Consider the following 55,838-nt stretch of genomic DNA (forward strand, 5'->3'; position numbering starts at 1 on the left):
TATCGCGGCCTCGACTCGCCGGTGCACGAGCGCGGCCACGTGCACGTCGACGTCCGCGAGGGCATCGCGGTAGCGGCCGGTGGCGCCCGCCGCAGCGGCGTCGAGCATGAGCGTGACCGCCGGCGCACCCAGGTACAGGCCCGTGGTGTCCGTCGCGCTGACCTGACCGGCCACCGCGTTCACGATCCAGCGATGGGCTTGCCGCCACGTCCCGGTCCCGGTGTGAGCGCGTTCGATGTGCAGCAACGCGATCCCGGCGGCGCCCTTCGTGAGTGACTGGGGCACCCAGGGCTCGTTCTCGGGAGGCGGCCCCGGCAGTCCAAGCTGCTCGGCGTAGCGCTCGGCGGCTTCCGCGAGGATGGTGGTGGAGTTCGTCGGGGCGGCCACTTAGCGTGCTCCGGGGCGGGCGGTGTGGCGCAACGCGCAGGCCCGCGCGAGCCGGCCGGTGACCCGCTCGATGGCCGGGTCGACGCCGACAGCGCGAATGTGGTGCAGGTGCAGCAGTGATCCCAGGACGGTCAGGGGGTCTCGCTGTCGCGCCAGGTCTTCCCGATAGGCGGTCAGCGCCTCGGCACGCGCCTGCCACGCGGCCACGACGTGCTCTCCGCCGGGCAGGGAACGCAATGTCGTCCACGTGCCGTCGGGATCAGCCAGCTCCAACGCTTGGTCGCGCAGAGCCGGATCGACCCGTCCGTGTTCTTGCCGAAATTCACGGATCAGCCAGCCCAGGCCCTCGTGGGCGGTTCCCGCGAAGCGCACGGTGAGGTCCACCAGGCTGGCCGCGGCCAGAGCCTGTGGACGCAACCCGGCCTTGACAGCAGCGCTGATCTGGGCGAGTGCTGCGACCGAGTCGGCGGCGAAGACGTCCTGTGCGCGGTCCAGCGCGGAACCGTGGCCGTAGCGTCCGGTCTGGGGTTCGTGGGTGGCGAGCGCGAGGTGTGACAGCAGCTGGCCTCGGTGCAGGCTGTCCGCCCACGTGGCGACCCTTTGGGCGGCCGAGCCGTACGCGGATGCTTCGGGCAGGCGCAGGTATACGGCGAGGTACTGGTCGACCTCGGGGCGGCGCATCTGGCGATGGCGGCGGAACCACCAGGACGATGGGTCGTCGCCGAAGGTGCCGATCAAGTCCGGCACGCGCTCGGTCAGGATCTCGTCGAAGCGTGCCGGATGTCCGTAGATCTGTGCGCAGAGGATCGTGGAATCCCCTGGAAGGTGGTTCGTGGTCCGAGTGACGGCGCGGGCCGCACTCGCGACGGACAAGGGGATTTCGGGCGAGGGGGCGTCCAGAACCAGGGGGATGAGCACCTCATGGGCGCGGCCCAGCCAGGCGAGGTCCTCGGGGGCCGACGTTTCGCGGAGTTCGAGGCGGTCGGCGCGCTCCAGGCGGGTGCGCAGCAGGAGTCGGTGAAGCGGGTGACCGAGGTCCACCGGTTGCCGTCGGTCGTGGTCGACCATCGCGACGTGCTCGGGTACGCGCCACCTGGCCCGCCAGGAGTCCAGCCCAGCCTCCCACTCGGTCATCGAGGCGTCACGGCCCGGAAGGTCACCAGAGGCGAGCAGCCACCGGGCTGGGGACAGAGTGGTTCGCCGGTATCGAATCCGGGGAAGGTACGGGAGTTGGGCGGCGGTGCCGAAGTGGAACGCCTTGTAGACCGCGGACCGTGCGGTGGTGATCTCGGCGAGGAACCTCGCCAACGGCGGGGTCTGAACCCCCGCCTCCAGGGCGTGGGTGACCCGCGGCTCGACCCGCCGACCGGTGGACAACTCGATGAGGTGGAACCGGCTCTCGTCCGTGGTGATCGCGAGGTCCGCCAACGAGATCAGGTGCTCGTCCGGTTCGCGGTACTCGGCCACGGGGATCACGTGCGGCAGCAGTTGCCCGGTGCGGGCCACGTTCTCATTGCGGCGCCTGCGCGGGGCAAAGGACAGTTGGGCGGTGATCGTGCCCGGCCCGGCCGCGGTGTAGGTACCCGCGAGGAGGTCCTGGCCTTCGTTGGGCAGCAGGTAGGCGTGGCGACCGGCCATGCTGCTGCCGGGTCGGGGCGTTCCGGTCACAGCCAATCCGAAGCGCCCACGGGCCAGCGCCTCGACCGACTCCGCCCGGACCTCCACGGCTACTTCGACACGAGGAGGAAGATGCACCAGATCCGCACGATCGCCGGCCGTCAGGTCCTCGATCACCTGATCAGTCAGCACGATTTCACCGCTGCCGTCGACTGTGGCCCGCTGGATCAACGCCAAGAGCTTCTCGTCGCGTTCGCTGACCTGGCGCGCCGCGCGCCCATGTGCTGAGCCGAGATACTCGGCCGGAAGCCCGAGCCCGCTGTCGGCGATCAGCTCCAGCACCGGAACGAGCGCGCCGGTCCCGTAGCGAGCACGAAACCGTGTGTGGTAGTCGCGCCACGCTGGATAGCCGAACGCATACGGGGAAAGGCGAAGCAGGACGCGGACGGCGTCAGCGGCTTCTTGAGCCACCTGTTCGGGTATCTGAACGTCACAATCCAAGATCGTGTCGACGACCAGCGGCACCTTCGCGGCGTCGCTCAACGCCCTCATCCGATCGGTCACAGCCGACGTCGGTGCCACAGCTGATCCGCCGGCGGAGAGTTCCCGGTGAATCGCGGACAGTTCGCGCACAGTGTCCTCGATCTCGGCGATGGTGAGGGCGTCGGCGGCCTTCAACACCGCGCACGCGTGGCCGAGCGCGTCCAGACACGTCATCGGCGCCCACAGGCTGCTGATCAGCAACCCTTCATCGAGCAGACCCCGGAGCAAGCGGTCGATCTGCTGCTCGCTGGCAGCGGCGAACTGGCGCAGGAGCAGTGCGCGCAGCTCGGCAAAATGTACGGGTGCACGGGCGGCTTCCAGTGCGGCGCGAACCGGGCGACTGTGGCGCACGGACACCTCGACCGGGGCCAACGCTGGGGCAGCTCCGTCTGGTGGTGACCCTGGTGCTACGAATCGGTCGCCTCGCACAGTCCCGGCGTCGTTGACGACCACGGGCAGCCGGTCCAGGAGCCCTCGGCACTGGTGCAGGCGGGTGAGAATATCGCCGAGCCAGCTCGCGTCCGCTCGGACGGCCACTGAGTGCTCGCGGCCCCACCGCACCTTGGCCCCGGCCCCGATCCGGGCCATGCCGACCCCGGCGAACAGACCGAACGGGGTGGGGCGCTGTTGCCAGCGCACCAGGTAGGACGCCAGCGAGAGCACGGCCCGGTGGACCGTCCGAGCATCGCGGCTCGGGGCGGACAGCAGGTCGTCGATCTGCCGGGACAAAGCGGGGCTGGCATGAACGACAGCGGCGCGAACGTCCTCGCGCTGCCACACCTGCGACAACCACGTCTGACCACGCTTCGCGGCGTCCTCGCCGAGCAAGTCCAGCGTCGTGGGCAGGTCCAATCCGCCTGGATCAGTGCTGGCACGCAGTAGTGCCGCGCCGGACCATCGATGTGCCGGTGATGACGATGTGGCGGCCACGTGTCTCCCTCGGAGCTCTTACTGGGCCCCTGCTGCTGCCGGTGCGCAGCAGCACCGGCAGCAGCAGCCGTCAGGACGGGTCGTCTGCGAACGAACCGCAGCTACTGGCGTCGCCCGCGCAGGTGTTGCCGCAGCCATCGTCAGTGGGGCAGTCCCCCATGACCGGGCCGTAGGCCACGACGACCCGCACATCCAGTGCGAACTCGTCGTCCTCCTCGGCTGGCCGTTCGGCCAGCGCGGTCGCGCCGCCCGAAAACCGGACCTCCGACATCTAGGCCACTCTCCTCACTCGGTTGGGTGTTGCAGGGCACCCTGACCTGCTGCGGCAATCGCCGCCTGCGGCCAGGAGATCGTGACCCGGCTGTGCTTCTTGTCGATGACACGTCCCTCGGACAACTGGTCGTCGGGGGTGCCAACCGGGTAGACGCGGAACTGCGGACCGGGCCCGCCTCGGTGCTCCAGGCCCCAGACCCGGAGCAGCCCGGCTACCTCCTCTGCGAGGTCGCCGGCGTCGGGGCCGAAGGCGTGAACACCCCACTCGAGGTTTTCCTCGTCGGCGCGACGGGTCGTCACATAGGCGAAGCTGCCACCAGCGACAACGGCCGACGCGGCAGCCTGCCGCCCCGGTGGAGTGACCACACCGGTATCGAGCTTCCGGTCCAGCACGACGCGGCAGAAACCGGGCAGGGCCGAGGCCAGCCACATGTGCGCGTCGGCCCACAACTCGAACCGCCCGATGGTCGCCCCGGTCCAGACCTCCACGCGCGGCGTGTTGAGCACACCCTCCAGCGCGGTCGCGTCGACAGGGAACTCGTCGTCGAAACGCAAGGTGACCTCGCCCCCGCGCATCACCAACTGCTTGCCCTGGTGTGCTCCAGCGCCCTGAATCGGCACGAAGCCGAACAACCGCGACGACCTGCTGACCAGGAACCCGTCAGCACGCTCAAATGCGAGCGTGCGTGACAGGCCCCTTACCTGCAAGGGAACCAGCAGGCGACCACCCTCGGCCAGTTGCGCGATCCAGGCAGGCGGGATGTCCCACGTACCTACCGTGACCAGGATCCGGTCGTAGGGCGCGTACTCGGGCACACCACCCTCGGCGTCGACGAGGACGACATTCACCTGCGAGTACCCGGCCTCCGCGAGCTGGCGCTCGGCGCGGTCGGTCACGTCCTTGTCGATGTCAACCGTGGTGACCTGACCGGACGGACCGACGAGCTCCGCCAGCAGCGCGGCGTTGTAGCCGCCAGAGCCGATCTCCAGGATCCTCATGCCGGTAGCGATTTCCGCTTGCTCCAACATGTGCGCCTGAACCTGCGGCGCGGAGATCGAGCTGGTCGCGTTCCCCTCCGCGTCCCGCTTGGTGACGAAACCGTTGTAGCAGTGGTAAATCTCGTCCAGGTCCCCGCCTGGAGCGAACAACTCCCGGTGGACCTTGCGCATCGCCGCCTCGACCGGCGCCGAGACGATCGTGCCCTCGGCGATGAGGTCATCGACCACCTGCTTCCGCAGTTGCGCGGCGCGATCCGAGTTCGCAACCTCACTAGTCGTGTCTTTGGGAGTCGTCCTGTCGGTCACTAAGGGCTTCCTTGTCGTCGTACGTCTTAGCGGAAAGGTGAACATCTTCTTATGCGCTGTTTCCCGACTTGCGTCGATCTCTCAGTTTCGTCAGAGCCGACCCTGAGCCGTCGTACTGTACTGGCCTGATCACTCTCCGCGACTTGCTTTGTCGTTTCGTATCAGCGAGTCCTACCTGTTACGGAGCCCGGAGGCATTGACCTCCGCGGAGCCGTTGCGGCAGTGAGCCTCAGTCAAGTCGTCCTGATCAATCTCGGCCAGGGCGTGGACACGGCGGCAATGAGGCGACGATGAGGCGTCACCTGCTCTGACCTGCGCAAATATCTCTGGCGAGGTCGTAGTCCGAACGGGTGCTGCTCATCGAGCAGGTGATCAGACTTGACCGGTGACTGGTTATCGTGGCAGCGGACCGACGGGGCAAGGTGATGGCCATGGGAGACCGGCGAGCGGCATTCGCCGCGCGGCGCGAGCCGATGGGCTACACCCAGGAGGCCCGCGCAACCCGCAGCCGGAGTGCGGTTCTCCGTCGCATGGCCTCTGAGCTGTATGGATAGTGCGCCGCTATGGTGACGATCCGACGTGGGGGTGGCGGAATGGCGGTCCGGCGAGAGCGGCTGACGGGGAGGCGTGAAGCGCTGGGCTTCACCCAGGAGTCGTTCGCCCGCAAGATCGGGGTCGAGCTGTCCACGGTTGGCCGGTGGGAACGAGGGACGCAGGATCCTCAACCGTGGATGCGACCGAAGATCGCGAAGGCGCTGGAGGTATCTGCCGACGAGCTCGCTGACCTTCTTTCCGGGGCCGCGCCGCCGTCCGCTGGTACTGATGACGTGACGGATGCGTTCAGTCCTGCGATCGCCGAGCATGTGCGGCGGAGTCAGGAGGACTGGCTTCGGGTGCGCCGCGCTGCTGGTGTGCGGGGGCGCGAACTGGCGGAGTTGGCCGCGTGGCTGTACCCGGCCAGCAAACGGGCACCCGGTGGTCATGTGCTCACCGGCCCTGATTGGCTGCTGGACAGGCCCGTGGAGCTGGACTCGGTGCGGCTGAGCTTCTCCGACGCCAAGCACCCGGTGTCGAGGCTCGAGCCGGTGGACCACGTGTTGCCGCTGACCGCCCGCGGCGAGCGCTATGCCGGCTACAGCCGGGCCGTGCGGGACCTCGTGCGGCCCCGGCTCCTGGAGAACCGACTCAGCTACCGCCTGCTGGCGGTGTCCCAGCGGGACGGGTTGGCGCTGACTTTCGGGACCACCACGTTCTTCGAGGTGTTCGACATCAAGGAGTGCCTCGCCCACGAGTTCAAGGCCGCTTGGCTGGCGTCGGGTGGGTCAGTGCCGGACTGGAGCGCGCTGCCCCTGCGTTCGGCGATCGGCGACCCGTTCGACCCCACCCGGCTGGTGATGTCGCCCGGCATCAGCACCCTGACCATCCGCAAGGACCGACAGGGCGAGCACCGGTTCATGATGCACCAGCGCGACGGCCGCGCCGTGGCCGACGGCGGCGGCATGTGCACTGTCATGCCTTCCGGGGAGTTCCAGCCCTCGTCGCTCGCCGCAGTCGACGTGCACAACGACTTCTCCCTATGGCGCAACATCATGCGCGAGTACTCCGAGGAGTTCCTCGGCAACCCCGAACACGACGGAGCTGGGGCCGGCTCCATCGACTACGCCCATCAGGAACCGTTCCGCTCCCTCGACCAAGCTCGCGCCGACGGCCGATTCCGGCTCTGGCACTACGGCCTTGTCATGGACGCCCTCACCCTGGGCGCGAGCCAACGCACCGTCGCCGTGGTGGACGACGAGGTCTTCGATCGGCTGTTCACCGCCTTGGTGGCGACTAACGACGAAGGGCACGTGGTCGGCGAGGGCGGCCGAACCGACATGCCGTTCACCGGCGAGGCGATCGACCGACTCGAACCCCGGCTATCGGCCAGCTCCTTGACGCTGCTGCGTCTGGCGTGGCGGGATCGCCAGCACCTGCTCGGCTCGTAATTAGCGCGTTGCCGCGCAACAAGTCGCTGTACTGCAGGCGTTGTCGTGCAACCTTCGCGCTGCTCGAACGTTCGTAGTTGCCATCTGGATCGATGGGCTGCTGTTCACCGACAAGCGGTGCTTGCCATCCAATGCCGGAACCGGTGTCATGACCGCGCCTCGCGCCATCGAGGTACGGGCATGCCATCAGATCCGATGGCACGCGGGCAGTATTGCGGCGACCACCGATACATCAGCAGCTGGCGTCTGGTGACAGCATCATCGCCGCATACGCACATCGGTACGCGTCGTTGATGAACGTTGCGGATAACGGGGCCATCTCACCGTGTGCATAATCGTTGTGCGTCCATCGCAGTTCTTCGGTCAACGCCTTCGCCTTCTCCAACGCCTTGAGTGCGACACCGAACTGCTCACTGAGCCCGTCGACTGCAAGACCGACCACGTGCTCGCCGAGAACCTCCACCAAGGTCCGCTCAGCTGCTTCGGGACCAACCTTGTCGACGAGGTCGTGACGCAGCGAGGGCAAGTCCACATCTCCGACAAGGTCGACAAGTCGGTGCAGGCTGCCCGGCAGGTCGCGGATCCAGCCCTCCGCTGCGCCGGTCTCGATTAGTTCCCCGTTCACACCGACATTCGCACGATCCCCTGTGGACTCAGAGATTCGGTTTGCCGCCTCGTTGTCGTACTTCATGTGGTCGCCACTCCCTCAAGATCACGCAGCGCGCAGATCAGCTGGTACTCATCGGTTCCGGTGATACCCGCGAGAGCTGTGAGCGCGCCGGAGTCGAGCGCCTCGACCACCGGTAGGTCTAGTCGCTGGTGATGCTGTTGTTGCTGGGCGCGCACGATGGCCCATTTCCTGATCGGTTGGAGGCGCGGATCGGTGCTGCGGGTGACGGCGGCCAGGTCGACCTGAATGTGTCGCGGTTGCTCGATAACGAGCGCGCGGTTAGTCGCCCGAAGAAGTAGCTCGTCGGGCTGTTGGCCGAGCACCACGCATATCTCGAGGAGACGCTCGACGGTGATGCGCCGGGTGCCCAGCTCGTAGGTGGCGAGGGTCTGCAGAGACAGCTCGTCTGATTCGCTGCGCCCCATCCTGCTGCGTAGCTCCTTGCGGGTCCAGCCGAGGCCCTTGCGAGCTGTCCGGAGCTCGTCTCCCAGTGTTCGTGTGAAGCGATCCAGTTCGCCCTTCGTAGGCGGTTTCATTGCTTGTCCTTCTGTACGTCGCCGGGTGCGTGCCCGTAGGCCAGCACGGCGGAATCCATGCCTCCGGAGGCGACCACGACCGCGAGGCGTGGGTGCCGATAGGGCGCAGGAACGTTGGGCATCTCTCACCACCGGCCCGACGGGTTCGAAGCCGCACGGGCTGCACCGACGACCGCCGTCCACAGTGGAAGGTCTAAGTAGTGCTGGGGGCGTTCAAACCACCTCAGCTCGTCACCCTCGCGGTCGAGTGCGGACAGTGGGATCGCGGCACCCCGTTTCCTCCACCCGACCTGGATGTCCACGAGGTCCTTCCATACCGGCGTCCGCATGGCAGTGCGCGGCTTAGTCAAGAAGATCCAGTCGTCGGGCCGTCCGGGCACCACGATGATCGGCGCTCGGAGCACATGCATGACAAGGAAGTGGTTGACCTCGCTCGCGAATCCAGCCCGGATGAACAACGCGTCGACGACGTCGCCAAGTTGGAGCCGGACGTCCCCGGTAGCGGTGTCGATCGTGGTCGGCCAGGCGAACAAGCCGCGGTAGTGCCGCGACAGTTGTACGGCCGAGTCCTCGACCAGTTCGGGTTCGCGGTCGGTGACAGCAGTCATGAGGCAGCCCTTCCTGAGTCGGGAGGCGGTGGTGGTGGCGGTGGGGCTGAGGCGTCGTGTACCCGCTCAGCCCCACCGCAGCTTGTGCAGATAGAAATTCGGCAACAGGGAGTGGCGAGGCCGGAATCGGTCCCGCACGGTGCATGCAGCTAGGCGGCCCCCGCTTGATGGGACCGGTGTTCGTCGAGCAGCACCTCTCGTAGTGCTGACCGAAGCCGACCTGCTTCGAAATTGGTCAGGTGGGCGAGATGGCCGCCCGGAAGTTCTACTTCGACGACCTCAGGGGTTCGCCGCCGCAGATGGATTGCCGTTCGCTGTCCGTCGCCATTTCGGCAGGCGACCTTGAGGTGGTGCCATCCCAACCGACGAAGCAGAGTTGCCGCAGGCAGCGAGCGTGCAAGCCGCCTCATGTGCTCTCGGCCTCTCGGATCATGCTGAGGCCGCGCGTTCCAACTGTGGCAATCGCGTGTTGCAGGGCTGGGATCGGCGGCTGGCTGGCGGCGCGCCGGTGTACGCCGACGTGAGCCGATTCCATGCGCTGACGACGCCGCAATGCCATGCGTGCCAAGCACACGACGAACACCAGGGCGGCGATTGCGGTGATCAAGCCGATCATTCGTGGCCACCCTCGTAGCCTGGGGTCGCGGCGGGACCAGGTGCGGGGGTTGTGGCCCCCGCCGCGACATGGCAGCAGAGCAGCGCGCCCTCGACGGCTGGGGGCACACCGTCGTTGTACTGCTCCGCTGGGCTCGCCATGCCGGTCCGTGCGGCACCGTCAGATGCCCGTGCCACCAGTGAGGTCGCCAGGGTGATGGCGTCCGCGACGGCAGATCGAAACTGGTCGGCTTCGTCGTGATCGAGCGCCGCAACCTCCCCAGGAGGAGCTACGACGACGACCTCGGAGCCGCGCACGACAACACGCAGGATCCGCTGACGGCCGGCCACATCACGGCACGCCACGAACCATGATCCGTCGTTCATCGTGCGTCACCGCCTGTCGCGGTGTTCTCGATCCAATCCCGTCGACACACCGGCTGCACTACGAACGGCACAGCGAGCTGGGTCCATGGGCATCGCGGAACACGACGTTCCGCGAATCGCTGGGAGAGCTTCATCATCTACTCCTGCATTCAGCGAGTCCCTATTCCGTTTTGTTAACCTGCGTCAGTCAGTCTCGTGAGCGCCGAGGCGGCCAGGATTGACACTGCGTCCACAGGTGTCGTTCTGAAAGCACTCACGGCCGACCCCGTTCGCAGATAGTTGCGACCGTGAACCCAGGGATCAACTAAACGACCAGCCTGCCGAACAGGCCAGAGCGCGCGTGGGGCGGACACGCGGCGCGAATGGGGCGTCACTGGGTATGAACTGCACAAATACCGCCCCAACCACATGCAGGCCAATTGGGTGACGCCGTTTAACACAACGAGTGACAGCAGTTTCACGACGAACAAGATGTCGTGTGGCCGTGGCCTGAGCCAGCCCTCGTCGGTGCGGAAATACAAGCCTGAACGGTCGACCGGATTCTATCTATGGCCAGCATGCCTGAATCCCACCTTCGTGGAAACCTTGGCACATCAGACCTTCAGGTGTGCCCCCTGGCATTCGCGCGCGAACGAAGGGGTGCGCGCGAACGAAAATCTCCGTATGCATAGGCTTGACCTGGGCAAACGCGAGCGGGAATATCGGGGTCGGCGAGCGAACGGGGACCAGCATGGCGACGCGACGAGATGGCTTGGCACGACGTCGCGCAGCGATGGGATACACCCAGGAGAGCCTCGCCGAGCGATTGAGAAGCGACCGATCCACTGTGGGTCGATGGGAACGCGGCACCATGACGCCCCTGCCATGGAACCAACCCGACCTCGCGAAGGCGCTGGCCCTCTCCCCGCAGGAACTCGCCGAACTCCTCGGTCCAGATCAGGTCCCGGTTACGGTGACCGAACCGTTCACGTTGCGGGATCAACGCGGACCTGGGGTTGTGGCGAAGATTCAGGCAGCCGCGCAGGCGTTCCAGGCCGCCGACCGGCGTGTCGGTGGTGGCGTCTTGTATCCGACCGTCGCGCGGTACTTGAGCCAGGAGATCGGGCCGCGCCTACTCGACGGTGGCGACGGCCTGCACGCCACCGGACTGTTCACCGCCGCTGCGTCGATGACCGAGATCGCGGGGTGGATGTCGCACGACTGCGGCAATGATCTGCTGGCGAGGACGTACTTCGACCGGGCGTTCCGGTTGGCGACGGCAGCCAGCAATCAAGCGTTGGCAGGTAATGCCTGCGCTTCGATGGCTCACCTCGCGATCGAACTCGACCAAGCCGACGACGCACTCCGCATCGCCACGGCCGGGCTGGACAACGCACTGCAGGCAGACGGTGCCAAGCGGCTCGTCGCACGCCTGCACTCGATGCGCGCCCGAGCGCTTGCACTACGTGGGGATCGCATCGGCTGCGCTGAGGCCTTGGACACCGCCGAGCGCATCTTGGCGGGAGCTGGCGGCGAATCTGCTGCTGACTGGATTGCGAACTTCGACGATGCCTCCCTCGCGGGCGAAGCCGCCCTGTGTTTCCTTCAGTTGGCCGAGTTCGCAGAGGCTGAACGCCAAGCGAGGGAAGTGATCCGGCTCCGGTGCGGCGACCGAGTACGAAGCCGAGCGTTTGGTCAACTCACCCTCGCCAACGTCGTGCTGAGCGCGGGGCGCCTCGACGAGGCTGCAATGCTTGGCCAGGAGGTCTGCCGGCTGACCACATCGCTGAGCTCCGCCCGTGTCCTTCACCGCCTCGACGAACTGGGTAGCTCCCTGGGTTCAGCCCGCAGCGTGCCGGAGGTGGCTGCCTTCCTGGCGGCCCTGGGTGCGCTCAGCCATGTCTCCGACACGCAGGAAGGTCGAACTGCCACGTGGCCGGTCTGACTGACGACGAGGCCCGGTTCGCCTACCTCGCGGAAGGAAACGCGAAGCAAGCCCGCAAGCGCGTCGCGGCGGACGTTCTGATCCGCGACGACCGGGGGCGCATCTTGCTGGTCAACCCGACGTACAAGGATCACTGGGATCTGCCCGGTGGGATGGTTGAAAACAACGAGCCGCCACGCAAGGCTGCCGAGCGCGAGCTACGCGAAGAGCTCGGCTTGAAGGTCATCGTCGATCGGATTCTCGTGCTGGAGTGGGTTGGCCCCCATGGCCCGTGGGACGACCAGCTCGTGTTCATCTTCGACGGCGGAACGCTGACCGAAGATCAGTTGGCGAGCCTGCGACCGATTGACCCTGAGATCAGCGAGTTGGCCTTGCTCGAGCAGGACGAAGCTGCTCGAAGGCTCCGCCCAGACATGACACGCCGCCTTGGCCGTGCGCTGCAAGCACTGGTCACGGGTTCGACCCACTACACCGAATGACCAGCCGGCCGAAGGCCTCAGGTAGGAGGGTTCGCTCCGACCGCAACCAAAGCCCCGAGCAGAAGAAACGGCCCCATCGGCAGCAGGAAACCTTGCGGTAGGCGGCCACTTAGCCGAAGGCCTCCCCACATGAGGGCGCCGAGGCACCACCCAAGGAATGCACCAGCCACAACAGCCCACCAACTCGCCCATCCCAGCGCCAGGCCGAGCAACCCGCCGAGCTTCACGTCGCCAGCTCCGAGACCTCCACCAGCGGCCAGACCGAGTACGACATAGAACGCCGCGGAGGCCGCCAACCCGGCCAGCGCCCGCGCGAAGCTCGACCCGTTGGAGTGGACGATCGCCGACACGGCGAACAGCGCGCCCAATACAACGAAACTGGGCAGCAACAACACACCTGGGAGTCGCCGCTCGATCACGTCAATGAACGCAAGGCATACCCCGATCGCGGCGAGGTAGCTGTACGGCAGCAGGTCAAGGTTCCAGCCGAGCCGCCAGGCGAGGGCACCAAATAAGACCGCTGTCAGGAGCGGGGCCGTCAGTCGTACAGCGAGCAGGTCAGGGCAGCTCGTCGCGAGGAGCTTTCGGGACAAGACACCCATGAGTGCCCCGACCACAGCTCCGGCCGCCGCCCACGAAAAGATGAATAGGTCGATCATCAGTCAGCGTCGCTGACTGTGACCCCATGTAGCCGATCCGACACCGATATGCCCCCGAGAGTTCCATTGATGCGCTTCCAGTGTTACTCCGACACGAAGCGGTCCGTGACCCATCTAGCCCGAAAGAGTGAAGATTACGCGAGAATCCTCATACGGACTTCGAAGTCCGTACCTACGGACTTTGCAGTCGGTGGGGGTTTGGGGTGTAGACGTAGTTTGTATCACTTGACGGAAGGTGATCTTCGCTGACGTTTCGGGGGTGGGGGTGTGGCACACGGCATGACCTTGATCGCACGTGGTGGCCGATGGGCGGTATTCGTTGCGACCGCGGCAACCGTACTCGCACAGGTGGCCTGCACCTCTGGGACCAACACCAGTCCGACACCGAACACGTCAGCGCCCGCAACGCCGACTCCGAGCTCGTCCACGTCTCCTGTGGACATAGCCAACCGGGACGCGCTCAGATCTTACAGCGGGATGTGGAAGAGCTTCGTCGCCGCTGCAGCGACTTCTGACTGGCAAGCCGCGCAGCTGGGCCAGTACGCAACAGGTACCGCGCTGACCAACCTGACGCGAGGCTTGTATGCCGATCACTACAACGGCTTGGTGACCAAAGGCGAGCCGACGCACGACGCCAAGGTGGACTCCGTCGATCCACCGGTGAATCCGACGAAAGTGATCGTGACGGACTGCAGCGACTCGACGAATGCGCTGAAGTACCGCGCGGACAACGGACAGCTCGCCGACGACAAGCCAGGCGGCCGTCACCTGATCAACGCCATCGTGGATAAGCAGCCCGATGGATCATGGAAAGTATCGGACTTCGGCGTGCATGAGGTGGGGACATGCTAACAATCAAGCGCCTCGTCATCATATCTGGCGCAACAATAGCGGGAACGCTCTGGGGGATTGCACCGGCACTCGCCGACAACGTCTACGGCAACGTGAACTGCAATCAAACGCCTTCCCCGGCCTGCAGTCTCACTGCGGGCAGGAACCCGGACCACAGCTCTGTCAGTGGAAACCATGACACCGCAAACGTCTCGGGGAACGCCGATAACTCCGGCTACGACGGGATCGGTTGCAGGAACGTGCCCGTTGACTACAAAGCGCCTGGTGGGCAACCACCGGAGCCCGGCGGATGGTTCATGGTGTTGTGCTCGCCTGATGGCAAGGACCCCGACTCGCACGGTCCGGTGTGGATTCCGGCCGGGGCGAACAACGTGTCCACGGTGTCGCCCGCCGTGCTGGCGCAGGTCGCACGCAAGCAGATCCGGCTACCTGCGCCACAGATCTCGGCCAACCCCACGGGTGATCAGTTGGTGAGCCTGCCAACGTGGATGTGGGTGTCCAGCGGGTGGGCGCCGATCTCGGCCACCGCCTCCGTGCCGGGCGTGTCGGTGACGGCGGTGGCGACACCGACCTCAGTGTCCTGGTCGATGGGCGACGGAACCATGGTGACCTGTACGGGTCCTGGCACCCCGTTCCGTGCCGATGTCGACCCGAAGTCGGCCTCACCGGACTGCGGCCACACCTACCGCACCTCGTCGGCACGTCAAGCCGGGCAGGCGTACCCAGTCACCGCGACGATCCACTGGACGGTCTCGTGGTCGGGGGCGGGCCAGGGCGGCACTTTCCCTGAGATGACCACCACCAGCAACGCGGCGTTCCGCGTCGCGGAATCCCAGGCCCTGAACAACTAGGCGGCAGCTCCTGTCTGAGCTGCTGTCGCACGACACAAACCAGCAAGCACGAACACGTCCTCCGCTCGCCGATCACGACCTGGCGACGCGGCGCGCTACCCCATGCCTGGAGGCACCGGCATGAAGACCTTTGTGATGACCCAGCCCGACATCAATCCCGCGACCACATCGGCACCCGGCGTATGGACGGGGAACGGCACGAAGCCGGACACGGCATCGCGGCTGCGCGGCACAGGCCGCCGGCGCAACATCCCGTACTTGCTGCTGGGCGTCCTGCTCGTGCTGGTGTGTGTCGGGACGTTCCTGCTGATCTCGCTGAACTCCGGTGATCGCCGACCTGTGCTGGCGCTGGCTCGCGCGGTCACGGTCGGGCAGGTATTGACCGCGCAGGACCTGCGGCAGGTCAACGTCGCGGTCGACCCCGGTGTGAGCGTGGTGGACGCCGGACAGGCTGCCAGCGTGGTGGGCAAGACGATGTCCACGAGCCTGCCCGCAGGTGCGTTGCTGACGCCCGATGTGGTGGGTGTCGCGGCGGTTCCCGTTGCGGGACAGGCGATCGCCGCCCTGTCGTTGAAGCCGGGCCAGTTCCCGGCGGAGGTGTCGGCGGGGGCGCGCGTGTCGGTGGTGTTCGTGCTCGGAGGTGGAGCGGTCGCGAGCCCACCTGCGGTGTCCTCGTCGGATGCGGCCGCGGTGTGGCCGGCGGTGGTCACCAGCGTGACCTCGCCGCCCAACGACCAGACCACGGTGGTGTCGGTGCAGTTGACCGAGGCCGCCGCCCGGCAGGTCGCCGCGGTACCGGTGGGCCAGCTGTCGTTGGTGATGCTGTCGGGAGGTGGCCGGTGATGCTGATCGCGGTCATCAGTGTGAAGGGTTCACCGGGCACGACCACGTTCTCGCTCGCGCTGGCCGCGCGGTGGCCGGGCCCTGCCCGCACTCTCGTGGTCGAGGCGGACCCGTCCGGTGGGGACATCGCGACCCGGTTCTCGTTGGAATCGGCCCCCAGTCTGCTCAGCCTTGCCGCGTCGGCTCGGCACAGCTCGGATCCGGCGTTGGTGTGGCAGCACGCCCAAGCCCTGCAGGGCGGGCTGCCGGTGGTCGCCGCTCCCCCGGACGCCGATCGAGCGCGTGCGGCGCTGGTCGCCTTGGCGCCCGACCCCTCAGGTGGGATGGGCGCGCTGCGCAGTGCGGCGAACCTGCCGAACACAGTGGTGATCGCTGATTGTGGTCGGATCGATCCCGGTTCTCCGGCGATGTCGATCGTGCAAGAGGCAGACGTGCTGGTGCTACTCACGCGTGCTCGCGCGGACGACCTCGCGCACCTGGCGCGCAGGTTGCCCGCGGTCGGTCGCTGGGCGCCGCGGCCGGTGTTGTTGCTGGTCGGCAAGGGCTATTCCACCGCCGAGGTCGCCCGTGAGCTGGGTGTGCGTCCCTTGGGTCGGGTTCCTGAGGACGAGCACGGCGCCGCGGTGCTGTGCGGCCGGCCTTCCCGGCTGCGGTGGCGTCGGGGCGGGCCGTCGCACTCGGCGCTGGGCCGCTTCGCGCACAAGGTCGCCACCGTCCTGGTGCCGCAGCAGCAGGAAACGCCGGATGCCGCGCCCGGTCCGCTCGCCGCGAACAGCCAGAACGTGCCGACTCTGCGGACGCTCCCGGACACACCCAACGGCCCAGTCGCCGCCCGCGGTGGCCAACTGCTCGCGGCCCACGCGGTGCAGCGTCGCCCGCACGGGTTCGGCGAGGTCGATTCGCAGGGAGGGGCGGCATCATGAGCTTTCCTGACAACGGTTACCCGCACGCGGTGCAGCTGCATCCCCAGCCGGGACGGCACGAGGCAGGGTGGCAGCAGGTCTCGCTGGACCATGTGGGCGTTCAGGCACCCGTGCAGCACATAGCGGGCTATCCCGCTGTCTCACCGGAACTAGACGGGGCCGCTGCGGTGGAACGGCTACGACAGCACCTACGGAAGGCCCTTTCGACGCAGCTTCCCCAAAGGGTGGATGCCCAGCAACTCCACACCGGCGCCGCGGTCACGCAGGAGGGTCGGCGCGAGCTGGCGCGGTCGATCCTCGGCGACGCGGTCCGCGCGCACAGCGAGAACGAGTTGATGGCCAACCTGCCGCTGGTCGGGCGTGAGGTCGAGCAGCGGGTGGTGGTCGAGGTCGTCAACGAGTTGTTCGGCATGGCCGGATTGCAGCCGCTGCTGGACGACCCCCGCATCGAGACGATCAACGCCAACCGCTGGGACCGGGTGTTCGTGCAGCGCACGGACGGCAGCCGTGTCCAGGTCGGTCCGATCGCGGGGTCGAACGAGGAGTTGACCGACCTGGTGCGGCTGCTCGCGGCCCGCGCGTCGAGTCAGGAACGTCGCTTCGACCAGGGCTCCCCCGCAGTGAACCTGCAGTTGCCCGGTGGTGAGCGGCTGTTCGCGGCGATGGGCGTGACCGCAGGTGGGGTGACGTCGCTGTCGATCCGCCGGCACGGCTACCTCACCGTCACCCTGCCCGAACTGCGCTCGCGAGGCACTCTCGACGCCGGTCTCGTGGAGTTCCTACGGGCGCTTGTCCGTGCCCGCAAGAACATCCTGATCACCGGCGGTACCGGTGTGGGCAAGACGACGCTGCTGCGAGCGCTCGCGTCAGAGATGGATCCGCTCGAACGGCTCGTCACCATCGAGGACGCCTTCGAGCTCGCGCTAGACAGCGACCCGAACATCCACGCGGACGTGACCTCGTTCCAGGCCCGCGAGGCGAACATCGAGGGCGAGGGGGCGATCTCGCAGGCCGAGCTCGTGCGCTGGGGACTGCGGATGTCGCCGGACCGGGTGATCGTGGGCGAGATCCGCGGGCCGGAAGTCATTCCCATGTGCAACGCGATGAGTCAGGGCAACGACGGCAGCATGGCCACCCTGCACGCGTCGTCCTCGCGGATCGCCTTTACCCGTCTGGCTTCCTACGCCGCGCAGGGTGTCGAGCGTTTGCCGTTGGAAGCCAGCAACTTGCTGATCGCCAGCGCGGTGCATTTCGTGGTGCACCTCGCGTTCGGCGCCGATCGCACGACGCGCGTGGTGTCCTCGGTCCGTGAGGTCGTCGGCGCCGATGGCCCGCAGGTGGTGTCCAACGAGGTCTACCGCCCCGGACACGACAGGCGCGCCCGGCCGGTCGCGGGATCGGTGCGCACCGACACGATCGACGATCTCATCGCCGTGGGCTTCGATCCCGTGGTGCTGGAGCAGCCCGAAGGCTGGTGGCCGCAGTGACCGGCACCATGACTCCCCTCACTGGGCTGGCCGCGCTACTCGGAGCCGGGGTCGGCGTCGGCCTCCTGTTGCTGATCACCGGCTGGCGTGGGGTGGATCCGGACCGGCCCCGGCGAACGTTGGTTCGTCGCAACCCAGGCGGGCCGCAGGACCAGCGGCGGGTGCTCCGATTTGGCGTCGCGGTCGCGGTGGGTGTGCTGGCCGGCGTCGGGACCGGCTGGTTCGTCGGCGCGGTGCTCGCGGGTCTGGCGTGCTGGGCGCTGCCGCGTGTGCTCGGTGGCGATCCGGAACACGCACGGCGGGTCGCCCGCATCGAGGCGATCGCGACGTGGACCGAGATGTTGCGCGACACGCTGTCGGCCGCGGCTGGTTTGGAGCAGGCGATCCTGGCCACCGCACGGCTGGCGCCCACTGCGATTCGCCGGGAGACCATCGAGCTCTCGGTGCATCTGGAGAACGGCGAGCACCTCGCGCCGTCGCTGCGGCGGTTGGCCGGCCGTCTGGCCGATCCGACCGGTGATCTGGTGATCGCCGCGTTGGTGAAGGCCGCCGAGCAGCAGGCCCGTCAGCTCGGCGAGTTGCTCGGCGCGCTGGCGCTTACCGCGCGTGACCAGGCGTCGATGCGGATGCGGGTCGAGGCCGGTCGTGCGCGGACCCGGACCTCGGTGCGGGTGATCGTGGGCACCACGCTGTCCTTCGCGGTGGCCGTGGTGCTGCTCAACCGCTCCTACTTGTCTGCCTACGACTCCGCGATCGGGCAGGTGGTGCTGCTGGGGATCGGCGCGCTGTTCGCGGTGGGGTTCGCCTGGTTGGTGCGGATCGCCAGGGTTTACGAGCCAGCTCGGTTCCTGTCGATCACAGCCGCGGAGTCCAATGAGGACTTTTCCGCGGTGGAAGTGTGGGGGTCGAGGTCATGATCACCGTGCTGGTTCTGGGTATCGGGCTTGGTGTCGGGTTGTGGGCGTTGGCCGTGTGGGCGTTTCCTCCCCGGCCGGCGCTCGGTGTCGTCCTCGCGCGTGCCACGGCGTCTCCGGCGCCGCCGCCGATCCTGGCGACCGATGACACCGGCTGGGCGGCCAAGGTCGGCCGTCCGTTCATCGCACCGCTGCGCGTCATGGGGTTGCCCGGTGAACGGCTCTCGCGTGATCTCGCGGTGATCGGTCGTCCGGTGGCGACGCACCTGGCGGAGAAAGCCACGCTGGCCATCGCCGGGCTGCTCGCCCCCGCCTTGCTGCAACTGCTGCTGATGCTGGGCGGGTTGTCACTGGGTGTCGAGTTCCCGATCATCGGCGGGCTTGTCCTCGCGGCTGTGGGGTTCGTGCTGCCGGATCTGCAGGCCCGGTCGGACGCGGCGAAGCTGCGGGTCGGGTTCCGCCACGCGCTGTCCGCTTATCTGGACTTGGTGTGGATCACCCTGGCCGGTGGCGCCGGTGTCGACAGCGCCCTGAACGACTCGGTCGGCGTCGGGCACGGGTGGGCGTTCGCGCAGATCCGTCGCGCCCTCGAGGCGGCTCGGCTGACGCGCACGACACCGTGGGACACGCTGCGGCGGCTCGGTGAGGAACTCGACGTCACCGAGCTCGCCGAGCTGGCCGCGTCGGTCAGCCTCGCCGGGACCGAGGGCGCCAAGGTCCGCGCCAGCCTGGCGGCCAAGGCAGCCGCGCTGCGCACCCACCAGATCACCGCCGCCGAGGGTGATGCCCAAGCGGCCACGGAGCGCATGTCGCTGCCGGTCATGGCTCTGTTCTTGGGCTTCTTGGCCTTCATCGCCTACCCCGCGCTGACACAGGTCCTCAATGGACTGTGAAAGGTCCGTGGGCTCGACGTACGACAGTGGGAGGAGAACACGATGCGGACGTACTGGGATGTGTTGTGGACGGCGCTGCGCGCGCGGATCGAGGTGCTGCGTCGCGAGCCCGAGGCGGGGTATTCGACCGAGACGGTGCTGGTGACCGCGATGCTGGTCGTCGCGGCGCTGGCCGTCATCGCGGTCATCGTCGCGAAGGTCGTCGCCAAGGCCAACGGCATCAACCTGTAGCCCACGATGCCCACCACGACCCCACCACCACACGACCGCCGCCGACAGCGGCGGGGCCACCGGTCGCGCGCGAGCGGGTCGCGATGGCTGCGCCGGGCGCTGCGCGGGGATCGGGGCGCGGTCAGCGCGGAGCTGGTGATCGCGACACCGCTGTTGTTGTTGATGCTGCTGGCCATTGTGCAGTTTGCCCTGTGGTCTCACGCCACCCACATCGCGCAAGCAGCCGCCTCGCAAGGGCTCGCCGCCGCGCGAGCTCAGAACGGCACGGCCGTGGCGGGCACGGCGAGCGCGCAGCAGGTGCTCGACCAGCTGGCACGGGGCCCGCTGACCGGCACGACGGTCGCCGCCGACCGCGGCGCGGAGTCCGCTTCCGTGCGGATCTCCGGTACCGCGTCGTCGGTGGTGCCGTTCCTGAGCTTGCCGGTCCATGCCGAGGCTGTCGGCCCGGTCGAACGCTGGGTGCCGGCCGTCGCGAGTGGACCGTGAGGAGAAGCGATGACCACCACCGCACCCACCCTGGGCCCGCCTATTGTCCCGCGGGCCGCCACGTGCCCGCACGATGGCCTGCGACGGCCGTGGCGGCGAGAACTCCGCCGTCGTGGGTGGATGGCCTGGTGGCGTGACGATCGCGGCTCCGTGGCCGCGGAAGTCACCCTCGTCACCCCGGTCCTGATCATGCTGATGGTGTTCGTCGCAGTGGTCGTCCATCGCGGCGTTGACGCGCGGCTGCGTCTCAACGACGCCGCGCACCAATCCGCGCGGGCCGCGAGCATCGCACGCACCGACCCGGCGGCTGTCGCTGCAGCCCACTCGACGGCGGCGAACGCCCTCGCCTCGGCCGGGGTCGTCTGTCAGTCGCTGGGCGTGGACACGGCCACCGGTGGTCTGCGGCCGGGTGGCGCCGTAACTGTGACCGTGTCCTGCACGGTCGACTTCGGCGACGCCCTGATCCTCGGTGTTCCTGGCCAGAAACGCTTGTCCGCCACCGCGAGCGAGGTGGTCGATACCTGGAGATCGGTCACCGTGAACGCCACCGGGGGCAGCTCATGACCCGCCCCGCCTGCCACGCCCAGCCAATCCGCTCTGGCGTGTCGTCACCGAACTGCTGGCGCGCGCGGCAACGCGGGTGGTGGCGCGCGGACGAGGGACGGGTGAGCGCGTTCGTCGTCGTGCTCACGACCGGGATCCTCGCCCTGGCCGGACTCACCCTCGACGGTGGCCTGGCGCTCGCCGCCAAGGTCAAGGCCAACGGGCAAGCCGAATCCGCGGCGCGTGCGGGCGCCCAGGCCATCGACCTCGCCGTGTACCGCAGCAGCAACCGGCTGCAGCTGGTTCCCGCGGAGGCGGTCGCGAACGCGCAGAGCTACCTCGCCGCCGTGGGCACGTCGGGAACGGTGACAGTCACCGGGAACACCGTGACGGTCACCGTCACCGCCTCCCAGCCGACCCAGCTACTGGGCCTGGTCGGCATCGGCGCCTTGTCGGTGCACGGCACCGCCAGCGCCCATCCGCAACGAGGCGTGGCGGCAATCGAACCATGACCCGGCCCCGCCGCTCGCACCCGATGAAGCGCGTCAACGGAAGGACACCAGCATGACGACGACCGACGAGATTCAGCGCCGTGTCGAGAAGGCCGACGCCGACCGTAGTGCGAGGAGATCCGCCGCGGCGCAACAGGTCGGCGTGCTCGCGCAGCGCCGGGCCGCCATCGCCGAACAACTGGGCGATATCGAGCGAGAACTCGGGGACGTGCTCGCTGCCGCCAGTGACGTCATCGATATCGATGAACTGGCGAGGTTCACCGACGTACCAGCCGCCGACCTCACGCGATGGCGCGCGGCCCACAAGACCGCCCGCACCAAACGCAAACGGCACGCTGCCGCTACCGAGGTCGGTACGAGTCGGGAACCGGCCGCAGCGAAGACATCGGCGGCAGACCAGGGATCGACGCTGCCGGATCCGACCGTGTCTGGCGCTACCACTGCGGACGCGCCCGCACGCACCACCGTAGGGGTGACGTGAGAGCCCCCGCCCGTCCTGGATGGGCTGCGGCGACGAGTCAACGCCAGCTCCTGGCCCATGCGCACGCGGTGCCCGTCGGTGGCGACTCATAAGCCCTGTACTGCCAAGGAATCGAGCAAGTCGTGACCACGTCATCACACACCTCTCGCCGGAGGTCGACACAGCCTCCGGGCAGCAGTCGCCACTCCTGGTCGGTGCTGGCTGGCACGCTCCGGTTCATTGGTCGGGTCGTGCGTGGCCTGGTCGCCGCCGCGGTGCTGCTGGCGCTCGTCGCGGGTTTGCCGTGGGCGTTGTCGCGTTTCGTCGGTTGGCCGCTGCCCGATCACCTGCCGAGCTGGGACGAGGTGCAGGCCGTTCTGCTCGGTCCGATGCACGCCGGGTTCTTGCTCGACTTCCTCGCCTGTCTGTGCTGGATCACGTGGGCGGCGTTCACGGCCGATGTGGTGCGCTGCGCCGTGGACGTGGTGCACGGGGCGCGGTGGCCGGACTTGCTGGCGGCCGGTCCGATGCACGCCCCGGCCGCGATCCTGGTCGGCGCGATCATGCTGTCGATTCTCGGGAACCGTGCCACAGCACCGCCGCCGACCAGTGCGCAGCCCGTTGCGCTCGGCGCCGGATCCGGTGTCGTGGCGACTGCACCGGCCTGGCCCTCCGCAGTGGACGGTGCCGCTGTGGCAGTGCGGCGTGCGGGTGTCGTGACACAGGAAGGCGGGCCGGCCGCGCTGAGCTCGTCCTCGCGTCCCACGACGGAGATCGTGCGGCACCCGGATCCGGCAACCGGTGTGCACGACAGCCTGTGGCGTGTCTCCGAACGTGCTCTTGGTGCGGGCGCCCGCTGGGTGGAGATTTTCGAACTCAACAAGGGAATGCCTCAGCCCAACGGCAGGGCGTTCACCAACCCGAGCCTGGTGTTTCCGGGCGATGTGCTCGTCCTTCCCCAGGGCACGAAGCCCATCGAGGTCGCTCCGCCGAGCACGCCGGAGCAACCCGTGCCGCCTCCGCCCGCGACGACCACACCACCAGCCACCACGAGCACGCCGACCACGACCGTGGTGCCATCGAGCCCAGCGACAGCCACTCCGCCGACCCGCCACGCCCCGCCGGCCGCGGGCGAGGCCGCACCACCGGCCTCGCGGGAGCCCGCGATCAGCTGGGGATCGGACTTGTACCTCGGACTCGGGCTGGCTGCGGCGGTGAGTGCGGCGCTGATGATCGCGCGCCGCCGCTACCGTCGCCGCTACCAGCCCGGCAGCGGTCGGCGCGATGACCTGCCGGTCGCGCCGGTGGTCTACCAGCTGCGGCTCGCTCATCTCCGCGCCGAACACGACGACGACCTCGACCTCGACCTCGACCTCGACATGAACGAACACGCCGCACCACTCGACCGGCCTCAACGATCGCTGGTCATCGGAGCCGCAGATCCCGCCAACACCCGCTCATGCCCGGCGTCCTCGATCGCACCGGGCCTGGGTGTCCGCGATGGACGAGAGATCGCGTTGGACCTGGCGGATGCCCGCGGCCTCGGACTGGTCGGAGCGGGCGCATCGAGCGCTGCCCGCGCCCTGGTACTGGCCTCGCTGACCCCGCCCATCGACAACCTGGCGACGTCGGCCGGGGCGACCATTGTCGTCCCGGCCGGCGACCTCCCACTGCTGCTCGGGCGGATCGCCGCCCACCCCCGGCTACCGAGGGCGCTGCGCGTGGTGGCCGGGCTCGACGAGGCGCTCGACGAGCTGGAAGCCGAGACCCTCCTGCGCGCTCGCGAAGAGCATCCGGGGTCGTGGCCCACCGTGGTGCTCGTCGCCAGGACACCCGAACACAACAGTCAACGACTGCAAGCGGTGCTGGACAACGGCTCCGTGTTCGGCATCGTCGGCGTCCTGCTCGGCCAGTGGCTGGCTGGCGTCACCGCCTACGTGCGCGAGGACGGCACGATCTCCGCCACCAGCCCTGGGCTCGGCGAGGCGCTGCGGGAGACCAGGATGTTCCGCGTCGGCGGCGATGACACCGCGCAGCTGCTCGCCCTCCTGCACCGCGCGCAGCCCGAGCCGTCCCCTGTCGAGGAGGAGCTTGCCTCCACGTCAGGGCCGCAAATCCTGCACACCGCACCGGGCAATGACAACGACGTCCTGGACGGCGACCGTAGTCACGCGGGCGGCGGCCGTGGTGAGGCGGCCGCGCCGACCGCCGTCGACCAGGCAGACACCGAGTTGGAAGTCACCGCCGCCGGCGGCCCCGCCGAGCCGAGCGATACCGAGCTGGAGATCGTCGAGCCCCGACCGATCCCAACACCGGGCGCTCGGCTCCGTCCGGTAGCCGGCCAGCAACCTCCCGCCTCGCCAATCGACGAGGAGCAAGACGTTGCCAGCCAGCGCGCCGGTGAGCTCGACACGATCGGAACAGCGGAAGCGGGCGAGGTCGGTTCGACCACGGCGCCGATCCGGATCACCGTGCTCGGCGCTCCGCGCGTGTACTGGCGCCCCGAACCGGGAGACGGGGAGCAGGAGATCACCGGGGCGTTCCAGCCGAGGTTGCGGGAGCTGCTGGTGTTCCTGGCCGTGCATCCCGACGGCGCCACCCGTGAGGCGCTGGTGGCGGCGTTGTGGGCGGACAGCGCGCCGGAGAAGACGACCAACGCGATGAACACGTCGTTGTCGCGACTGCGCCGCGCGCTCGGGAAGGCCACCGAGGGCGCGCTCGCCGAGATCGCCGTGGTCGGCGACGGCCGCTACCGGCTGGATCCCGCGCTCGTCGACGTCGACTACTGGCGCTTCGACCGCGCTGTCACCGCGCGCCGCGCCGCGCCGAGCGAGCGGGCACGCATCGACGCATACCGCGTAGTGGTCAACGCCTACACCGGGCCGCTGGGCGACGGCATGTCCGCCGAGTGGATCGAATCCGCGCGCGAGGCCATCCGCCGCGACGCCATCGACGCCGTCGCCGAATTGGCCCGCGCCCTGGTGGACTCCGACCCCGAGCAGACCCTCAACCTGCTGGAGATCGCGAGGGCGTTCGATCCGCACAACGAACTGCTGTACCGCGACATCATGCGACTCCAGGAACGCCTCGGGCGCCTGGACGCGATCCCGCGGACCCTGACCTTGCTGACGACGCGGCTGGCCGAGGTCGACGACCGGCCCACGCCGCAGGCCCTCGGGCTGGCCGCGCGGCTGCGGCAGCGTCACGACAGGCAGGCCGCTGCCTCACTGGACCCCGGTACCCAGGCCGTTCGACGCGACCAGGATGGTCGGGACCGCAGTGCGGCGAGCTGACCGGCGAACAGAGCCGGGAACCGGCGGTCAGAGGGATTCAGGCGGAATCGCGGCTCGACTTCCCCTCGGTGACCGGACCATCATGATCGAGGTCGACTATGTCGCTGTCGTTGTCGTCCTGTATTGGAGTCCCGGTAAGTGGATCGTCGTCGTCCTCGCCGAGATTGCGGTTGTACGCCTGAGCCTGCGCGATGAGGTCGGGGTGTCGCCTCACCCAGTCGATGAGCGGTCCGAGCAGTGTCATGAACTCGGCGATCTGAGGTGCAAGCGAGTAGAAGACCTTCGCCGGAAAGGCCTCCGTGCATTCCGTACGCACCAGAAGACCTTCTTTTGTCATCTTTCGCAGCGTCCGCGTCAGAATGCTATCGTGCAGAATAATAGGTTTGTCCGACCATTCATCGCCGAGGGAGTACGAGTTGATCGTGGAAAGAATCTCGGCTCGCCGCATCGGGCCGCGGGCGAGAGCCAGGTTGATGGCTGGTGCCCACTTGTCGCCGAAGAGGTACTTCAAATTGTAGAGATCCCGCAGGAACTGCTCGTCCCCCATGACCATGACGCCTCCCAGTTGCATCGGTCCGGCCTCCCTCGCCGCAACCGGTCGTTCCACCGCTTGTCCACAGCTCGTCGACGCTCCCCACGCCCGCCCAGAGGGCGACGCCGAGCGGTACTGCCTGCTCAGCGTGACCACGTTCCTCGCCGGACCTCCTCACCTCGTCGTGATGGAGCCCTCCACGTTACGCCGAACGGGCCAACCATCCCACGGTATTCCTACTCAATTCGACTGAGCTGCGCTTGTTACCGAAGGTAACGGAATCGGTGATCGTTAGCACGTACGGTGACTTCCGTTGGGGGTTCACACGGGGGATCACACGGGGGATCAACTTGGGGATCACGTTAGAACGCTACCCCGTCCACGCGACGAAGCTGCTGGTCGGCGATGCTACGGGGGGATCCACTGGTGTCCCAGACTCGCTTGGCCACAAGCCGGTGGACACATCGGGGCGGGCGCGGTGGCCAGCCTGCGTCGTGTCGGCCGTGCCGCGGTTTCCAGCCCTGTCACTCGCTACCACGCGTATCCCTATTCTTCTCACATTTCATGCACCCCTCTCCGCCCTGCCGGCCTTCACTTCATTTCCAACCGCTTGCTCCCGACACCTCGGAAACTCGCCGGGGCCCGTGAGCTGCGGAAATCGCCGACAACGGCGGCAATTATGACCGTACGGACGGCTTTCTATTCGCCGATAATTGGCGGCCAATGCGAGCGGGGGGAAAGAGTCTTGAAATGGGGCGTCGAATTCTATTGCATTCGGCGCGCGGCAGAGTTATCTTTGAATTGTCACCTGGGGGAACCGGAACCAAACCGAATAGGACACCCGGTGACAGCCATACCCGCACCATTCCACGCGAACAACTACCCGGACACCGTCAACGAAATGGGGACAGTCATGACCACCACACCTTTCACGATCATGGAAAACGGCACCCCGGTGACGTGCTACCCCGTGACGTTCGACGGCCGGAAAATCACGGTTCACACCCCGGGCGGCCCCCGCACGCGCACCCGCCGCAACTGTGGCGGCTACGCCACCGCCGCCGTGTTGCACGCCATGGGCTACACCGATCTTTGCGCTTCTATTTCAGGTGAGAGCGAAACCGAACAAATCGAGTGTTACACGATGGCGATCGCCTAACCGGTACCCGCCCGAAATCTGCCAGCATTTCCGCCCGTATTGCGCGAAAGGACTGCCCGCGATGACCACGCCAGCCACGATGACACCCGCCCCGGCGGCACCGGTGCCACTCGGCTCGGCCGCCACCACCCCGGCGGGCGGTCGTTTGCCCAACGGTGAGCTGCGCCGCCAGGTCGCGTGGTTCCTGGCCCACCGGGCGGCCGGAGAGTTCACGCCGCGCGAGATCGCGCGCGACCTCGGCAACAAGTCGTCCGGCGCGGTGGGCAACGCCCTGAAATCGCTGGCCGATCGCGGCGAGGCCGAACGGACCTCGACCAAACCGCTCCGCTACCGGGCGACCACGACCACCGCCGCCGCCTCGACCGCGACGCCCGCACCATCCGGGCCGCCCCGCCCGGCGCGCACACCCCGCCGACCGCGCACCCGTCGCGCGACGACACCGCCCGCGACGACGACACCCGCCCTGTCCACGTCTCCCACTGCGACCGCGACGCCCGCCCCTTCGAGGTCGGGCGGTAAGGCGGCGGTGACCGGTCCGGTGACACGGCCGAACGGCCAGCTGTACTACCCGAGGCAACTGGCGGGCATGTCGGACGTGGAGACGCTGCGGCGGTTGCGTGCCAAGGGCATGCCCGCGCTGCTCTATGGCCCGCCCGGCACCGGGAAGACCTCGATGGCCGAGGCCGCCTTCCCTGATTTGATCACCATCCCGGGCGACGGCGACACCATGGTCGCGGACCTCGTCGGCGACTACACCCACACCGCCGACATGCGCTACGAGTTCGTCCACGGACCGCTCGTGACCGCGATGCGTGAAGGCCGCCCCCTGTTGATCGACGACGCCACGCTGATCCCGCCGACCGTGCTCGCGGTGGTCTACCCACTGATGGACGGCCGCAGCAAGATCGTCGTCAAGGCCAACAAAGGCGAAGTCGTCGAGGCCGCCGACGGGTTCTACGTACTGGCCGGTCACAACCCCGGCGTGCACGGCGCGATCCTCACCGACGCCCTGTCGTCGCGTTTTTCCGCGCAGATCCACGTCACCACGGACTACCAACTCGCCCTGCAGCTCGGCGTGGACAAGCGGGTGGTGAAGGCCGCCATGAACCTCGACACCCAGTGGCGCAACGGCGAGGTCGGGTGGGCACCACAACTACGGGAGCTGATCGCGTTCCGCGACCTCGCCGACGTGATCGGACCGATCGCCGCCGCCGCGAACCTCCTCGGCCACGCACCGGAAGACGACCGCGCCGCCGTCACCACCGCCCTGCGCTCCCAGTTCGCCACCACCATCACGCCGCTCGCACTCGGCGCGCAGATCAAGCCCAAGTAACCCCTATCCGCGCACCAGCCCGGAAAGGACGGCCCCGCGATGACCGCGCACCTGATCGCCGACGACACCGCCACTGCCGCCGTCATCTTCCCGGCCACCGCCGGATGGACCACCCTGTCGGCCGCGTTGACCAACGAGGTCGCCGTGATCGCCGACCGCGACGACCTCGTGGTCACCATCGCCCCCGGAGCCGGACACGGTGCCCCGGCGTGTTTCCTGCCCGCCCGCGCCACCATCGAGATCGACGGCACCCACCTGGGCACCGTGGACCCCGCCACCACCACACCGCACAAGATCCGCGACCGCGCCCGCTACAAGACCGCGTGGGGGCTGCTCGTCCACGAGTCCGCGCACGCCAAACACAGCGCCTGGGAACCGCGACCCGACGACCCTCCCGGCGCGGTCGCCGCCGCGATGTTGTTGGAGGAGCACAGGATCGAGGCCGCACAGATCCGCCGCCGCCCCGACGACCGCCGCTGGCTGCGCGCCTCGGCGACCAACCTGATCCTCGCCGACACCCGCGCCGACGACCCCGCCCACGCCCCGAAGATGACCGCGCGCGACGCCGCCCACACCGCCGCGCTGCTGCTCGGGCGCACCGACGGCGGCATCCTCACCCGCGCCGAAACCGCCCCCGTCGCCCGCACCGTCGAGGCCGTGCTCGGTGCCGACAAGCTGGCCAAACTGCGCGCGTTGTGGCGCGAGGCGTTCACCGTCGCCGATGACGACGCCGCCGCCATGATCGACCTCGGCCGCCGCTGGTGCGAGGTCGTCGGTGCCGACCCCGCGACCCCCGACGAGCCGGACCCCTCGGGCGGGTCGGGTGCCCCGTCGCGTTCGCCGCTGGCCGAGTCGATCACCACGGCGCTGGGCAAGGTGGCGCGGGCGGTGGCGCGCGAGAAGGTTCCGACCGACCCGACCGAACTGGCGGCGGAGGCGGAGGCCGCCGAGGACGCCGCCCGCAAGATCGCGGAGCAGGTCGCGCAGTCGGTGTTCGCCGTCGGCGGTCCCCCTGACGGGCGCACCGAGACGGCGGGCACCCGCCCGCCCACCACCGACGAACGCGCCGCCGCACGCGTGCTCGGGCGTGCGCTGTCCACGGCCGGGGTGCGTGACCGGGTGGCGACGAAGACGACCTCGGCCGTGCCGCCGGGACGGTTGCGGATGCGCGGCGCGATGGCCGCCGACGCGCAACGCGCCGCCGGGTCACTGCCCACCGCCGAGCCGTTCACCCGGATCACCCGCGCCACCGTGCCCGCCCCGCCGCTGCGGGTCGGTATCGCGTGCGACGTGTCCGGGTCGATGGGCCACCTTGCCCGCCCGGTCGCCTCGACCGCGTGGATCCTCGCCAACGCCGCCCACCACACCACCGTGCCCGCCGACACTGCGACCGTGATCTTCGGCCAGGCGGTCCGGCCGATCACCCGCCCCGGCACGGTCCCCGCCCAGGTGACCGAGTTCCGCGCGAACGACAACTGGGAAGCCGTCGACACCGCGATCGACGCCCTCGACGGCGCACTCGGGCTGTCACGCCCCGGTGCCGCACGGCTGCTGGTGATCGTGTCGGACGGCAAGTTCCGCAAAGAGCCCCACGCCAACGGGCAGAAACGCGTCGATCGGTTGCGCGCCACCGGATGCGCCGTGCTCTGGCTGTCCACCGGTGACACCGACACGCCACTCGACGGCGTCACAGTGCACCGACTCGTCGTGCACAACCCCACCACCAGCCCCAGCGCTCGCGGCACGACGACCGCCTACTGCCCTTGTGGATGGACGGAACTGTGCGCCACACCGGGTAAGGCCGACGACGCCGCCGCCGACCACCGCAACACCTCCGACCCCAACAGCATCGCCCGAGCCATCGGACGCGCCGCCACAACCGCCCTGCGCGCCACCCACTAGGGCACACAACACCGAGGCACAACGGAGGCAATGCCATGGCCGACACGCACGCCGACCCTGAGCCGCTGTTCGAGCAGATCAGCGAGACCGACCACCGGTGCACCCGTTGCCGCGCGACCAACACGTGCGAGTCGGACGCGTTCCCCCAGCTACGGCGGCACCACTGAGTGGTGGGAACGCTGCACCGCCTGCGGAGCCTCCATCAGTGGCTGCGACATGTCCGCCGTGCTCTGACCCGTGAAGGCGTTACACCACAACCGAAGGAGCCGCTGATCATGCCGTTCTACCCGAGCCGAATCGACACCATCGACACCGTGGGCGACCTCTTGGACGCACTGACCGAGTACGACCCGGCCACCCCGCTCCGGTGGGCCGCCCAACCGAACCACCCCTTCGAGTACACCGTCGGCAAGGTGGTGTGCACCCCGCAGGACGCTGAGGGCGACGGCACCGAACGGACCGAGGAACCGGTGGTGTGGCTGGGCGAAGGCACCCAGGTCGGCCCGCTACCCGACCTCGCCACCAACGCCCTGGAGTGGTCATGACAGCCACCAGGCTGGCCGCGCACGGAAATCGGCTGGGGTGTCATCCGACGCTCTCATCGGAGGTGAACCGCAAGTGGAGGACAGCATGACAAGCACGAAAGGCAACGGGCCGTTGTGCCCGGACTGCGAAGTGTCGATCGGTGAGCCACACATCGACGGGTGCGACGTGGCCCGCTGCCTGCAGACAGGACTGCAACAACTCAGCTGCGAGGCCACGCATGACTGCGGCGCGGAAGTGTGGACCGGGGAATGGCCAGGCACCGCCGAATGCCGCGAATACGGATGGATGATCGGCCCCGATCTCCCCGATGTCATGCGTCTGTTCGCCGAGGCCACCTGGGACGCCCAAGCCCATCGATGGGTGAAACTCGAAACAACCCGGTAGACAGACCACGCCCCACTACACCAGCGACCTCGTGAAGGGGTCGCTGGTCGGCCACGGCTGTCCCGGCGGACGAGCATCAGGCGGTGCGTTCCCCCGTGGTGCCAGCTCACGCCTCCAACACCTGGCACAGCACGTCGCCGCATCAAGCCGCTCTCGGAACCCGCGCGCCGTTCGCCGCGCCCCTCCCTCGCGCACATCCGCCTCCCTCGATCACTTCTCCGGCTGCGTGCCCGCTCACGTGCTGTAGATCATGTCGCTCACTCGGCTGAAAAGTTCTGAGCCAAACGGTGGACCAGGCCGGTGTCGACGTCGCGTCCGCCCGGCCTTGCCACTACGCAAGAGGTGACCGGCACGCGGGATCGGTACGGCCGTGCCGACTACCGGAGGAGCAGCTGATCCGAATGAGCCGACTTGCCACTGTCGCCATCACCGCGGCCTTGGGGATCGCACTCGCGTCCGTGCCCGCGGTCGCCGCGGCGGCGCCGGCCACCGCGGCGGCCTTGCCGCTGCGCGAGGCGGTCGCCGCGCTTCCCGTCGCCGACGAGGTCCGAGACGGCTACCAACGCGAGAAGTTCCGGCATTGGGTCGACGCTGACCGCGACGGATGCAGCACTCGAGCGGAAGTGTTGATCGACGAGGCCGCCCTCGCGCCCGAGATCGGCCTGAAGTGCGCCATCGCCGGCGGGTCGTGGTACTCGTCCTACGACGACGAGTACGTCCCCGACGCTCGAGCCATCGACATCGATCACATGGTGCCGCTGGCCGAGGCCTGGGACAGCGGCGCTTCCGCGTGGACGGCGAAACGCCGCGAGGAGTACGCCAACGACCTCGGTGAAGCTCGGGCATTGATCGCGGTGACCGCACGCTCGAACAGGTCCAAGGCAGACCAGGACCCGAGCACGTGGCTTCCGCCATACGCACCGGCACAGTGCGGCTACATCACCGACTGGGTCAGCGTGAAGACCCGCTGGGGCTTGACGGTGGACGACCACGAAAAGTCCGTACTCGTGGAGAGGTCCGCGAGCTGTCCCAACGTCCCGATCGCGGTCGCCATCGCGTGAGTCGGCACCACCGCCACGACGGCGGGGCTGGCTGATCGGTAAGTCCGGTAAACGATGCGACTCCGGTAACGGCTGATCCAGCACTCCCGATTGATCGGCATGAGGCAACGAATCCGACCCGCGCGCGGTGCTGGCGGCGTGATGCCTCGTGTGTTGGCAGTCGTCTTCCTCTTGGTGGCGGCGGTGAATTCGGCCATCGCCGCGCTCAATGCGGTGGCGTGGCCCGCCGTGGTCGCCGTGTGCTGCACCGCCGTCGCGATAGGCCTGGACAGGCTGTACCTGTCGACGCGTTCGACCGCCGACGGTAGCACTGGGAACGCTCCTACGGACGCGGTGATGTGGTTGTGCACCAACCGAGATCCGTTGGGGCACAACCACATCGACGACAAGGCAGGCTAGTCGGTCGTGGCGTCGGACTCCGGCTCCTTCTCGATGGGAGCGAGTGAGAACCGCTTCGGCTTGTCGTTCGTCATCACGGCGTAGCCGTCGACGACCAGCTTCTCCAATGCGTTGTTCACCGCGCCCGAGGACCGGTCCAGCTCCTTGCCGATCTTGTTCGGGCTGAACTCCTCGCCCGAGTGCTCGCGCAGGAAGTCCTCGACCAGCCCGCGCAGCCCACCGGGCGGGAGTCGCCGCTTCTTCGGCTGACCACCATCCGAGGCCTCGTTATCATCGTCGGACGGCTCGACGGTGTCCGGCTTGACCTCGGCAAGCGGCTCCTCGACAGTCGCAACCTCGACGGCCGATTCGTCGGTGTCGCCCGTCGGCGTGCCAGGTGAGGCAGTCGCAGCGACACCCTGGGGCTCATCGATGTCGGCAGAGTGCGCGGTGTCCGCTTCCGACGTGTGCACCTTCGGGACGTCGGCCTCTGGGACATCGGGGTCGGTGATCGACCACAGGTCGGCCGCCCGGCGACCGCCTTCGGCAATCCCAGGGGTGCGGGTGACGCTGCCGTCGACCACCCACCGGGCGAGGATCTTGGCGGCGGTGGACTTCCCAATCCCGGCGGCGGTCGACAGAACAGCGGCGGCGCTGTGCGGGTTGGCGTGCAACGCCTCCCACAGCTTGTCCTCCGTCTCCGTCCGTGACTTCAAGCTCGTGGTCGGCTCGATAGTCGACTCAGGGACCGCCTGCAAGGTACGGGCGGAGCCGCTCGAGTCAGCGGTGGTGGTACGGGCGTTGCGGTTGCGGTTGCGGGTCTTGGACATGACTACCTCGATTGGTCGCATGTGATCGGCGTGGTGGTCATGCCCCGGCCGAGGCAGTGTGGCCCCCGGCGCGCTGCCGGTGTGTTCGGGTCACACGACTATGGACGCTTCCCCAGCCGTGTGAAGTCAAGCGGGTTGCCGAAACAAGATGACTGTCTTGTGTAGACGGTTCGCGGAAGCTGCGAACCATTGCGCCACACGGGTTCATTTCACCCTGACCGCACACATCCACGTTGACAGGCGCGCACCAACGAAGCGTCCATACAGGTCCAACCAATCCGGCCAGGCACCGAAACCTGAAGGGGCGCAGACACATGACGATCGACCGGGACACCGCAAAACCGCCCGACACCGCCGCCGATATGGCCGTGGGCGCGCCGAAAGCCGATGCGCGATCCCACGACACGCATCCGGCCTTCGGGGCGTCAGAACCCAGGGACGAGACGGCTTTCCGGGAATGGGTCGGACTGCCACCGGACTCGTTGATCATGGTTCCGACGTTCGCCACCGCGCCGCCGATGCGGCTGCCGGAGAAAGTGTGGGCAATGGTTGTGGTGGCCCTGGACATCGCCAACGACACCGATCCCGATCGCACGGGTGCAGTGGCGTTGTTCGCCGGACAGTGGGTACCCGAGCAACCGTCCGCCGACCTGCATGACGGCGACCTCGTCGTGCGCCTGACACACCCGACGGAACCGACCGATCCGCTTCTGGGCGATCACGCCGTGGATGTCGACATGCTGCTGGCCTACCAGGGCCGCTGGCAACGAGTCGGCCACTGGCGCGGTGTGAACGACCACTGGCCTCGGATGATCGCCCCGACGGCCGCAGCGGTGATGGGATTGCACACCGACGCGGCCGAAGCGGTCGCTCCGTGCGATACCGCACCGTCCACGACGGCAGCCCCTGGGATGCGGCGGGCTCGCCGTGGGGTGCGTGCACTACTCGACGCCGGGATGGTCAGTGCGGGCGACGAGTTGGTGTGGAACCGCCCCAGCTGCGGTGCCCGACACACCGCCCGCATCCGTACCGACGGCACGCTCGTGCTCGCCGACGGCCGGATGTACGAAAACCCTTCTGGTGCCACAACCGCCTTGGGCGGCAAGCACCAGAACGGATGGAGCGCTTGGCGGCGCGTGGCCGACGGGCGCAGCTTGGGCGAGCTCCGTGCCGAGCTCCGTGCCGAGCTCCACGCCCATCACGAGCGCTGAGATCCCGTACGCACCAACGCTTCCACTGCATGCCCGTTACCGGAACCGCTACACAGCAGCGATTCCACCTCCCGAACGAGGCTGGCCATGACACTATTCGAGACCACGACGGACGATCTCGTCCTCGTGGGCACACGCGCCGGGGTCGGCCCCGGCTACACCCTTGAAGCCGCCGCCGTGCGGTTGACCGAGGACATCGGTGAGTTGCGCGGCGATGGCGGCTTGCCACACGAGGTGCGCACGGTCGTCACGATCCTTCCTCACCAGCGGCGGCTCGACATCGCGGTCAGTGGATTGCCGGTCGAAGCCGATCCCGATCGCACCACGATCCGCGCCGTGATGAGTCGTCTGTTCGGGCTGGCGAGCCTCCACAACATCGTCGTCCTCGACGGGGAAACACCGCCTCTGTTCACCCAACAGATCCTGCTGATCGGATCGGACGGCCAGCCATTCGCCGCGATGATCGGCACTGCCGTCGGCGACGTGGAACGTCGTGCACCTCGCCACGACCGCACGGTCCACCAGAAGCGATCGTGAACACGTTTACACCGCTGGAAAACCGCCTCCCTGGGACGCGGCACAACCGAACGCGAAAGGGAAACCCCGTGGACGGACACACCACAGCGAGTCGCTACATCCTGTGTCGTTCCAGCGCTGACATCGACCCGGTCTCCACGCTTGAGGCCGCCGCCATCGGACTGAGCGAGGACATCGCCGAGCTTCGTGCCGACGGTGGTCTGCCATCAGAGGTGCACTTCGTGGTCAACATCGTGTGTCAGCAACAGATCCTGGAGGTTGTGGTCACCGGCTTGTCCGTTGACGACGATCCGGATCGCGAGGCTATCCGATCGGTGGTGGATGCACTGTTCGAACTTGGCAGCATGCACAACATCGTCTACCTCGACTGCGAGACGCCACCTCTGTTCACGCAGCGAATCGTCCTCGTCGACCACGAGGGTCGTCCGTTCGCCGCGAAGATCGGCGCGGCTTCCGGAGATGTCGATCTCTTGTATAAGGTGCCGTAGGTTCCGTGCACGAGGTTCATCCATGGCAGATGAACAAGGGTTCTGGCAGTACTCAAACTGCCGGAACCCTTGTTTGCGTTCAGGCAGAACCTGCAAGTGCCGCAATGGAAGCCGTCGGTCGAGTCGCGCCGAAGTAGTCGTCTCCGCTCCACCGGTAGGGAGCGATCTGCACGGGCTGCCCGAAGGTCGGCGCGTTGATCATCTGTCCGGCTCCGATGTAGAGGCCGACGTGGTGGATGTCGGCGGTGGTGCCGTAGAACACCAGATCCCCTGGCAGTAATGGCTGTCCGTCGGGTACCCGTGGTCCGGCGTTGTACTGCGTGTGGGCGGTGCGGGGCAGGGTGATCCCGGCGGCGGCGTAGGCGGCTTTGGTCAAGCCGCTGCAGTCGAAGCCGCCTTCGGAGGGGCCGTCGCCACCCCAGACGTAGGGCAGTCCTCGTTGGCCGCAGGCGTAGTTGATCGCGGTCATCGCGGCGGGGTTGGGTGCCCGGATGGCGTTGCAGTCCCCGGTTCCGATGGCGGCGGCGTCGGCGTACTTCTTTGCTTGCGCGAGAACGTCTTTGACGTACCAGTCGGCGTGGTTGTAGGCGAAGATGGCTTTGTATAGGTCTTGTGGGGCTCCGGAGTCGCAGAGGTAGAACGCGGCGGCGTGGATGGCGTCGTGGGGGTTGTAGCGCGACGGCGGGGTCGCGCCGCCGGGTGGGATGGTGTGTCGGGTGAGCACGCCGTCGAAGGTGGGCTGGAGGAATTGCATGGGGCCGCCGGCTCCGGCGTAGTTCTCGCCGTGGTGGACGCCGGGGGCGTCGAGGCGGCCGTGGTTGGTCTCGATCTTGCCGATGGCGGCGAGGATGCTCCAGTCCAGGCCTGGGCAGTCCGAGGTCGCGGCGACGTACAGCGCGCAGTAGCCGGGCGGGATGTCCTCGATCGGTTTGGCGCAGTCGACCAGCATGGTCGACGAGCCTCCGAGTACGGCGGTCACTGCGGCCTGGAGGCCCGCGCCGATGAGGGCGGCGATGAGCAGCAGTAAGCCGACCACGGCGACGGCGAGTTTGGCGGCCACCGGGTTACCGCCCGCTGCTCGGTGCGCGTGGTGCGGCCAGCCGGGTGTCCGTCGGCGGCATGGGTAGCGGTGGCGGGGACACGGCGACCGTTGCGTCGGGGTGGCTCACCGGGTCGACGTCCGTGACCGGCGGCGGAATGTTCGGCCAGGCGTCGAGTAGCCGGTGCGGCTCCCGGCGGCCGGTTCGCTCCCCGGTGTCGCCGAGGGACTCCAGGGGCAGCCACACGGCATCGGCAGGGCTGGGGTGTGCGGCGTCGGGGTCGAGGAGTTCGGCGGCGGCGGTCGCCACGGGCACTGAGCGTGGGTCGTCGAGCTCGCGCCAGGCGCGGTAGAGCAGCCGGCGTGCTGCGGCCTCGCGGCGTGAGGTGGGCAGCCACACGAGCAACGGGGTGGTGATGCCGGTGGCCTCGGCGAGTGCGGCGTAGCCGGCCAGCTTCCCGGCGAGTTTGGCGAGGACTTCGGTGCCGAAGTCGTATTCGAGGAAGAACTCGATCTCCTGCCCGCTGGTGGTGAAGCGGCCGTAGGCGTCGGGTTTGATGAGGTCGCCGAAGTGGCGGGTGCAGCGGGCTTCCGACCACCATGCCCCCACCGTGGTGTGCTCGTCGTGGCGGGCGCGGTCGACCAGGGCGGTGAACCACTCGTTGACTCCGACGGTGTGAGCCAGTCGCAGGCTGTGGGCGATCCCGAATACCCGGTCGTGCCGGTAGCCGAGCTCTTTGACGTCCAGGCCGTCCTCGGCGGCCAGGACCGCGGCCCCGGCGGGGGCGAGCACGTAGTGCATCGGCGCTGTGCCCACGGAGATGAACGGCTGGAACCGATCGACCACCGACCACTGGAACAGCTCCCGCAGCCGCTGCCGTCCGGAGCGGAATGACGGGAAGGTCAGGGCGGTGATCTGGTGGGCGGTGAGCACGCGGTGCTCGTGCAGCATCCGGATGATCCATCGGTCGCGTGGGGTCAGCCGCCATGCGAGAACGGCTTGGTGTTCGGCGGAGTTGGCTGCTCGCGGTGTCGGCCGGGTGGCCTTGTGGCCGCGCAGGTCGCGCTGCCGGGTCGGGTTGGTGATCATGCTGGGACACCTCCATTTGCGGTCCACGAGGACCGGTTCGGCCGCGTTGATGGCGGGGACCGAAGGGGCGCTGATGGGGCGTTCAGGCGGTGCGGCGCGGGTCGGCGCTGCGAGGGCGCGACGTGGGCCGGGCGGTGTGGTTGGCCGGCCGTGACGACCTGGTGGACTGGGATGCGGGTCGTGCCGGAGGGCGGGTCGCGCTGGGCGCGGCGGCGCGGGCGCTCTGGGCGCGGCGGGCGATGGCGCGGACCTCGCGGGCGCGGCCGGGGATTGCGCGCGGCATCGGCTGGGTGCGCATGGTGAACGGCTGGGCTTGTTCGCCGTGCAGGACGAGGCGGGCGGCGGCGTGGTAGGCGCCGAGGTGGGCGAGGTCGTGGTCGGTGAGCCGGGGCGCGGTGTGCCGGGACAGCTCGCGGGCGTCCTCGGGACTGGCGTTGAAGAAGATCTTGCTGCGGGCGTTGGTGGACATGCCTTCGCGCAGTTCGCGTGGAAGTTGTCCGAGGTGCTGGTGCGCCAGGGTCATCGCGACCCGGAAGCCGCGGGCTTCGGCGAGCATGTCCTCGATGGGGTACGGCAGGTTGAGGAAGTTGTGGCACTCGTCGATCACGAGCGAGGCGTCTGGGCGCTGGCGTTGCGGGGTGCGGGCGCGGGCGGTGGTGGCCTGCCAGGTCCGTGCGACGACGAGTGAGCCGACGAGTCGGGTGGTTTCCTCGCCGAGTGAGCCCTTCGGGATGCGGACCAGGCAGATCCCGCCTGCGTCCAGGATCTCTCTCATGTCCACTGTGGAGTGTCCACCGGCGATGGCGTCGCGTACGAACGGCCGCAGGAGGAACGCGCGTAGTTTGTTCATCAACGGCGAGATGACTTGCGACCGCGACGAGTCGGTGAGTTCCTCGTACCAGGACCAGAATCCGCGCAGTACGGGGTCGGTGATCCCGGCGGTGACGCGGCTGCGGAAGGCGGGGTCGGCGAGCAGCTTGGGCAGGTCGGCCAGGGTCGCGACGCCTTCCTGGGCGCGCAGGGTGAGGCAGGCCGCGCGCATGACGTCGTCGGTGCGTGGTCCCCAGAACGCGCTGTAGACGCGGCGGAACACCGACACGAGGTTGTCGACGGTCAGGTCGGTCTCGCCGCCGTCGAGCGGGTTGAGGCAGGGCGGCCGAGAGCGGGAGTCGGCGTCGAAGATCACCACCCGGTCTGCGGCCTCGCGGGGCAGGCGGGAGAGCACGTCGGTGACGAGGTCGCCCTTGGGGTCGATGAGCACGACCCCGCGGCCGGCCTCGGCGTCGGCGAGGATCATGTTGCCCAGCAACGTGGATTTGCCCGAGCCGGTGGCGCCGATGACGTGCAGGTGGTGGCGGGCGTCGGGGACGCGCAGTGCAAGGGGCCGTTCGTGGCCGGTGTCGGTGATGCCGAGTGGTTTGGCGTCGGGGCCGGGGGTGGCAATGCCGGGTGGTGGGGCGATCGCGCGGGCTCCGGCGCGCTGCACGCCGGGTGTGGACTCGTCGGTGGGCAGGTGCGCCAGGGCGGCCAGTTCGGGCACGGACAGCAGATCTCCGTGTCCGAGGCGGCGTTCGGCCAGCACTGTGGCGGGGTGGCGTAGGCGGGCGCGGGTGTAGTGGTTGTGCTCGGTGTAGGAGGCGAAGCTCGCGGCGAGGGCGTGTGCCCGGCCGCGGGCGGTGTCCCGCGCGGTGCGCACCTCGGCCTCTGCGGCGTCGGCGGGCAGGAGGGTGGCGACGGCGTAGCGGATCACCGTCTCGTACTGCGATCCGCGTTGTTTGCCGACGATGGCGCGGTTCTGCGCGGAGTACTCCAGCGCGGTCTGCGGGTCGCTGTGCAACCGGGTCGACGGGGTGGCGTGCCGGGTGCGGCGGGTCTTGATGCCGGGGGTGAGCAGGTCGAGCAGGCGGCCGATGGGGCGGGCGGAGCGGCCGGTGTGCACGTGCCGGGCGGCCCGGCGAGCGCGGGCGACGCGGCGGCCGGTGACCGGGCGGGCGAGGATCTGCACGCAGGCGTACTCGTCGCGGCCAAGCCCGACGGGGGCGCCGATCAGGGCGCGGATCGGGTCGGCGTCGAAGCTGCTGCGGATGGGCAGCGCCTCGGAGCGTGCGAGGCGGAGTTGGCCGCCGACGACCAGCCGCCGCTGCCCGTCACCGGGTGGAGGGAAGGGTGGGTCGGCGGTGGTGGTGCGGGTGTGCGCGCCGGGCCAGGCGGCTTCGACGGCGCGCTCGACCAATCCTGGTGGGATGACGCCGGGCACCCACAGCCGGATCGCGACTCCCGCCTCGGAGAATACGTACTCGCACGCCACGTGGGGTTGCCCGGTGAACGCGCGGCGCCAGGCGGGGCGGAGCAGGCCGACGAGGTTGGACCACAGCGCCTGGCCGCCCGCCGGGTCGACCTGGGGCGGGGCGAGCACGGTGATCTGCCGGGCGTCGGCGACCAGCCGGGCGTGGCAACGGCGCGCCCACCACCGGCGGGCCAGGACGAACCCGGCGACACCGAAGGCGAGGGCCGGGGCGGCGATCGGGCCCCAGTTGATCGCCCAGTCCCGCAGGTGTGTCAGGACCGCGACCAGGGCGCTGCCGGGGTCGCGTAGATAGCCACCGAGCCACCCGTCGATGAGGTCCCTCCGGAAAGCGGTGTTGTCGGCCGCGCGGAGGGCGGGGGCGGAAGAGATGGTGTCGGGCATGGCGCACCTCCTTCCGGAGAGGCCAAAAGGGAGAACAACCAGCGCGAGGCGCGTGGCGTCAGGCGGCGTCGAGTTCGACGTGACCGGCGTCGTCGTCGGTGCCGAACTCGTCACCCTCCACGAGGTGTGGTGATTCGCCGGGGAAGCCGAGGTCGACCCAGGATTGCTCCGGGCTGGAGCCAGCGGGCTCGGCGTCGGTATAGCCGGCGAGTTCGGCAGGGTTGCTGGTAACGAGGTAGTGCTCGGTGGGTGAGGCGATGGCCTGGAACGCGACGCGCTGGGTTCCCGATGACAGGAGTCCCTGGCCGCGATCGGCGGAGAGGAGGAACTGCCGCTCCCCCGCCGACAGATCGAAGGTCTGGGTGATCTCGTCGATTGCCTGCGACGCCTGCCGGAGCAGGATCTGTGTCGCGGCGTTCGCCACGATGGCTTTGCCGAGGTCACTGCCGAGCACGTCGACGGTGTCCTGCGTCGCCAGCGTCAGGCCGCCCCAGTACTTGCGGAACGACTTCGCCGCGCGAAACAGGAACTTGGCGCCCGCTGGCTCGCGCATCAACAGCCACGCCTCGTCGACCACCACCAGTCGTGGCCGGCGGATGGCGGGATTGCTCACGCGCCGCCACACCACGTCCAAGGTCAGCAGCGTGCCGATGCCCTTCAATTCGTCCGGCAGGTCCCGCAGTGAGAACACCACGAGGTGGCCCTCGGGATTGGTCGTGGTGGGGCCGTCGAACAGCTGCTTGAACGCGCCCTCGACGAACGGGTGCAGCCGCGCGGCGAGGGTGCCCGCGGCGGCATCGGTCACGGTGGCGAGGGTGTCGCGCAGGTCGCGCAGGATCGGGGCGGGCCGGGTCCAGGTGCGGGGGTCGGCGGTGATCCCGACACGCTGGTAGGTGGCGGCGATCGCGCGATCCAGGGCAGCCCGTTCGGCGGCTTCGAGTTCGGTGCCGAGCAGCACGGAGATCACCGTGTGCAGGAACAGGCTGCGGCGGATGAGGGCGTCGCGGGGTGCGGTGCGCCGCCCGTCGGACCGGGCGTGGATGGCCAGATCGAAGGGGTTGAGCCGGACGTCGCGCGCCCCGAGGTGCAGGTAGGTGCCGCCGACAGCGGCGGCCAGGCGGGCGTACTCGTCCTCCGGGTCGATGACGTGGATCTCGATCCCCCGGTACAGGCTGCGCAGCAGCTCCAGCTTGACCAGATAGGACTTGCCCGCGCCGGAGCGGCCGAGGATGACGCTGTTGTGGTTGTCCAGGGCGAACCGGTCCCAGTGCACGAGTCCTTGGCTGCCGACGTTGAATCCGTAGAGCACGCCGGAGGGGGCGGCGACGCTGGTGGGGTCGGCGGGTGGCAGGTCGGGGCTGGTGAACGGGAACGCGGCGGACAGCGCCGAAGTGTCGAAGATGCGTCGCATGCCGATGAGGTCCAGGCCCATCGGCAGAGTCGACACCCAGCCCTGCAGGCTGCGGTAGGTGGTGTGCTTCGCGTCGAGCAGCAGGCTCGCGCACAACGACCGCAGGGCGGCCACCTCATCTGCGAGTGCCCGCTCCGACGGGGCATGCACCGTCAGGTACAGGCCGACACGGAACAACTTGCCTTCGCCTCTCGCCACCCGTGAGGACAGGTCGTAGGCGTCCTCGGTGGCCGCCTCGACCAATGGGTCGTAAAGGCGGCCGTGATCAGCGGTGTGCCGTCGGCCGGACTCCAGTTTGGCGAGCTGTTTCTTGAGCCAGGACGCGGCGGTGGCCGGGTCGATCGGTTCGACGTGCAGGGCGACGTCGAGGCGTCCGGGGTAGGTCAGCAGTGGTGCCAGCCAGCCGGGGTGCACCTCGCGCGGGAAGCCGACCACGGCGAAGGAGGAGACCCACTCGTTGCCGACCTCCAGGTGCCGGGCGCCGACCGACAGCGCGTCGGGGGTGAACGCGGCGGCGCTGGGCGACGCCGCCGGGGCCACGGTGCGGTGTGGTCGCCGGGCGCGTTCTCGTCGGCTCATCAAGATCGCCCCCGCTCGTCGTCGAAGTCGGTGTCGTCGTAGTCCCAGTCGTCGGTGTCCGTGTGGTGGTCGTCCTCTCGGCCATCGGTCCCGGCCCAACTGGAGCGTTCGTCGTCGTAGCCGGTGTCGGTCAGGTCGTCGGCCGTGGCGGTGGTGATCACGTCGTCGGCGCCGGCGAGCGCGGTGGAGGGCGGCAGGACGGTGTCGGGGTTGCAGGCGGCGGCGAGTACGGCGGTGGCTTGCCCGGCGTCCAGTGGGGTGACCACGATTCCGGCGGGTGCGAGCAGCTCGATGGCCTCGCCCAGTCGGCGGACCAGCCGCGACTCGGCGGCCCTTCTGCCGCCGGGGTTGGCCCGGTTGCCGCCGCGTTGCGCGCGGTGTCGGCGGCCGGTCAGCGAGGTGAGCATGTTCAGCGGGGAGGGGCCGCCCAGGCGGTCGGTCGAGGCGGCGATCCCGATCGGTTCGCGCAGCACCAGCAGGACTTGGCGGCGGAGCAGGTCGGTCTGCTCGCCGAGTTGGGCGAGGTAGTCGGCGTGCTCGAGCGCGGCGGCTTCGAGCGCGGGGTGCGGCAGCCCGCCGGCCCGCGCCCGGAGCTCGTTGATCTGCCCGGACAGGTCGAGGCGTTCGGTGCGCACGAGGACCTGGACTCCGGCGGTGAGCGAGTGCAGGTAGCGGCCGAAGCTGCCCACGAGGCTGTCCTGTTCGGCGGGGGTGCGCAGGGAGAAGTTGACCGTCGAGGCGACCGCGACAACGGCCAGCCCGTCGGCGCCGAGGTCGACGACACCGGTGTCGGTGATCGCCTCGGCGGGCAGCCGCAGCGCAGAGGGTGAGATCCGCGCCTCGCCCGCTCCGCCATGGCGTCCTTCGGTGCGGTCGCTGGTCTGGTCGGCGCGGGTGGTGAGCCAGTCCGGTGCGGGTTTGATGCCTTCGGGGGCGGACACCCGGTGGCGCGGGCCGAGGCGCTGGCGGATCGCCGCGAGCAGCATCCGGTCCATCGAGACACCGTCGCGCTGGCCGAGTGCAAGGACGGCCGCGGTCGCCCCGAGGGGGATCGCGAGCGCGAGGAACACCGGCAGCGGCACGACCGGGCCGCCGAGGATCCAGGCTGCGTAGAGCACGAGGCCGGTCACGGCCAGAATCGCCAGCTGGCGGGCGGTGAGCGGGCCGATGACCCGGTCGGCCATGTCGACGTCGGCGGGGATGCGGATGGGCTGGCTCATGACGTGTCACCTCGAGGTCGCTGCGGGTGCCCTGGGCGTGGTGGTTGGAACAGCAACGGCGCCGGGGTGTGGCTCCGCACCCGCCTGCCAGCCGGGTCGGGTGTGGCGGGCTGGAACACCTCGGCTGGTACGGGCGGCGGCACGGTGGCCCGCACCGGACGCACCGGAGCCTCGGGGGTGGCCGGCCGGAACTGCAGGTGCGTCGGAACACCGGGCACCGGCCTGCTCGCGACGGACCGTGCCGCCGAGGTACGGGCTGCTGGTGGCCGGAACACCGGGGTCACCGAGCCGGTGGCGACGGATACCGATCGGGTGCCGGGTCGCGGTGTGGGCGGCTCGGGGAGCGCGGCGCGGAACTCGGGCATCGCTGGACGTCCCGGCGTGCGGCGGGTCGCGATCTCGTGGGTCGGTGTCTGCGGGCTGGGTTGCAGGAACTGTGGTGCGACCGGCAGGACGCGCCCGCCGACGCGGGATCGCTCGAGCGCCTGCTGCTCGCGCAGTCTGCGGCCGACGGCTTCGGGCGAGTAGATGCCCGCCGTGCCGCCCCATTCACGGATCGGCGCGGGCCACGGCGGCTCACCGGTTCGGACGGTGCCACGCTGGCCCCGCCCGGCACCGCCCCCGGCGCCTGCAGCGGCGGCGGTGTGCCCGCCGAAGCCGCGGCCTCCGAGCAGGCCCATCGCCTTGCCCATCACGAACGCCCGCACGAGGCCGCCGACGAACGAGCGCCGTCCCCCGCTGGTGAGCTGGACGCGCTGGCTGATCCAGGACGGGATCTTCACCAGGATCCAGATCAGGGCGATGGTGACGATCAGGTTGACCATGCCGTCGGGCGTGGTGCCGAAGAAGTGGAAGCCGCCCGGCTGCAGGAACACCTTGAGCGCGCAGATCAGCGCGAGGCTCTGACCGACCTGGATGCCCAGCACCCCGGCACCGGCACGCCAGAACCAGTGGGCGACGCCCTCGGTCTGCGGCAAACCATGGAGCATGATCGCCACCGGTGCCCCGGCCAGCAGGATGACGGTGAGCGCGACGCGGACGATGTAGCCGACCAGCAACGCCACCAGCAGCACCGTGAGCACGATCGACAGCACGCCCGCGAACAGGCCACCGGTGACGAGCGAGTTCATCACGATGCTGACGAACATCTCGCTGATCGCCTGCCCGGCGGTCTGTGGGTCGAGACCGTTGCCGAGCAGGGCGAGCGAGGCGGCGTTGGCGAATCGGATGGCCTTGTCGCCCAGCAGCAGGCTGAGGTTCGCGGCCACGAACCCGACCACGAGGCGGGGTGCCATCTCGCGCAGCGCGTAGCGGGTCTGCACGCTCTCGTGGGCCATCACGATGATCCCGGCGATGAGCACGATCAGCGTGTAGGCGGCGACGGCGAACAGCCGCGAGGACTCCCACAGCTCGCCGATGCGCGGCAGCTGGTCCAGCGTCGGGGTGGACAACAGGCTGGAGCCGACCCACCGCAGCAGCATGTTGAGCGACTCGCCGACCAGCGTGTGCATGAGCCCGGCGATGCCCTCGCCGATGCACGCGGTGAGGTTGGTGATGCCGCAGTCGCCGCCGGTGGTCCCGGTGGGTGGAGCGGTCGTGGGCGCGACCGTGGTGGCGGGTGGCGCGGTGCTGGTGACCGGCGGCAGGCAGCCCGGTGGGCGTGGCTGTCCCGGCTGCGGCGACACGCACGGATTGGCCACGGTCGTGGTCGGTGTCGTGGCGGGACTCGACGATGGGGTGCGGGTCGGCGACGGTGGGCGGGTCGGCGACAGGGCGCACGGGATCGGGCGCGGCTCGGGACCGGCGCACGGGTCCGACGGCACGGTGGTCGAGGGTTGTGCCGACGCGCCCACCGTGACCAGGAGTCCAAGCAGGACGATCAGGCCGGCCAGCAGCGCCCACACGACCCGACGGCGGGCCGGTGAGTTGCCCGGCGCCCGGTCGTCCGGAGGCGACGTCGCGCGACGCGTGCCGACCCTCGTCGTGGAGTCGAGCTGCGACGTCCGGGGACGCCGCGGGATGGCCGGTGGGGCGCCGGACATGGCTACGTCCCCACGATCTTCTTGAGGATCTCCACCACGACCGGGGCGAGCGCCGCGAGGCCGTACCCCCACCCGGCGCTGCGGAACGACGACTTGGCCTTCTCGACCTCGCCGGGATCGTTGCCGCCCATCAGGTAGCGCACGCCGCCGATCGACAGGAACACCGTCGCCAGCCCGGCGAGGATGCCCATCAACCAGTTGCGGATGTTGACCAGAACCTCGTCGACGGTGGCGACCAGGGCGAGCACCCGCACGGTCTCCGCATGCGCCGTCGAGGCGGTCAGCACCACGGCGATGACCGCCAGTTCGGCGATCAACACCAGCCGCCTGCGGCGGGTGCGGCGACGGGCGGCCTCTGCTTCAGACCTCCGATCGGTGGTCGTGTCGGCGGTAGCGGGCCGGGTGTTGCAGGACCGCGTCCGGCGGACACGGCGCAGTGCCGGGACGGGCGTGGTGGCGGAACCGACGGGCGGCTGGCGGTCGGGGCGGCGGCGGTCGGGCTTGCGGCGGAGTGGGGGTCGGGTCAGGCGCATCGCGGCACCTCCGGAGTCGTGCCCGACGACGCGGCGAGCGCGTCGGGCGAGGTGGTGTGCGCGGGAGTGGCTGGTGTCCTCCCGCACCCCCGAACTCCGGTTTCCGGGCCCTTTGGGGACACGCCGCGCCGGACTTTCTCGGCGGCATGAGCACCCAGATCGGTGACATCCGATGACGATCCGCAGCGGGCAAGGGCCGCGCGAGCACCACCGGTGATGATCAGCGCGTCGGTTGCTTGGGTGGCCGGGTCACCGTGGGCGGGACCGGCGGGTGACTCGGTTGACGCGGTGTCGCGGAGGTAGGCGACGAGCCGGTGTTCGGCGCGCTGTCGGGTCTTCTTGACGGCCTCGTACGTAACGCCGCGGTCCTCGGCGGCGGTGGCCAGCGGCACGCCTTCCAACCGGGTGGAGCCGATCAGCTCCGCTTCGTCGGCGGTGATGGCCCCCTCGGCGACGGCGCGGGCGAGGACGAAGTCGGGGTGCCCCCAGGGGTGCGGCGGCAGGGTCGAGCGGAACCCGTGCCCTGAGGGCACCGGTGCGTCGAGGGCCTCGCGCACGGCGGTGTGTCCGGCGCGGTAGGCGGCCCACCGCAGGCGCAGCATGATCCGCGGCTTGCGCAGGTCGATGGTCGCGAGTTCGGTCAGGAAGCCGGCCAGCACGGCGGCGTCGATGTCGGCCGGATCGCCGGCCCATCGCGCGGTGAGTTTCCCGGCGATGGTGGCGAGCGCGGGCAGCGCGACCCCGGTGCAGCCGACCGTCCAGGTGGCCCCTTCGGTGCGGGAGAGAAGGACGAGATGCGCCCACGCGGCGTCGCGCAGAGCCTGCGGGCAGCGGCGGCGCAGCAGCCGGTCGCGCAGCTCGGCCAGCGGCACGCGGCGCGGCGGGAGGCCGGGGAACAGGCGGCCGTCGACGGAGACCGGATGCGGCCCGGCGGCCAGCCATTCGAAGGCGGCGCGGGCGGCGTCCAGAGGCCCGAGTTCACGCTCGAACCCGGCGCGGGGAATTGTGTAGTTCCAGACCATGACATACCCCTCGAAGGAGACGTAGAACAACGACTCCGCAAGGACGCCACAAGGGGTAGTACCAACCGATGACCGAACTGGTACCGAACTAGTACAAAACTAGTACCGGCGATCTTGAGCGGCCATTTCCGCGAGGTGTCAAGATCAGAAGACGGGGCGGTCAACGATCATGTCGCGCGTTCGAGAGGCGCATCACATGATCATCGGTAATGGCTTGTGAGCTGCCCATATGTAGCAACGGTACTAGATCGGTACCAGTTCGGTCACAGGCACACCCGAAGGCGTTGAACCCTCCACTCCAATCGCTGCGACTCGACTCGCGCAGGCTGCCTCAAAACTTTCTTGGGCTCCCAGTAAGGCGGCTTCGTTCGTCCCGGAAGAACCCTCGCGCGGGGCGCACATGCGGTCTCTCGCCAACTCATAAGGTCACCACGAAAAGACGTATTAAAAAGTCACGGGACGGTTGTCCCCAAAGGGCACGTATTTCGGAGTTCGGGGTGTCATCGGCGCCACGCACAGCTGTGGCGCACCCCCGGTTCTGGAGGCATCCGTGACCCAGTCCGACAAGCCCACGACGCGCGGCCCGCGGCGGCGCGACGACACCACCCGCCCACCGACCACCCGCTCCAGCGCACGCCGAAGCGTGGATCGCAGGCCCTACCCGACCGCCCCCACGACCACCAAGGTGAGCCCCGCCAAGCCTGGCGGGGCGAGTACCCAGAAGCGCTCGCGCGCGGCGGCGGCGACCCCGACTCCCGCGACGGTCTGGGCGTGCGGACCGACCCCGGTCGACCCGCGGGCGACGTGGCCACCGCCGATCATCGCCAAGATCGTCGGCTCGTTCAGCAAGCCCCGCGATCGGGTCGTCGTCCTGCCGTGGCCGGCCACCACCACGCCCACGCCGCTCACCCCGGTCGGCGCTGACGGTGTGATCGATCGTGCCCCCGGCGCCGATGGAGATGACGACGCGCTGGTGGCCGTGGACATCATCGAAAGCCTGGACCGCTGGGCGCGAGTGATCGAGTTTCCGGGGGACGTCACCGTGACCGCGACGGCGTCCAAGCCCTTCTGGGCCGATCTTGTCGGCGACCCCGGCAGTGACTCCGAAGCCCTGTCCCCACGGCCGCGCAGCAGCCTCGACAGTGGAGCGCTGGGCAGCCTCGACGCTGCCGACACGAATGTGGATCTGGTCATCACGAGCCTGCCCCCGGAGCAGGCCGTCGAGCACCACGGCGACCTCGTGGCGCTGCTCGCCGCCCGGCTGCTGCGGGTCGGCGGCATCCTCGTCGTGCTCACGCATTGTGACTGGTCGTCAGGTGAGCTGATCGACCCGACCGGCGCGGTGGTGGCGGCCGGGCAGAACGCCGACCTGCTCTACCTCCAGCACGTCGTCGCCCCGCACGTGCCCATCCACAACGGCGAGTTCCTCCCCGCTCTCGACAGCTCCGCGCCCGACGACGAAGCGCGTGCGCAGCACCGCGCGGCGGTGCGCGGGCTGCCCGCGCCGCATCGGCGGATCCACTCCGACGTCCTGGTGTTCGCCCAGCCACACGATCAGCAGCCGCTGCCGCTGACTCCGGCCGCCGCGGCGTTCGAGACGGGAGTCATCCGATGACTACCCCGCCGAAGCCGAACCCCGCCGACACCGGCACCCGTCTCGCGGAAGGCACTCCCGTGGCACACGAACACGTCCCGAACGCCCTGACCGAGACCTCCGTGCGGGTCGCCGCCGACGACCTCGGCACCAGGCCGGGCTCCCCGTCCGGGGAGGTGCCGGAGGCCGCGGCGGTGTCGGTGTGGACCACCGCGCAGACCTCACCGGCCGCCCAGCGCAAGGGCCGCTACACCGCCGAGTCGACCGCGCACCCGGCCAAGATGCTCCCGGCCGTAGCCGCCCACGCGATCGCCCACTACACCGAGCCCGGCGACCTGGTGCTCGACCCGATGTGCGGGATCGGCACCACCCTGGTCGAGGCCGTGCACGCCGGACGACGGGCTGTCGGGGTGGAGTACGAGCCGCACTGGGTCGACGTGGCCCGCGCGAATCTCGACCTCGCCGTGGAGCACGACGTCGAGCACGAGGGGCGGGTGTTCCACGGCGACGCCCGCCAACTCTCCGCGCTGTTGCCGCCGGAGTACGTGGGGCAGGCCGCGCTCGTGGTCACCAGCCCGCCCTACGGTCCGTCGACGCACGGGCAGGTGTCGGTCGTGCCCGGCGGCGGGGTGCAGAAGTACCACCACCTCTACGGCAACACCCTCGACCGCGGGAACCTCGCCAACATCGGCCACCACCGGTTGCTGTCCGGGTTCACCCGCATCCTCGCCGAGCTGACCGCATTTCTGCGGCCGGGCGGACATATCGCGATCACCATCCGGCCCTGGCGCGAGCACGCCGAGCTGATCGACCTACCCTCGCAGATCCTGGCCTGCGGCCGGCACGCCGGGCTGATCCCGGTCGAGCGGTGCGTCGCACTGCTGGCGCGCGCGGCCGAGCACGACCTCGTCGCGCGCGGGTCCTTCTTCCAACGCGATTTCATCCGCAAGCAGCGCGAGGCAGGGCTTCCGTTGCACCTGATCGCGCACGAAGACGTGCTGGTCTTTCGGACGCCGCTGCGCCGCGTCGCGGGTGCGGCAGGTGCGTCGCCTTCCGGGAACTTCCGAGGTTCCGCCGGCCGGGCACGACTCGGCACGAGCCCGACGGAGCACTCGGGTGCGCCCGAGAGCCGGGCGGCATGAGCACCCGGCCGCGGCGCACCGACCAGGACTCGGCGCGTCGCCTCCCCGCGAGTTCGGCGGCACCGGAGACAGCAGCGCCGGTGGCGCTCGCGGTCGCTGCGAGTCCGGGGCCGGCCGTGGGATCGGTGTGCACCGGCTACGGCGGACTCGACCTCGGAGTGCTCGCCGCGCTGGGCGGGGGACGCATCGCGTGGTGCGCCGACACCGACCCGCACATCGCGCAGATCCTCGCCGACCGGATGCCCGGTGTCCCGAACCTCGGCGACGTCCGCGCCATTGACTGGGCCGCCGTCGAGCCGGTCGACGTCCTCGTCGCCGGGTTCCCGTGCCAGGACATCTCCGCCGCAGGCAAGCGGCGCGGCATCGAGAAAGGCGAACGCAGTGGACTCTGGTCGGACATCGTGGCGGGCGTTCGCGTACTACGACCCGCGCTGCTCGTCGTGGAGAACGTCGCCGCGCTTCGCTGGAAAGGCGGAGGTCTCCACCGTGTACTCGGCGACCTGGCCGAAGCGGGGTATGACGCGCTCTGGCGTAGCGTCCGCGCCGCCGACATCGGCGCCGCGCACCGCAGGGAACGTGTGTTCCTGCTCGCCTGGCCCCGACACGGCGACGACGATGTTGCCGACGCCGACCGCGCACGACGGCAGCTCCAACGGCGTCAGTGCGGCGAGCAGGCAGGGCGGTCCCTCGCTGCTCGACCGGCTGCGGTTGCTGCCGACACCGACGGCGGCGGACTCCCGGTCGGCGGCGATCCAGACCGTGCTCCAGCCGGGTCGCCCGACGCCCGTCGGGTGCGTGACGCTGACCGACTCGGTCCGGTTGCTGCCGACGCCACGCGCGTCGGACACCGGAACAGCGGGACGTCGAGCGGGAGCGGGGTTCCGTCCGCCACTATCGCAACAGGTCCTCCCGCTGGTGGATCCCGAAGCATTCCTGCCGACCCCGCGGGCCACCGACGGCACGAAAGGGTGCCCGGCGCAGCGGGGCTCCAAGGGGGACCTGATGCTGCCCTCGGCGATCATCCGGCTGCTGCCGTCGCGGGATCCGGACGCCACCTCGTAGCCGTCCCCGACAGCCCGCCCGACACCGACGAGGTGTCGACGGAAACGGGCGGCGCAAACGTGGACTGGGGCAGCTACTCGGCCGCCGTACACCGGTGGGAACACCTGCTCGGACGGCGAACTCCACATCCGACTCAGCCGGGGCGACACGGCCGCCCGGTGCTGGCCCCCGCGTTCGTCGAGCACCTCATGGGCCTTCCCGCCGGATGGGTGACCGACCTGTCCCTGCCGCGCACCGCGCAGCTGCGGGCGCTGGGCAACGGCGTCGTCCCACAGCAGGCCGCCTACGCGGTGGCCCTGCTGCTGGCCGACCTCGCCGCACTCCTCGCCACCGACGAGCACGCTGGGCATGGGCGGGAGGCGAACGCGGCATGACCTCGCGACACTCGACCTCCGAGCCCGGCCCGGCCTTGCGATTGCTGTCGCTGGGCGCCGGTGTTCAGAGCACCGCCGTGCTGTTGCTCGCCTGCGATGGCGTGATTCCGCGCTTCGACTACGCGCTGTTCGCCGACACCGGGTGGGAACCACGCGCGGTCTACGACAACCTCGCACGGCTCCGTGCTCATGCTCAGCGCGCGGACATTCCGGTGCTCACTGTCTCCGGCGGCAACATCCGCACCGACGCGCTCGACCCCGAGCACCGGTTCGTGTCGATGCCGTTGCACGTGCTGAACGCGGACGGCTCCCGAGGACTGGCACGACGACAGTGCACCAGCGAGTACAAGATCACGCCGCTGAAGAGAGCGGCGCGACAACTGCTCGGTTACCCGCATCCGCGCCGCGTGCCGCGCGGTGTGTACGTCGAGCAGGCCATCGGCATCAGCACCGACGAGTTCACGCGGGCCAAGGACTCCGGCCTGCGCTACCTGCGCAACGTCTTCCCGCTGATTGATCTCGACTGGGACCGTGCCGCCTGCGCGGCCTATCTCGCCGAGCGTGGTTTCGGGGACACGGTGAAGTCCGCGTGCGTCGGCTGTCCCTTCCACGGGCAGGCGGGTTGGCGGTGGATCCGCGACAACGACCCCGACGGGTGGGCGCAGGCAGTCGAGTTCGACAAGGCCATCCGCCACGGCTATCCGCGCGCCACCGAGCAAGGCCAGCACTTGCGCGGGCAGTACTTCCTGCACCGCTCCTGCCGGCCGCTCGGCGAAGTCGACCTCGACCCACCCGCCTCGGCGAAGCGGCTCCTCCGTGCCGTCGCCGCCGACCCGGTGGAGGACACCGATCCGGACGGATGCTCGCCGTGGTCGTGCCGCTCCGGCAGGGCAGTCGCCTCGGAGCGTGCGGCATGACGCACACGCACAGCATGGCCAGCACCGCCTCGCACGGTTTCCGCAACCGGTTGGCCGGTGCGGGCCGCCGACTCGGCTGGGTGGGCTTGGTGGTGGCGACGGCCTACGTCAGCTCGGTCGTCATGGCGAACTGGGCATCCACCCACTGGGCCGCTCTGCTGCTCGGTCCGGTCACCGTGCCCGCGGGGACGCTGTGGGCGGGAGTGACCTTCACCCTGCGCGACCTGCTGCACGAATCCCTCGGCACACGCGGCGTCGTCACCGCGATCACGGTCGGGACAGGGTTGTCCTGGGTCCTGGCCACACCGCAGATCGCAGTCGCGAGCGTGGTCGCGTTCGCGGTGTCCGAGACGATCGACTCCGCGATCTACGCCCTGCTCCGCGGCGAGTCCCCGCTGCAGGCGGTGCTCGGCTCGAACATCGCCGGGCTGCTCGTGGACAGCGTGCTGTTCGTCCCGCTCGCCTTCGGGTCCTTCACCGCCGTGCCCGGTCAGCTCCTGGGCAAGGCGGTCGCCACGCTGCTGACGGTCGTGGTGCTGTGGGCTGTGCGGCGCGGTCGGCGGGCGGTGTCGTGATGAGGGTCTACCTCGGCGCGCACCAACCCGCCTGGCTGGCCCGCGATCTCGGGGTCCCGTTGCTGGTCTCGCACCGGCGGCTCGCCGGGCGCCGCACGTTCCCGCGCGCGAGTGGGCCGTGGGCGCTGGACTCCGGCGGGTTCACCGAGCTGTCCCTGCACGGGGGCTGGCGCATCGACGCCCGCACGTACGCCAGCGCGGTGCGCCGGTACTCCGACGAGATCGGGCAACTGGACTTCGCCGCCCCGATGGACTGGATGACAGAGAACCAAGTCCTCGCCCGCACGGGTGCCAGTTTGCGCACGCACCAGCACCGCACGGTCGCGAACTACCTCCGGCTGCGGGACCTGGAACCCGACCTGCCATTCATCCCCGTGTTGCAAGGCCAGAGTGTCGCCGACTACCACCGGTGCGCGGACTCCTACGAGAAGCACGGCGTCGACCTCGCCGCGCTGCCGTTGGTCGGGGTCGGCAGCGTCTGCCGCCGCCAGCACACCCTCGAGGTCGAGCAGATCATGCGCTCGCTCGTCGGCCGCGGGCTGCGGCTGCACGGGTTCGGGGTCAAGGTCACCGGCCTCGGTCGGTACGCCGACACCCTCGCCAGCACCGACTCGATGGCCTGGAGTCTGCGCGGCCGGTACGTCCCCGGCTGCTCGCCCAGCCATCGCAGCGAGTCCAACTGCGTCCATTTCGCCCTGGCCTGGCACGCACGGCTCCTGGCGTCGCTGCCGACCGAAGGCGCCGACCAGCGCGACGACCGCGGGCCCGGCAGCGCGCCAACCACCTTGCGCGCAACGAGATCCCCGAGCCCGGCCAGTGCGAGCTCGTCCGCCCCCACCGTGCGCGTCCTGACCCGCCCACGACACCAGCGGCACGCCCCCGCCGACCCCGCACACCTCGCCGCCGCGTAGCGCGACCCCGTGAAGGGAGATCCACCATGCCTTCGAACACCACACCGGACGATTCCGTCGACGACGTAGCGCACGGCGCGACCTCAAATCGAGAGTCGTTGCCCCAACGCCTCGTCACCCACGGCACGCGGCTGTTCGGTGCGACCCGTCGATCGCGATCCGGCGGCACGAACACCCCCACGGGCGACCTGACGACGGCGTCGTGGTCGGCCCGTCAGCGAGTGCTGCGCGCGTACCACGCCGACAACCTCACCAAGGCCCGCCACTGTTCCGAACAACTCGTACGCGCGGGCTTCAACACCGGCGACATCCCCTACGGCTACCGACCCCAACGCGTCCGGGTCTGTCCGCCGGGCAGGCGACCGCGCTGGCGGACACGCCTGCGCATCGAACCGGTCGAAGCCTCCACCGTGCGCATGATCTTCGTGTGGCGCGGCGAAGACCGCTTGCACACCAGGCAGATCCTGCGACGGCTCACCGAGTCGCGCTACCCGGCACCCCTGGACCCGGACACCGGACAGCCCAGCATGTGGACGTTGGCCGTCGTGCGGGCGATCCTGCGCAACCCCAAGTACCTCGGCCGTCAGGTGTGGGGGCGCACCCGCCACGGCAAACGCGCTCCGCGAGAGCAGTGGGTGTGGTCCGACGTGTGGGTGCACCCGCCGCTGATCACAGCCGAGGAGTTCGCCGCAGCCAACCCGCACCTTCGCTTCCAGGAGCCAGCCACCGCCGTCACGGCTGCGTGAAACCTGTCCATCCACCACAGACAGACGTATCCGACCACGGACTCGCCGTGAGGGTCGTGGCCGGATGGCCTGGCAACAATGCGGGAGATCGTGATGCGGGAAACCAGTACGGAGCAACAGGATCTCGTCGAAACACCGCCGGACACGCCTCCGCTTCTCTACACCCCGGCCGAGGCCGCCGTCCTTCTCGCGGTCAAGGAGTCCTGGCTGCGCAGGCAAGCGGGGCAACGCCGGGTCCCGTGCACCCATCTCGGCAAGCACCTGCGGTTCTCCGACGCCGACCTCCGGGTGATCGTGGAGTCGGCCCAGCGGAGCGTCCGCACCAGAAGTCGCCCTCCGCGGCGGCGCTGAACGATTCCGGCCGAGGAGCCTCGGAAGGTCCTTTTCAGACGGTGGAAAGTTCTTTTACGACAACGCTTGCCCTTCGCGATCTATCGAGCGTCCATGTGCCTGTCACACCCGTGACCCCCACACCGATTCGAAGGTGGTATTCATGGCCTGGGTAGAGAAGTGCGGCGACAACACCTGGCGCGTCCGCTACCGCCGAGACGACGACAGCATCGGTTCGATCCCCGGATTCGCCACAGAGCAAGCAGCGCAAGACCACGTCGACGACATGAAATCGGAGCAGCGCAAAGGAACCTGGCTCGATCCGGCCGGCGGCCAGACCACACTCAGCGAGTTCCTCCCCGACTTCTGGGACGCGATCGACGTCGACCTGCGCACTGAGGAGAACTACCGCAGCATCGTGCGCAAACACATCGAGCCCCGCTGGGGCGACACCGCCTTCGCGGACTTCAAGAACCTGAAGATCCAGGCATGGGCCAAAGAGCTGCGCACCCGTCTGTCGCCGGTCACGGTGCAGGGCATCACCAAGCTGCTGTCCTTGATCCTGTCCGACGCGGTCGACGAGAAGCTCATCGGGGCCAACCCGATCCGACCTCCTCGCCGTGGCCGCCGACGCCACGGCCAGCGTCCGAAGAAGAAGGTCTGGGCCGAACCCCTCGAACTGCTCGAGGTCGCCGACCAGATCGCCGCCTGCTACGGGCGAAGCGGCGCCATCCTGGAGGTCACCGCCGGATGGACCGGAGCCCGCTGGGGCGAACTGACTGGCCTGCAACGGCGCAACGTGCACCTGTTCGACGACGACACCGGCTTCATCGTCATCGAACCCGACACCGGCACCCTGCACGAATCCGCCTCAGGCCAGTTGTGGCTCGGCCCGCCCAAGACCGAGGCCTCCGCCCGCACCATCAGCCTCGTGCCGTTCAACGTCCGACTGCTGCGCGTCCAGCTCGCCTCACACAACCACCCGCACGTCTTCATCGGCCCCGACGGCGGACTAC

Annotated in this window: 58 protein-coding genes and 1 pseudogene (2 of these 59 running past the window's edge); 38 read left to right on the top strand and 21 right to left on the bottom strand. The window is 69.1% G+C overall.

What is annotated here, in order from left to right; genetic code table 11:
• From ACIA8G_RS21610 to fxlM, 4 genes are all read right to left on the bottom strand, one after another.
• Window positions 1-387: the 5' end (the start) of a lanthionine synthetase C family protein gene (locus ACIA8G_RS21610; protein ID WP_396420410.1), read on the bottom strand. The gene continues 855 nt to the left of window position 1, outside the view; only the first 387 of its 1,242 coding nucleotides appear in the window; its start codon is at window positions 385-387; its stop codon lies off the left edge, out of view.
• Window positions 388-3,399: a lantibiotic dehydratase gene (locus ACIA8G_RS21615; protein WP_396420411.1), complete on the bottom strand. Its 3,012-nt coding sequence runs from the start codon at window positions 3,397-3,399 to the stop codon at window positions 388-390.
• Window positions 3,400-3,547: 148 nt separating this feature from the next.
• Window positions 3,548-3,748 carry an FxLD family lanthipeptide gene (locus ACIA8G_RS21620; protein ID WP_396420413.1) on the bottom strand — a complete coding sequence of 67 codons (201 nt, stop codon included), beginning with the start codon at window positions 3,746-3,748 and terminating at the stop codon, window positions 3,548-3,550.
• A gap of 14 nt (window positions 3,749-3,762) precedes the next feature.
• Window positions 3,763-5,100, bottom strand: a complete 1,338-nt coding sequence (gene fxlM / locus ACIA8G_RS21625; RefSeq protein WP_396420415.1) for a methyltransferase, FxLD system — start codon at window positions 5,098-5,100, stop codon at window positions 3,763-3,765.
• Window positions 5,101-5,648: 548 nt separating this feature from the next.
• Here fxlM and ACIA8G_RS21630 point away from each other — a divergent pair.
• Window positions 5,649-7,040: a helix-turn-helix transcriptional regulator gene (locus ACIA8G_RS21630; RefSeq protein ID WP_396420416.1), complete on the top strand. Its 1,392-nt coding sequence runs from the start codon at window positions 5,649-5,651 to the stop codon at window positions 7,038-7,040.
• Window positions 7,041-7,272: 232 nt separating this feature from the next.
• Here the strand turns inward: ACIA8G_RS21630 and ACIA8G_RS21635 are convergent, their stop codons facing one another.
• The 5 genes from ACIA8G_RS21635 to ACIA8G_RS21655 all read right to left on the bottom strand — a co-directional run bounded on the left by ACIA8G_RS21635 (window position 7,273) and on the right by ACIA8G_RS21655 (window position 9,835).
• Entirely contained in the window at window positions 7,273-7,731 is a 459-nt protein-coding gene (locus ACIA8G_RS21635; RefSeq protein WP_396420417.1) for a hypothetical protein, read from the bottom strand.
• The gene (locus tag ACIA8G_RS21640; RefSeq protein ID WP_396420419.1) at window positions 7,728-8,246 is read right to left on the bottom strand and encodes a helix-turn-helix domain-containing protein; all 519 of its coding nucleotides are present in this window, start codon (window positions 8,244-8,246) and stop codon (window positions 7,728-7,730) included. Before ACIA8G_RS21640 ends, ACIA8G_RS21635 begins: the two co-directional genes overlap by 4 nt.
• Before the next feature lie 125 nt (window positions 8,247-8,371).
• Window positions 8,372-8,854 (bottom strand): hypothetical protein, encoded by a 483-nt coding sequence (locus ACIA8G_RS21645; protein WP_396420420.1) that lies wholly within the window; start codon window positions 8,852-8,854, stop codon window positions 8,372-8,374.
• A 406-nt stretch (window positions 8,855-9,260) separates the two neighbouring features.
• Window positions 9,261-9,470 (bottom strand): hypothetical protein, encoded by a 210-nt coding sequence (locus ACIA8G_RS21650; protein WP_396420421.1) that lies wholly within the window; start codon window positions 9,468-9,470, stop codon window positions 9,261-9,263.
• Window positions 9,467-9,835, bottom strand: coding sequence for a hypothetical protein (locus ACIA8G_RS21655; RefSeq protein ID WP_396420422.1), 369 nt, complete (start codon window positions 9,833-9,835; stop codon window positions 9,467-9,469). Before ACIA8G_RS21655 ends, ACIA8G_RS21650 begins: the two co-directional genes overlap by 4 nt.
• A 730-nt stretch (window positions 9,836-10,565) precedes the next feature.
• On the opposite strand from ACIA8G_RS21655, the gene ACIA8G_RS21660 reads away from it, so the two are divergent.
• A complete protein-coding gene (locus tag ACIA8G_RS21660) occupies window positions 10,566-11,759 on the top strand; it encodes a helix-turn-helix domain-containing protein (protein ID WP_396420423.1) in 1,194 nt (397 codons plus the stop codon).
• Window positions 11,747-12,238 carry an NUDIX domain-containing protein gene (locus ACIA8G_RS21665; RefSeq protein WP_396420424.1) on the top strand — a complete coding sequence of 164 codons (492 nt, stop codon included), beginning with the start codon at window positions 11,747-11,749 and terminating at the stop codon, window positions 12,236-12,238. The genes ACIA8G_RS21660 and ACIA8G_RS21665 overlap by 13 nt, the downstream gene beginning before the upstream one ends.
• 17 nt (window positions 12,239-12,255) lie before the next feature.
• On the opposite strand, the gene ACIA8G_RS21670 is transcribed toward ACIA8G_RS21665, so the two are convergent.
• The gene (locus ACIA8G_RS21670) at window positions 12,256-12,897 is read right to left on the bottom strand and encodes a prepilin peptidase (RefSeq protein ID WP_396420425.1); all 642 of its coding nucleotides are present in this window, start codon (window positions 12,895-12,897) and stop codon (window positions 12,256-12,258) included.
• Between the two features lie 477 nt (window positions 12,898-13,374).
• Between ACIA8G_RS21670 and ACIA8G_RS21675 the strand changes: the two genes are divergently transcribed.
• The 13 genes from ACIA8G_RS21675 to ACIA8G_RS21735 all read left to right on the top strand — a co-directional run bounded on the left by ACIA8G_RS21675 (window position 13,375) and on the right by ACIA8G_RS21735 (window position 25,185).
• Window positions 13,375-13,749, top strand: a complete 375-nt coding sequence (locus ACIA8G_RS21675) for a hypothetical protein (RefSeq protein ID WP_396420427.1) — start codon at window positions 13,375-13,377, stop codon at window positions 13,747-13,749.
• Window positions 13,743-14,600 (top strand): hypothetical protein, encoded by an 858-nt coding sequence (locus ACIA8G_RS21680; RefSeq protein ID WP_396420428.1) that lies wholly within the window; start codon window positions 13,743-13,745, stop codon window positions 14,598-14,600. The genes ACIA8G_RS21675 and ACIA8G_RS21680 overlap by 7 nt, the downstream gene beginning before the upstream one ends.
• Window positions 14,601-14,720: 120 nt before the next feature.
• Window positions 14,721-15,443, top strand: a complete 723-nt coding sequence (locus ACIA8G_RS21685) for an SAF domain-containing protein (RefSeq protein ID WP_396420430.1) — start codon at window positions 14,721-14,723, stop codon at window positions 15,441-15,443.
• Window positions 15,443-16,366: a chromosome partitioning protein gene (locus ACIA8G_RS21690; RefSeq protein ID WP_396420431.1), complete on the top strand. Its 924-nt coding sequence runs from the start codon at window positions 15,443-15,445 to the stop codon at window positions 16,364-16,366. Before ACIA8G_RS21685 ends, ACIA8G_RS21690 begins: the two co-directional genes overlap by 1 nt.
• Entirely contained in the window at window positions 16,363-17,853 is a 1,491-nt protein-coding gene (locus tag ACIA8G_RS21695) for a CpaF family protein (RefSeq protein ID WP_396420432.1), read from the top strand. The genes ACIA8G_RS21690 and ACIA8G_RS21695 overlap by 4 nt, the downstream gene beginning before the upstream one ends.
• A gap of 8 nt (window positions 17,854-17,861) precedes the next feature.
• Window positions 17,862-18,770: a type II secretion system F family protein gene (locus ACIA8G_RS21700; RefSeq protein ID WP_396420433.1), complete on the top strand. Its 909-nt coding sequence runs from the start codon at window positions 17,862-17,864 to the stop codon at window positions 18,768-18,770.
• Entirely contained in the window at window positions 18,767-19,660 is an 894-nt protein-coding gene (locus ACIA8G_RS21705; RefSeq protein WP_396420434.1) for a type II secretion system F family protein, read from the top strand. The genes ACIA8G_RS21700 and ACIA8G_RS21705 overlap by 4 nt, the downstream gene beginning before the upstream one ends.
• Window positions 19,661-19,702: 42 nt before the next feature.
• Window positions 19,703-19,891 carry a hypothetical protein gene (locus ACIA8G_RS21710; RefSeq protein ID WP_396420435.1) on the top strand — a complete coding sequence of 63 codons (189 nt, stop codon included), beginning with the start codon at window positions 19,703-19,705 and terminating at the stop codon, window positions 19,889-19,891.
• Window positions 19,892-19,897: 6 nt separating this feature from the next.
• Window positions 19,898-20,377, top strand: a complete 480-nt coding sequence (locus ACIA8G_RS21715) for a TadE/TadG family type IV pilus assembly protein (protein WP_396420436.1) — start codon at window positions 19,898-19,900, stop codon at window positions 20,375-20,377.
• Window positions 20,378-20,386: 9 nt separating this feature from the next.
• Window positions 20,387-20,941, top strand: coding sequence for a TadE/TadG family type IV pilus assembly protein (locus ACIA8G_RS21720; RefSeq protein WP_396420437.1), 555 nt, complete (start codon window positions 20,387-20,389; stop codon window positions 20,939-20,941).
• A 101-nt stretch (window positions 20,942-21,042) separates the two neighbouring features.
• Window positions 21,043-21,432 (top strand): hypothetical protein, encoded by a 390-nt coding sequence (locus ACIA8G_RS21725; protein WP_396420438.1) that lies wholly within the window; start codon window positions 21,043-21,045, stop codon window positions 21,430-21,432.
• 52 nt (window positions 21,433-21,484) lie between these two features.
• Complete coding sequence (locus tag ACIA8G_RS21730; RefSeq protein WP_396420439.1) at window positions 21,485-21,913, top strand: hypothetical protein; 429 nt, start codon at window positions 21,485-21,487, stop codon at window positions 21,911-21,913.
• Between the two features lie 230 nt (window positions 21,914-22,143).
• Window positions 22,144-25,185: a transcriptional regulator gene (locus ACIA8G_RS21735; RefSeq protein ID WP_396420440.1), complete on the top strand. Its 3,042-nt coding sequence runs from the start codon at window positions 22,144-22,146 to the stop codon at window positions 25,183-25,185.
• A 37-nt stretch (window positions 25,186-25,222) separates the two neighbouring features.
• Here ACIA8G_RS21735 and ACIA8G_RS21740 read toward each other — a convergent pair whose 3' ends face one another.
• Window positions 25,223-25,792: a winged helix-turn-helix transcriptional regulator gene (locus ACIA8G_RS21740; RefSeq protein WP_396420441.1), complete on the bottom strand. Its 570-nt coding sequence runs from the start codon at window positions 25,790-25,792 to the stop codon at window positions 25,223-25,225.
• 769 nt (window positions 25,793-26,561) lie between these two features.
• On the opposite strand from ACIA8G_RS21740, the gene ACIA8G_RS21745 reads away from it, so the two are divergent.
• The 8 genes from ACIA8G_RS21745 to ACIA8G_RS21780 all read left to right on the top strand — a co-directional run bounded on the left by ACIA8G_RS21745 (window position 26,562) and on the right by ACIA8G_RS21780 (window position 32,501).
• Entirely contained in the window at window positions 26,562-26,876 is a 315-nt protein-coding gene (locus ACIA8G_RS21745; RefSeq protein WP_396420442.1) for a hypothetical protein, read from the top strand.
• A 61-nt stretch (window positions 26,877-26,937) separates the two neighbouring features.
• The gene (locus tag ACIA8G_RS21750) at window positions 26,938-28,209 is read left to right on the top strand and encodes an AAA family ATPase (protein WP_396420443.1); all 1,272 of its coding nucleotides are present in this window, start codon (window positions 26,938-26,940) and stop codon (window positions 28,207-28,209) included.
• 39 nt (window positions 28,210-28,248) lie between these two features.
• Window positions 28,249-30,111: a hypothetical protein gene (locus ACIA8G_RS21755; protein ID WP_396420444.1), complete on the top strand. Its 1,863-nt coding sequence runs from the start codon at window positions 28,249-28,251 to the stop codon at window positions 30,109-30,111.
• A 35-nt stretch (window positions 30,112-30,146) separates the two neighbouring features.
• The gene (locus ACIA8G_RS21760; RefSeq protein ID WP_396420445.1) at window positions 30,147-30,278 is read left to right on the top strand and encodes a hypothetical protein; all 132 of its coding nucleotides are present in this window, start codon (window positions 30,147-30,149) and stop codon (window positions 30,276-30,278) included.
• A gap of 108 nt (window positions 30,279-30,386) precedes the next feature.
• Window positions 30,387-30,656, top strand: a complete 270-nt coding sequence (locus ACIA8G_RS21765; RefSeq protein ID WP_396420446.1) for a hypothetical protein — start codon at window positions 30,387-30,389, stop codon at window positions 30,654-30,656.
• 73 nt (window positions 30,657-30,729) lie between these two features.
• Window positions 30,730-31,041, top strand: coding sequence for a hypothetical protein (locus ACIA8G_RS21770; protein ID WP_396420447.1), 312 nt, complete (start codon window positions 30,730-30,732; stop codon window positions 31,039-31,041).
• 401 nt (window positions 31,042-31,442) lie between these two features.
• The gene (locus ACIA8G_RS21775; RefSeq protein ID WP_396420448.1) at window positions 31,443-32,102 is read left to right on the top strand and encodes an HNH endonuclease family protein; all 660 of its coding nucleotides are present in this window, start codon (window positions 31,443-31,445) and stop codon (window positions 32,100-32,102) included.
• A gap of 141 nt (window positions 32,103-32,243) precedes the next feature.
• Window positions 32,244-32,501, top strand: coding sequence for a hypothetical protein (locus ACIA8G_RS21780; protein WP_396420449.1), 258 nt, complete (start codon window positions 32,244-32,246; stop codon window positions 32,499-32,501).
• Here ACIA8G_RS21780 and ACIA8G_RS21785 read toward each other — a convergent pair.
• On the bottom strand, window positions 32,498-33,196 hold the full coding sequence (locus ACIA8G_RS21785; protein WP_396420450.1) for a MarR family transcriptional regulator: 699 nt from the start codon (window positions 33,194-33,196) through the stop codon (window positions 32,498-32,500). The genes ACIA8G_RS21780 and ACIA8G_RS21785 overlap by 4 nt on opposite strands.
• A 428-nt stretch (window positions 33,197-33,624) precedes the next feature.
• Here ACIA8G_RS21785 and ACIA8G_RS21790 point away from each other — a divergent pair, with 428 nt between their 5' ends.
• From ACIA8G_RS21790 to ACIA8G_RS21800, 3 genes are all read left to right on the top strand, one after another.
• A complete protein-coding gene (locus tag ACIA8G_RS21790) occupies window positions 33,625-34,521 on the top strand; it encodes a hypothetical protein (protein ID WP_396420451.1) in 897 nt (298 codons plus the stop codon).
• 126 nt (window positions 34,522-34,647) lie between these two features.
• On the top strand, window positions 34,648-35,058 hold the full coding sequence (locus tag ACIA8G_RS21795) for a hypothetical protein (protein ID WP_396420452.1): 411 nt from the start codon (window positions 34,648-34,650) through the stop codon (window positions 35,056-35,058).
• Window positions 35,059-35,126: 68 nt separating this feature from the next.
• Window positions 35,127-35,546: a hypothetical protein gene (locus ACIA8G_RS21800; RefSeq protein WP_396420453.1), complete on the top strand. Its 420-nt coding sequence runs from the start codon at window positions 35,127-35,129 to the stop codon at window positions 35,544-35,546.
• A gap of 79 nt (window positions 35,547-35,625) precedes the next feature.
• Here the strand turns inward: ACIA8G_RS21800 and ACIA8G_RS21805 are convergent, their stop codons facing one another.
• The 8 genes from ACIA8G_RS21805 to ACIA8G_RS21840 form a co-directional block, all read right to left on the bottom strand.
• On the bottom strand, window positions 35,626-36,606 hold the full coding sequence (locus ACIA8G_RS21805; protein ID WP_396420454.1) for an NlpC/P60 family protein: 981 nt from the start codon (window positions 36,604-36,606) through the stop codon (window positions 35,626-35,628).
• Between the two features lie 4 nt (window positions 36,607-36,610).
• Window positions 36,611-37,675, bottom strand: a complete 1,065-nt coding sequence (locus ACIA8G_RS21810; RefSeq protein WP_396420455.1) for a replication-relaxation family protein — start codon at window positions 37,673-37,675, stop codon at window positions 36,611-36,613.
• 82 nt (window positions 37,676-37,757) lie between these two features.
• Window positions 37,758-40,364, bottom strand: a complete 2,607-nt coding sequence (locus ACIA8G_RS21815; RefSeq protein WP_396420456.1) for a helicase HerA domain-containing protein — start codon at window positions 40,362-40,364, stop codon at window positions 37,758-37,760.
• A 58-nt stretch (window positions 40,365-40,422) separates the two neighbouring features.
• Complete coding sequence (locus ACIA8G_RS21820; RefSeq protein ID WP_396420457.1) at window positions 40,423-42,354, bottom strand: VirB4 family type IV secretion system protein; 1,932 nt, start codon at window positions 42,352-42,354, stop codon at window positions 40,423-40,425.
• A complete protein-coding gene (locus ACIA8G_RS21825) occupies window positions 42,354-43,574 on the bottom strand; it encodes a PrgI family protein (RefSeq protein WP_396420458.1) in 1,221 nt (406 codons plus the stop codon). The genes ACIA8G_RS21820 and ACIA8G_RS21825 overlap by 1 nt, the downstream gene beginning before the upstream one ends.
• Window positions 43,571-45,616 (bottom strand): hypothetical protein, encoded by a 2,046-nt coding sequence (locus tag ACIA8G_RS21830; protein WP_396420459.1) that lies wholly within the window; start codon window positions 45,614-45,616, stop codon window positions 43,571-43,573. The genes ACIA8G_RS21825 and ACIA8G_RS21830 overlap by 4 nt, the downstream gene beginning before the upstream one ends.
• A gap of 2 nt (window positions 45,617-45,618) precedes the next feature.
• Complete coding sequence (locus tag ACIA8G_RS21835; RefSeq protein WP_396420564.1) at window positions 45,619-45,939, bottom strand: pilin; 321 nt, start codon at window positions 45,937-45,939, stop codon at window positions 45,619-45,621.
• A gap of 200 nt (window positions 45,940-46,139) precedes the next feature.
• A complete protein-coding gene (locus ACIA8G_RS21840; protein ID WP_396420460.1) occupies window positions 46,140-47,171 on the bottom strand; it encodes a hypothetical protein in 1,032 nt (343 codons plus the stop codon).
• Between the two features lie 550 nt (window positions 47,172-47,721).
• Between ACIA8G_RS21840 and ACIA8G_RS21845 the strand changes: the two genes are divergently transcribed.
• The 3 genes and pseudogenes from ACIA8G_RS21845 to ACIA8G_RS21855 all read left to right on the top strand — a co-directional run.
• Window positions 47,722-48,786 carry a hypothetical protein gene (locus ACIA8G_RS21845; protein ID WP_396420461.1) on the top strand — a complete coding sequence of 355 codons (1,065 nt, stop codon included), beginning with the start codon at window positions 47,722-47,724 and terminating at the stop codon, window positions 48,784-48,786.
• Window positions 48,783-49,907, top strand: a complete 1,125-nt coding sequence (locus ACIA8G_RS21850; RefSeq protein ID WP_396420462.1) for a TRM11 family SAM-dependent methyltransferase — start codon at window positions 48,783-48,785, stop codon at window positions 49,905-49,907. The genes ACIA8G_RS21845 and ACIA8G_RS21850 overlap by 4 nt, the downstream gene beginning before the upstream one ends.
• Window positions 49,904-50,440, top strand: a pseudogene (locus tag ACIA8G_RS21855) (DNA cytosine methyltransferase); the annotation flags it as partial. The gene ACIA8G_RS21850 and the pseudogene ACIA8G_RS21855, both read left to right, overlap by 4 nt.
• Here ACIA8G_RS21855 and ACIA8G_RS21860 read toward each other — a convergent pair.
• Window positions 50,327-50,755 carry a hypothetical protein gene (locus ACIA8G_RS21860; RefSeq protein ID WP_396420567.1) on the bottom strand — a complete coding sequence of 143 codons (429 nt, stop codon included), beginning with the start codon at window positions 50,753-50,755 and terminating at the stop codon, window positions 50,327-50,329. The pseudogene ACIA8G_RS21855 and the gene ACIA8G_RS21860 sit on opposite strands and share 114 nt — an antisense overlap.
• Before the next feature lie 67 nt (window positions 50,756-50,822).
• Between ACIA8G_RS21860 and ACIA8G_RS21865 the strand changes: the two genes are divergently transcribed.
• From ACIA8G_RS21865 to ACIA8G_RS21900, 8 genes are all read left to right on the top strand, one after another.
• A complete protein-coding gene (locus tag ACIA8G_RS21865) occupies window positions 50,823-50,969 on the top strand; it encodes a hypothetical protein (protein ID WP_396420568.1) in 147 nt (48 codons plus the stop codon).
• 158 nt (window positions 50,970-51,127) lie between these two features.
• A complete protein-coding gene (locus ACIA8G_RS21870) occupies window positions 51,128-51,343 on the top strand; it encodes a hypothetical protein (RefSeq protein WP_396420569.1) in 216 nt (71 codons plus the stop codon).
• Window positions 51,340-52,260: a hypothetical protein gene (locus ACIA8G_RS21875; protein WP_396420463.1), complete on the top strand. Its 921-nt coding sequence runs from the start codon at window positions 51,340-51,342 to the stop codon at window positions 52,258-52,260. The genes ACIA8G_RS21870 and ACIA8G_RS21875 overlap by 4 nt, the downstream gene beginning before the upstream one ends.
• Complete coding sequence (locus tag ACIA8G_RS21880) at window positions 52,257-52,835, top strand: VUT family protein (protein WP_396420464.1); 579 nt, start codon at window positions 52,257-52,259, stop codon at window positions 52,833-52,835. Before ACIA8G_RS21875 ends, ACIA8G_RS21880 begins: the two co-directional genes overlap by 4 nt.
• Window positions 52,835-53,746, top strand: a complete 912-nt coding sequence (locus ACIA8G_RS21885) for a hypothetical protein (protein ID WP_396420465.1) — start codon at window positions 52,835-52,837, stop codon at window positions 53,744-53,746. Before ACIA8G_RS21880 ends, ACIA8G_RS21885 begins: the two co-directional genes overlap by 1 nt.
• Before the next feature lie 26 nt (window positions 53,747-53,772).
• On the top strand, window positions 53,773-54,492 hold the full coding sequence (locus ACIA8G_RS21890; protein ID WP_396420466.1) for a recombinase family protein: 720 nt from the start codon (window positions 53,773-53,775) through the stop codon (window positions 54,490-54,492).
• Between the two features lie 78 nt (window positions 54,493-54,570).
• Window positions 54,571-54,843: a helix-turn-helix domain-containing protein gene (locus ACIA8G_RS21895; protein WP_396420467.1), complete on the top strand. Its 273-nt coding sequence runs from the start codon at window positions 54,571-54,573 to the stop codon at window positions 54,841-54,843.
• A gap of 142 nt (window positions 54,844-54,985) precedes the next feature.
• Window positions 54,986-55,838 carry the 5' portion of a tyrosine-type recombinase/integrase gene (locus ACIA8G_RS21900; protein ID WP_396420468.1) on the top strand. 338 nt of this gene lie beyond the right edge of the window, so 853 of the gene's 1,191 nt are visible here — the first part of the coding sequence; the start codon lies at window positions 54,986-54,988; the stop codon falls past the right edge of the window.

Origin of the sequence: Lentzea sp. NPDC051213 (assembly GCF_044455585.1) — a bacterium.
Classification (GTDB): domain Bacteria; phylum Actinomycetota; class Actinomycetes; order Mycobacteriales; family Pseudonocardiaceae; genus Lentzea.

Coding starts and splice junctions, on each gene's coding strand:
- ACIA8G_RS21620 (WP_396420413.1), bottom strand. CDS start 3,748: ATGTCGGAGGTCCGGTTTTCGGGCGGCGCGACCGCGCTGGCCGAACGG.
- fxlM (WP_396420415.1), bottom strand. CDS start 5,100: ATGTTCACCTTTCCGCTAAGACGTACGACGACAAGGAAGCCCTTAGTG.
- ACIA8G_RS21630 (WP_396420416.1), top strand. CDS start 5,649: ATGGCGGTCCGGCGAGAGCGGCTGACGGGGAGGCGTGAAGCGCTGGGC.
- ACIA8G_RS21635 (WP_396420417.1), bottom strand. CDS start 7,731: ATGAAGTACGACAACGAGGCGGCAAACCGAATCTCTGAGTCCACAGGG.
- ACIA8G_RS21640 (WP_396420419.1), bottom strand. CDS start 8,246: ATGAAACCGCCTACGAAGGGCGAACTGGATCGCTTCACACGAACACTG.
- ACIA8G_RS21645 (WP_396420420.1), bottom strand. CDS start 8,854: ATGACTGCTGTCACCGACCGCGAACCCGAACTGGTCGAGGACTCGGCC.
- ACIA8G_RS21650 (WP_396420421.1), bottom strand. CDS start 9,470: ATGATCGGCTTGATCACCGCAATCGCCGCCCTGGTGTTCGTCGTGTGC.
- ACIA8G_RS21655 (WP_396420422.1), bottom strand. CDS start 9,835: ATGAACGACGGATCATGGTTCGTGGCGTGCCGTGATGTGGCCGGCCGT.
- ACIA8G_RS21660 (WP_396420423.1), top strand. CDS start 10,566: ATGGCGACGCGACGAGATGGCTTGGCACGACGTCGCGCAGCGATGGGA.
- ACIA8G_RS21670 (WP_396420425.1), bottom strand. CDS start 12,897: ATGATCGACCTATTCATCTTTTCGTGGGCGGCGGCCGGAGCTGTGGTC.
- ACIA8G_RS21675 (WP_396420427.1), top strand. CDS start 13,375: ATGTGGAAGAGCTTCGTCGCCGCTGCAGCGACTTCTGACTGGCAAGCC.
- ACIA8G_RS21680 (WP_396420428.1), top strand. CDS start 13,743: ATGCTAACAATCAAGCGCCTCGTCATCATATCTGGCGCAACAATAGCG.
- ACIA8G_RS21685 (WP_396420430.1), top strand. CDS start 14,721: ATGAAGACCTTTGTGATGACCCAGCCCGACATCAATCCCGCGACCACA.
- ACIA8G_RS21690 (WP_396420431.1), top strand. CDS start 15,443: ATGCTGATCGCGGTCATCAGTGTGAAGGGTTCACCGGGCACGACCACG.
- ACIA8G_RS21695 (WP_396420432.1), top strand. CDS start 16,363: ATGAGCTTTCCTGACAACGGTTACCCGCACGCGGTGCAGCTGCATCCC.
- ACIA8G_RS21700 (WP_396420433.1), top strand. CDS start 17,862: ATGACTCCCCTCACTGGGCTGGCCGCGCTACTCGGAGCCGGGGTCGGC.
- ACIA8G_RS21705 (WP_396420434.1), top strand. CDS start 18,767: ATGATCACCGTGCTGGTTCTGGGTATCGGGCTTGGTGTCGGGTTGTGG.
- ACIA8G_RS21710 (WP_396420435.1), top strand. CDS start 19,703: ATGCGGACGTACTGGGATGTGTTGTGGACGGCGCTGCGCGCGCGGATC.
- ACIA8G_RS21715 (WP_396420436.1), top strand. CDS start 19,898: ATGCCCACCACGACCCCACCACCACACGACCGCCGCCGACAGCGGCGG.
- ACIA8G_RS21720 (WP_396420437.1), top strand. CDS start 20,387: ATGACCACCACCGCACCCACCCTGGGCCCGCCTATTGTCCCGCGGGCC.
- ACIA8G_RS21730 (WP_396420439.1), top strand. CDS start 21,485: ATGACGACGACCGACGAGATTCAGCGCCGTGTCGAGAAGGCCGACGCC.
- ACIA8G_RS21750 (WP_396420443.1), top strand. CDS start 26,938: ATGACCACGCCAGCCACGATGACACCCGCCCCGGCGGCACCGGTGCCA.
- ACIA8G_RS21755 (WP_396420444.1), top strand. CDS start 28,249: ATGACCGCGCACCTGATCGCCGACGACACCGCCACTGCCGCCGTCATC.
- ACIA8G_RS21760 (WP_396420445.1), top strand. CDS start 30,147: ATGGCCGACACGCACGCCGACCCTGAGCCGCTGTTCGAGCAGATCAGC.
- ACIA8G_RS21765 (WP_396420446.1), top strand. CDS start 30,387: ATGCCGTTCTACCCGAGCCGAATCGACACCATCGACACCGTGGGCGAC.
- ACIA8G_RS21775 (WP_396420448.1), top strand. CDS start 31,443: ATGAGCCGACTTGCCACTGTCGCCATCACCGCGGCCTTGGGGATCGCA.
- ACIA8G_RS21780 (WP_396420449.1), top strand. CDS start 32,244: ATGCCTCGTGTGTTGGCAGTCGTCTTCCTCTTGGTGGCGGCGGTGAAT.
- ACIA8G_RS21790 (WP_396420451.1), top strand. CDS start 33,625: ATGACGATCGACCGGGACACCGCAAAACCGCCCGACACCGCCGCCGAT.
- ACIA8G_RS21810 (WP_396420455.1), bottom strand. CDS start 37,675: ATGATCACCAACCCGACCCGGCAGCGCGACCTGCGCGGCCACAAGGCC.
- ACIA8G_RS21815 (WP_396420456.1), bottom strand. CDS start 40,364: ATGCCCGACACCATCTCTTCCGCCCCCGCCCTCCGCGCGGCCGACAAC.
- ACIA8G_RS21820 (WP_396420457.1), bottom strand. CDS start 42,354: ATGAGCCGACGAGAACGCGCCCGGCGACCACACCGCACCGTGGCCCCG.
- ACIA8G_RS21825 (WP_396420458.1), bottom strand. CDS start 43,574: ATGAGCCAGCCCATCCGCATCCCCGCCGACGTCGACATGGCCGACCGG.
- ACIA8G_RS21830 (WP_396420459.1), bottom strand. CDS start 45,616: ATGTCCGGCGCCCCACCGGCCATCCCGCGGCGTCCCCGGACGTCGCAG.
- ACIA8G_RS21840 (WP_396420460.1), bottom strand. CDS start 47,171: ATGGTCTGGAACTACACAATTCCCCGCGCCGGGTTCGAGCGTGAACTC.
- ACIA8G_RS21850 (WP_396420462.1), top strand. CDS start 48,783: ATGACTACCCCGCCGAAGCCGAACCCCGCCGACACCGGCACCCGTCTC.
- ACIA8G_RS21875 (WP_396420463.1), top strand. CDS start 51,340: ATGACCTCGCGACACTCGACCTCCGAGCCCGGCCCGGCCTTGCGATTG.
- ACIA8G_RS21880 (WP_396420464.1), top strand. CDS start 52,257: ATGACGCACACGCACAGCATGGCCAGCACCGCCTCGCACGGTTTCCGC.
- ACIA8G_RS21885 (WP_396420465.1), top strand. CDS start 52,835: ATGAGGGTCTACCTCGGCGCGCACCAACCCGCCTGGCTGGCCCGCGAT.
- ACIA8G_RS21890 (WP_396420466.1), top strand. CDS start 53,773: ATGCCTTCGAACACCACACCGGACGATTCCGTCGACGACGTAGCGCAC.
- ACIA8G_RS21895 (WP_396420467.1), top strand. CDS start 54,571: ATGCGGGAGATCGTGATGCGGGAAACCAGTACGGAGCAACAGGATCTC.